The organism is Streptomyces sp. NPDC039609 (assembly GCF_055596705.1).
This window is the reverse complement of sequence record NZ_JBVIUJ010000005.1, coordinates 446951-502799: the sequence shown is the minus strand read 5'-3', so window position 1 is coordinate 502799 and position 55849 is coordinate 446951. Positions and strand designations below refer to the sequence as shown.

Below are 55849 nucleotides of genomic sequence, written 5' to 3'. Positions count from 1 at the left end.
CGAAAGACACAAGACCCCCGTATGTCCAAGATCGTTGGCGTATACACAGGGCACGTTAGGCAGGCACGGCGCGGCCCACCCGTGACGACGAGTCATCTTCGCGGTCTCTTGACGGGCACTGACGGTCTCTTGACGGGATCGTGCCTTCCCGGCGCACAACGGGCCCGCTGGTACGGGCGGGGCGAGGGGCCTGCCGGCGGGGGCTGCGGGGCTTCCCGGCGCTACCGCGCCTCGTCGGCCTTCCTGGCCTCCCGCCACCGGGCCAGCGTCTCCTCGACGTCGAACGGCTTCAGATTCAGCGGCGGCCCGGCCGGTGGCCGGGCCAGGGCCGCGGCGATCTTGGTGTTGATCTCGCCGAGGATCCGGCGCACCTGTGCCTCCGACACGGCCCGGCCGATCGCCTCCACCGCGTCCTCGGCCTCTTTGCGCAGGGCCAGGGACGGCGGGAGGACGGACGCGCCCTCGCGGTGCATCTTCCCCTTGATCCACCACAGCTCGTCGTAGGGGGCGGTGTCGTCGTCGAGCGGCTTCCCGAAGCCGGCCAGCTTCGAGAACTCGCCGCGCTCCGCGGCCTCGCGGATCTGCTTGTCCACGAACGACTCGAAGCTGACGCCAGGCGGTTTGCGTTCGGTCATACGTCCAGCGTACGAAAACGGCCCCGGCGACGGGAGGGCCCCCGCTCCGGTACGGAACGGGGGCCCTGCCGCGCGGCGGCTCGGTCAGAAGACGGCGGCGATGGACGAGGTCCAGCCCGCTTCGCCGACGACGGTCGGCGAGCCGTGGGCGGTGGGCCGCCCCGGGTAGAACCGCAGCACGCCGGTCCCCGAGGCCCCGCCGGGCTGGGTCGCCCAGAAGTCCGGGAGGTCACCGACGCCAACGGCCGGGTCACGGTGCAGGACTACAACGGCCTCGGTCGGCTCACCGCGGCGTGGAAGCCGGGCCGCCCCGTCACCTCCTCTGCCGATGTCACCTTCACGTACAGCGTCACCAAGACCGGCCCGACGGCGGTGACCTCCAAGACGCTCCTGGAGAGCGGCGCGTACCGCACCGCCGTCACGCTCTACGACGGCGAGAGCGGCGCGTACCGCACCGCCGTCACGCTCTACGACGGCTTGCTGCGGCAGCGGCAGAGCCAGACCCAGGAGTTCGGAGGCACCGGCCGCCTCGTGTCGGACAACTTCTACGACACCCACGGCCGGGTTGTCCGCTCCAACGGCGAGTACGACAACGACAAGCCAGTGGCGACGATCGTGCCTGCGGTGACCGACAACCTCGTCCCGTCCCAGACGGTGACGGAGTACGACGGAATGGGTCGCACCGCGGCCTCCGTCACCCTCTCCAAGAACGTCGAGAGGTGGCGCACCACCACGACCCACGGCGGCAACCGGACCGCCACGGTGCCGCCCTCCGGCGGCACCACCACGCTGATCCCGGGACTGGGGGCACAGCTGCTCGGTGACAACCGCCGTCACTCGATGGACCCGGACAACAAGTCCTCGGTCGAGGTGACCAAGAAGGGGGACCAGTATCCGGACTTGGAAGTGGTTCAGTACCGTCGGGCGCAGGCCCCGCGGATGGTAGCCCGCGACGACATGGCCGATGACTCCGGGCTGGACTCCATGCCTTGGAAGGGCGAGAAGGGGATGCGCCGGTGGCACTCGGACATGTGTGTCCCGAACTGAGTGGCGAGGAGCGTCGGCGTGGGTGAATGGATTCTGCACTGTGTGCTGCGCTATGTGCCGGTTCTCCTGGTCGGGCATGTGTGCGCCTCGGCGTTCGGCCCCCGGCCGGAGGACATGCCCTTCTTCGAGTCCCTGGGGACGCAGCTGGGCCGTGGCTTCGGTCTGATGCCGGGGGTGGGAGCGGCCTCGCTGTTCTTCCTGCTGATGCTCGGGCTCTGCAAGCGGTACGGGACGACGGGCGGATTCCGCGCGTGGGCCGCCTTCCTGCTGCTCCTGCCCGTGCTGCCGCTGATCTTCGGCGGTAGCGGCAGCCTCTTCGGGATCTGGGTGCTCACACAGCTGGTCTTCGCGATCTGGATCATGCCGAAGCCGCAGCTGATAGCCCCGTAGGGGAGTGATCGGCCCTCGAACAGGGGCCCGGTGCCGCAAGGCGCCGGGCCCCTTTCGTCGCGCCGGGCAGGCCCCGCGGAAAGGCCGCGGAAGGCCGGAAGCAAGCCCTCGGAGGGTCGTGGAAAGGCAGGAGCCCCGCTCGTGCCCGAAGACACGGAGCGGGGCTCCTTGGGTACTTCTCTAGCCGTGCGCGATCGCCGACCCGGGCAACTTAGGCCGGGGTGACGTTCTCCGCCTGCGGGCCCTTCGGACCCTGCGTGACGTCGAAGTTCACGACCTGGTTCTCCTCGAGGGAGCGGAACCCGGACGCGTTGATCGCGGAGTAGTGGACGAAGACATCCGGGCCGCCGCCGTCCTGGGCGATGAAGCCGAAGCCCTTTTCAGCGTTGAACCACTTGACGGTTCCGGTAGCCATAAGCCCTCCTTGGGCCAAAGGGTTGCCCTGCTCCAGAACCTGCAAACAAGTCTGAAAACTACAAAAGCCTGCGGGTCACATGCTCCGCAGGCTCTGTACTGCAAGGGAAACCAAACTGCAACTTGCGATGAGCGTAGCACGCAGGGTGTGCGCCGCACTAGAGGGAAAGATCACGCCACCCACACGTTTGACGTGCTTCTGACGCGCTGACGTGAGCGCCACGCACGCCCCGACGATGTCCACCGTGCGAGACGGGTCTAGCCTCACGATGTGGACAATGCAACCGACGACCACCAGCGCAGCCGGCCCCGCGTCGGACACATCCAGTTCCTGAACTGTCTGCCCCTGTACTGGGGCCTGGCCCGTACCGGAACGCTCCTCGATCTGGAGCTGACGAAGGACACCCCGGAGAAGCTCAGCGAGCGGCTCGTGCGGGGCGACCTCGATATCGGGCCCATCACCCTCGTGGAGTATCTCCGCAACACGGACGATCTTGTCGCCCTGCCGGACATCGCCGTGGGCTGTGACGGCCCGGTCATGTCCTGTGTGATCGTCTCCCAGCGGCCCCTGAAGCAGCTGGACAGGGCGCGGGTGGCGCTCGGGTCCACGTCCCGTACCTCGGTGCGGCTCGCGCAGCTGCTGCTCGCCGAGCGGTTCGACGTGCGGCCCGACTACTACACGTGCCCGCCCGACCTCGGGCTGATGATGCAGGAGGCGGACGCCGCCGTCCTGATCGGCGACGCCGCCTTGCGGGCCTCCCTGCACGACGCCCCGCGGCTCGGTCTCGAGGTCCACGACCTCGGGCTGATGTGGAAGGAGTGGACGGGTCTGCCGTTCGTCTTCGCCGTGTGGGCGGCGCGTAAGGACTTCCTGGTCCGCGAGCCGGAGACCGTGCGCGAGGTCCACGAGGCGTTCCTGGCCTCGCGTGATCTGTCGCTGGTGGAGGTCGCCAAGGTCGCGGAGCAGGCCGCGCGCTGGGAGTCCTTCGATGCGGAGCTCCTGGAGCGGTACTTCCGGACTCTGGACTTCCGCTTCGGTCCCGAGCAGCTGGCGGGGGTGCGCGAGTTCGCCCGCCGGACCGGTCCGACGACCGGCTTCCCGGCGGACGTGAAGGTGGACCTGCTCGCCTGAGGTCCGAGGCCGTACGTCAGGGCCCGGGCGCCGAACCCGTACGTCAGGGCCCGGGCGTCGAACCCCGTACCTCAGGGCCCGGGCGTCGAACCCGTACGTCAGGGCCCGGGCGCCGAACCCGTACGTCAGGGCGCGGGTACCGGGCCCTGCATCTGCCGGCTGATCCACTCCATCGAGCCGTCCCCCATGCCCCGGATGTAGCCCTTGGCGTTGTGCCCGCCGCCCTGGATGACCTGGAGGCGGGTCTTCACCGGACCCTTCGTGAAGTTCTTCATGAAGGACCTCAGCCGTGCCTCGCCCGACTCCTCCGTGCCGATCTGGAACGCCAGATAGACCCGGTTCTTCTTGGTGTCCGGCTTCGCGCCGAGCGCCTTCGCGAGCTTCTCCGGGTTGTTCGCCTGCCGCTGCGACTCGTGGCCCGCCCACAGCGGGGAGTCGGGGACGGTGTCGGGGCCGGACGCGATCACGGCCTTGAACTTGTCGGGGTGCTGGAGCACCGCCTTCAGTCCGGCGAACGCGCCGGAGGACGAGCCCATGAACGCCCAGCCGTCACGGGACTTGAAGGTGCGGAAATTCGCCCGGACGAAATCGGGTACGTCCTCGGCGAGCCAGGTGCCCATTCTGGGCTGCCCCGGTATATCGCTGCCGTCGTAGTAGTACTTGTCGTCGGGGTTGAGCACAGGCATCACGACAATGAACGGAAGGCTTTTCCCTTCCTGCGACCATGTGCTGATGCTGGACTGCAGTTTGAGGTCCGTACCCATCCAGTAATTCACCGGATAGCCGTTTCCGCCGGGCAGTGCCACGAGGACCGGGAAGCCGCTGTCGGCGTACTTCGGGTCGAAATACTGCTTCGGAGCCCATACCCACACCTTGCCCGTGAAGCCGGACTTGGCGCCCGCGAGCGTGGTGACCCCGATCTTGGTGCCGTCGTCGAGGGTGTTGGCCGTGGTGAAACCGGCCTTGGGGCCGGTGGGGAGGACGGTCTCGGGCGCCCCCGGAGCCCGTGGGGTCCGCGACGCGCCCGCCTGGTCGGCCGTGGCCGTCGACCTCGGGGTGTCGAACGTGACGGGCGCTCCCTCGCCCGAGCAGCCGCCGACCAGAGCGGCAGTGGCGCCGAGGGCGAGTGCGGCGGCGAGGATCCTGCGAATCCTCGGGCGTTCGGGGTGGCTCGTGATCCTGGGGAGGCGTGTCATCGGGTGACTCCGGGGTGCTTCGGACACTGCGACGTCTTACGGAGAAGAGGAGGGGCGTGGTGGGGGATCGGTTGGCTGGGTACGGTTCCGAATCGTGGTGATCCGGCCCACCAAGGGCCGTGCGCTGCTGGAAGGGGAGACATGCAGCCGCTCGAAGCAGGGGAACCCAGGACCATCGGTGCCTACCGGATCCTCGGCCGGCTCGGATCCGGCGGCATGGGGCGTGTCTATCTGGCCCGCAACGAGGGCGGCCGGACCGTCGCCGTGAAGATCGTGCACCCGCACTTCGCCCTGGACGAGCAGTTCAGGGCACGGTTCCGGCGTGAGGTGGAGGCCGCCCGGCTGGTCGGCGGGGAGTGGACCGCGCCGGTCCTGGACGCCGACCCGGAGGCCGCCGTGCCGTGGGTCGCCACCGGGTACGTCGCCGGGCCGACGCTCACCCGGGCCGTGGAGGCGATCGGCCCGCTGCCCGCGCACACGGTGAGGACCCTGGGCGCCGGACTCGCCGAGGCACTGGCGGGTGTGCACGGGCTCGGCCTGGTCCACCGCGATGTGAAGCCCTCCAACGTGCTGGCCACCCTGGAGGGCCCCCGGCTCATCGACTTCGGCATCGCGCGGGCCACGGACGGTACGGCGTCGCTCACCGCGACCGGGGTCTCCATCGGCTCGCCGGGCTACATGGCGCCCGAGCAGATCCTCGGCCACGGGGCGACCGGCGCCTCCGACGTCTTCTCGCTCGGCGCGGTCCTCGCGTACGCGGCGACCGGAGCCCCGCCCTTCCCCGGCGACTCCTCGGCCACCTTGCTCTACAAGGTGGTCCACGAGGAGCCCGAACTGGGCGCGTTGGCGGGGGAGCTGCGGGAGCTGGTGGCGGCCTGCCTCGCGAAGGACCCGGCGGCCCGCCCCACCCCGAGCGCGGTCGCCGCCGCACTCGCCCCGCGCGGGGCGGCGGCGCTGGTGTCGGGCGGCTGGCTGCCGGGCCCGCTGGTGGAGGAGATCAGCCGGACCGCCGTACGCCTCCTGGAACTCGACGCGGGTACGGGTACGGCCCCACCGGCTTCCGGTGCCGCGCCCTTCCCCGGCCCGGCCGCCCCGCCCGACCCGAACGTCTCGGGCCCCGTGCCCTTCACCGCCCCTTCGGTGTGGGCGCCTGCCCCGGAGGGGCCCACGACCGGCCCGCCGTCAGGTGTCTTCGGCCCTCCGGTGGTTCTGACGCCCGACGTCAAGGCCGAAGCCGCGGGTCCGTCCGGGCCGGCGGTTCCCGACCCCGGCGTCTTCGGGCCGCCGATCGCGCCCGCACCCGGCGGGTTCGCCGTCCCGGCGGACCAGGCGCCCACCGATCCGGGTGGCGAGGGCACCCGGCGGCGGCAGGCCACCCTCTCCCTCGCCGCGGGCCGGCGCGTCAGCTGTACGCTCGCGCTCGCCGTCGCCGGGGCGCTGGCCTGCGTGACCCTGGGGGCGGGGTACCTCTTCGACCTGATGCCGGGCGGCGGCCGGGGCGCCGACGCGAGCGACACCGGCGGGAACAAGACGAATCCTCCCGCCGCCACCGCGCCCTCCGGCTCCGTCCCCGACACGTTCCTCGGCACCTGGACCGGGCCCACCACCGAGCGCAACGGCTCCCCGCACGGCGACTTCACCGTCGTCGTCTCCCAGGGCGGGACCGGCAAGGACGTCGTCCGCACCACCCACACCATCAGCGTCCTCGGCACCACCGTCAGCTGCCACGGCCTCGGCAAGCTGACCTCCGCCTCCGCCACCGAGCTGCGCATCGCGGACCGCAATGACCCGGACCGCCCCGGCACCGCGGGTCTCTGCACCACCGGGACGTCGACCTTCACACTGACCCGCAACCCCGACGGCACCCTCACCTACCGTTCCGACGAGGAAGCCGCGGGCCGCCCTAGCGGCACCCTGCGGAAGTCCTGAGAAGCGCTGGCGTAGGCTGGTTCAGTCCTTAGAAACCACCCTCCGAAAGGGACTCAGCCGGTGACCGAGAAGGCCGACCTTCAGTCCGTCCTCGACCGCGCCGCAGAGGGTGGCCGGATCACCCCCGAGGAGGCGCTCGAGCTGTACCGCTCGGCGCCGCTGCACGCGCTGGGCGCGGCCGCCGACGCCGTGCGCCGTCGCCGCTACGCCGGTACGGAGCACATCGCGACGTACATCATCGAGCGGAACATCAACTACACCAACGTCTGTGTGACGGCGTGCAAGTTCTGCGCCTTCTACGCGCCGCCGAAGGACACCGCCAAGGGGTGGACCCGCGACCTCGACGACATCCTGCGCCGCTGCGCGGAGACCGTGGAGCTCGGTGGCACGCAGATCATGTTCCAGGGCGGGCACCACCCGGACTTCGGCGTCGAGTACTACGAGAAGCACTTCGCCGCCATCAAGAAGGACTTCCCGCAGCTGGTCATCCACTCCCTCGGCGCGTCCGAGGTCGAGCACATGGCCCGGATCTCCGGTGTCTCCGTCGAGGAGGCGATCACCCGCATCCACGCGGCCGGTCTCGACTCCTTCGCGGGCGCCGGCGCCGAACTCCTGCCGGAGCGCCCGCGCAAGGCGATCGCCCCGCTCAAGGAGAGCGGCGAGCGGTGGCTGGAGATCATGGAGATCGCGCACGGCCTCGGCGTCGAGTCGACGTCCACGATGCTGATGGGCACCGGCGAGACGAACGCCGAGCGCATCGAGCACCTGCGGATGATCCGTGACGTGCAGGACCGGACGGGCGGCTTCCGGGCCTTCATCCCGTACACGTACCAGCCTGAGAACAACCATCTGAAGGGCCGCACGCAGGCCACGCTCTTCGAGTACCTGCGGATGATCGCGATCTCCCGGCTGTTCATGGACAACATCGCCCACATCCAGGGCTCTTGGCTGACCACGGGCAAGGAGATCGGCCAGCTGACCCTGCACTACGGCGCGGACGACCTCGGCTCGATCATGCTGGAGGAGAACGTCGTCTCCTCGGCGGGCGCCAAGCACCGCTCCAACCTGCGCGAGATGATCGACATGATCCGCACGGCGGACCGCGTGCCGGCGCAGCGCGCCACGACGTACGAGCACCTGGTCGTCCACGACGACCCGGCGAACGACCCGGTCGACGAGCGGGTCGCCTCGCACATCTCCTCCACGGCCATCGAGGGCGGTACGGCACACCCGGAGCTGAAGCTCCTGAACGCCAACTGACGCGTTCGTGCTGACGATCCACACGGCGGACCTGCTGCTGCCGGGCGGGGGCCGCGCCCCCGTGCCCGGCGGCGCGGTCGCCGTCCGGGACGCGGAGATCGTGTCCGTCGGCCCGTACGAGGAGGTGGCCGCCGCCTTTCCGGCCGCGCGGGTACGCCGGTGGCCGGGTGTCCTGACACCGGGGCTCCGCCAGTGGCACGGGCACTGGCTGCTCACGAGGGTGTACCACCCGGACCCGCGTGAGGCGGACGAGCTGGGCACCGACCCCATCGTGGGTCCGGCCTTCGACGCCCTCGCGCCCGACGCCGCCCGGATGGCGGGCAGCGTGCGGCGGGGCATCCAGCGGATGCTCGCCCATGGGACGACGCATGTGGGGCTCGGGCCCCGGTCGGGGGTGCGGCAGGCCGTGGCGCGGGCCGGGCTGCGAGAAGTGCCGAACGCGCCGGTCCTGGCCCCGCCGGTCTGGGACGGCCCGGATCTGGACCCCTTCGTGGAGGGTCACGACCTGCCCGGCACCGTCCACGGTCCGTTGGCCGTGGGAGAACCCGCCGACCTGGCGGTCTTCGACGTGGTGGACGAGGCCGATCTGGTGGCCCGCGGCGCCCGCACCTGCGTCGCCACCGTCCTCGGCGGCCGCCTGGTCTTCCGCCGCCGTTAGGTCGCGGGCGGCGTGCACGTGTGCCCGTGGGTCAGCCGGCCGGAACCGGGGTGGACTTCTCCTGGACCGGGTTCTCGTCGGCGTACTTCACCAGGTCCGTGAAGCGGTCGTCGCGGGCGACGGCGAGCAGCTGATCCGCTGTCACCGGAGCGGAGAGACTCGGCTTGCCCTCGGCCTCCGAGGGGCCGACCGAGAGCAGGACATGGCTGCGGCCGTAGGAGAACACGACCATCGAGCCCATGGTGTCCGCCTCGTTGACCGGCATCGTGTACGCCTGTGCCGTACGCCCCGGGCCGAGGTCCACCTTCTCGCAGGTCGTCTGCTTGGCGGGGATGTTCAGGCAGGGCTGCAGCACCTCACCCTCCGCGGGGCGCACGGACAGCTTCGTGGTGAAGTTCCGCCCGCCGGAGGTGATCTGGTAGAGCGACACCTCCCCCTCCACGGGGCTGATGCCGGTCACGGTCGTCGGCAGCAGCTCGTCCAGGAGTGCCGCGACCTGCTGCTGGAACTGGGCGCGGCGCTCCGCCTCGGCACCCGTCGCCGGGGCCGGGGGCTCCTGGCCCGGTGTCGGCGTCAGCCGCACGGGGGTGTGGTACGCCGAGGGGAAGACGGCCGGGGGCGCGGCGGGCATGGCGACACCCGTGCTCGGACCGGGCAGCAGGGTCAGCCCGAGGGCGGCGGCGGTCATCGTGCCGAAGACACCGCCGACGGCGGCGAGGCGGGCCCGGGCGCGCCGTCTGCGTCCCTGGACGATGGCGACGGGCACGAGGTCGGGGAGCGGCGGCAGGTCCTCGGTCGTACGGTCCATGGCGCTCTTGAGCAGTGTGGCGTCGTCCACTGGGGGCCTCACCTTCCGGTGGCGTGGTGGTCGGTGGCGTAGAGATGGGCCTCGCCGAGACGGTCGCGGAGCCGCGCGAGCGAGCGGGAGCAGGTGCTTTTGACCGTCGCCTCGCTGCAGCGCAGGAGCGAGGCGACGGTCTCCACACTGAGGTCCTCCCAGTACCGCAGGACGACCATGGCGCGGGCTCTGGGCGGGAGCTCGGCGAGCGCGGCGAGCAGCGTGACCCGGAGGTCGGTGTGCTCCGCCGCGGGTGCGGGGCCGAGCCCGCCGGTCTTGGTGAAGGCGAGCAGGTCGCGCAGTCGGCGGCGTCGCTCGGAGAGAAAGGTGCGGGTCAGAACGGTCTTGGCGTAGGCGTGCGGGTACTCGGCCGTGCCTGCCTTGCGCCAGTGCTGGAACAGCTTGGCGAGGGTGGTCTGGGTGAGATCGCGGGCGTGCTCGGCGTCGCCGCAGAGCAGGTACGCCGTGCGGTACAGCCGCGTCTGCCCGGCTCGGGCGAACTCCTCGAACGCCTCGTCCGAGCCGTGCGGTGCCTGCATCGCGCTCCTCCGTCCCTGGGGGTCGTCCCCCGCTGCCCGACTGTCACCCATCCATGAGTGCCCGCCCCCGGAAAAGGTTGAGAGGGAATTTCGACGAATCCCCGGCGGGCCCGGAGGGCTCCCGAAGGCCGTCGCGCGCGGGCTGCCACAATGGCCGGGTGACCCGAGCATCCCTGGACAAGCAGCCGCACGAAGTCGCCTCGATGTTCGACGACGTGGCGGCGAACTACGACCTCACCAACGATGTGCTCTCACTCGGCCAGGACCGGCGCTGGCGCAAGGAGGTCGCGAAGGCGGTCGACGCCCGCCCCGCGCAGCGGATCCTGGACCTGGCGGCCGGGACGGCCACCTCCTCGCAGCCCTTCGCCCGCGCCGGGGCCTATGTCGTGCCCTGCGACTTCTCGATCGGGATGCTCCAGGTCGGCAAGAAGCGACACCCGTGGATGCCGTTCACCGCCGGCGACGGGACGAAGCTCCCGTTCCGCGACGACGTCTTCGACGCGGTGACGATCTCCTTCGGTCTGCGCAACATCCAGGACACCGAGGCGGCGCTGCGCGAGCTGTACCGGGTGACGAAGCCCGGCGGGCGGGTCGTGATCTGCGAGTTCTCGCACCCGACCTGGAAGCCGTTCCGCACGGTGTACGAGGAGTACCTGATGCGCGCGCTGCCGCCGGTGGCCCGGGCGGTGTCGTCCAACCCGGACGCGTACGTCTACCTCGCCGAGTCCATCCAGTCCTGGCCCGACCAGCCGGCCCTGGCGGGTCTGCTGCAGAAGGCCGGCTGGTCCAAGGTCGCCTGGCGCAACCTGACCGGTGGCGTGGTGGCGATGCACCGGGGCTTCAAGCTCTAGGCGACTGCCCGGACCCCTCGGCGCCCGCCCCGGGGCCCGGGCATCAAGGGCATCCCGGGCCCCGGAGCCCCGGGACCTCCGCAATAGACTTCGACCGACCTTCCCTCGACCCTTCGGGAGACCACGCCGTGACCGAGCCCCTCTCCGAGCACAGCGCAGATGTGATCGTCGTCGGGGCAGGCCCGGCCGGCTCCACGACCGCGTACTACCTCGCCAAGGCCGGACTCGACGTCCTGCTCCTGGAGAAGACCGCGTTCCCGCGTGAGAAGGTCTGCGGCGACGGGCTCACCCCGCGCGCCACCAAGCAGCTCGTCTCCATGGGGATCGACATCTCCGAGGAGGCCGGCTGGCTGCGCAACAAGGGCCTGCGCATCATCGGCGGTGGAGTCCGGCTCCAGCTCGACTGGCCGGACCTCGCCTCGTACCCGGACTACGGGCTCGTCCGCAAGCGCGACGACTTCGACGAGCAGCTCGCCCGGCAGGCGCAGAAGGCCGGGGCGCGGCTGTACGAGCGCTGCAACGTCGGCGCCCCGATCATCGACGACCGCACCGGCCGGATCACCGGAGTGACCGCCAAGCTCGGCGAGGAGAAGCGCGAGGTCACCTTCCACGCGCCGCTCGTCGTCGCCGCCGACGGCAACTCGACCCGGCTCTCCCTCGCCATGGGCCTGCACCGGCGCGAGGACCGGCCGATGGGCGTGGCGGTACGGACGTACTTCACCAGTCCTCGCCACGACGACGACTACCTGGAGTCCTGGCTGGAGCTGTGGGACCGGCGTGGCCCGCAGGACCGGCTGCTGCCCGGCTACGGCTGGATCTTCGGCATGGGCGACGGCACGTCCAACGTCGGCCTCGGCATCCTGAACTCCTCCTCCGCCTTCAAGGAGCTGGACTGGCGCGAGGTCCTCAAGGCCTGGTGCGCCTCGATGCCGGAGGACTGGGGCTACACCCCGGAGAACATGACGACGCCGATCCGCGGCGCGGCCCTCCCGATGGCCTTCAACCGCCAGCCGCACTACACCAAGGGCCTGCTGCTCGTCGGTGACGCGGGCGGCCTGGTCAACCCGTTCAACGGCGAGGGCATCGCGTACGCCATGGAGTCGGGCCAGCTCGCGGCCGACGTCATCGTGCAGGCGCACGCCCGGTCGACCCCGGCCCAGCGCGAACTGGCCCTGCACAACTACCCGAAGATCCTCAAGGACACCTACGGCGGGTACTACACCCTCGGCCGCGCCTTCGTGAAGATCATCGGCAACCCGAAGATCATGAAGATCGCGACGCAGCGCGGTCTGACCCACCCGGTCCTGATGAAGTTCACCCTGAAGATGCTCGCGAACCTCACGGACCCGACCGGTGGCGACGCGATGGACCGGATCATCAACGGCCTGTCGAAGGTGGCCCCGAAGGCCTGAGCCGCTCCGGCCCGCCCCGGTCGTCGGACCGGCGATTCGGCGGCCCACGAACGGATGATGCCCCCGGCGTTCCGACGTCGGGGGCATCCTCGTCTCACGGGCAGGCTCTGACCTCGGCCGTGCGCCTCGGCAGCAGCCCCCGGGAGATCACGCTCGTCGTCTGCGCCGCGCGCCCGGCTCCGGCGGGGCGACAAAGACGGCCCGGCCAGACGATCTCGGCCAGCAGCGCCAGCAGATGGAGCTGAAGACGGGAGAGCCCGCCCAGCTTCTCGCGCATGTTCGTGACATGGAACTTGACGGTGCGTTCGGTGATGCCGAGCCGTGCGGCGAGGTCCGTGTTGGACTCGCCTCCGGGCATGGCCGCGAGGACTTCCCTCTCACGATCGGTCAGCAGGTCGAGGAGTTGTAAGGCGGCGGTGACCGGGTTCACCCGGGCCGACCTCTCCTCGTCGACTTCCGTAGGACGTGCCGGGTTGCAGTACTGGCCATGACGATGCATGTCTGTCCCCCCCCCAGAGACGGCATTCGTTGAGCGCCGTGCCACGGCGTGCAGGGCGCGACGGCGCGGCGTCGCGCCAGTGACCGTAACCCCCATCGAGGCGGAATCCATCGCCCGTCTCGCCTGATGGTCCTCGTCCGAACGGCCGGAAACCGACATTCCGATCAGTCGGTTTCCGGCCGGTCTGGGCGCTTTGCTGATCAGCCGTTCAGCGTGGTCGCCATCTTCAAACGGTCTCCCAGCTCGGCCTTCGCCTGGTTCAGGGTTTCCGCGTTCTGCTCGATGTTCCGCTTCTGATAGGCGGCCTCGACCGTGAACCAGATGCCGACGAGGTTGGCTCGTTCCTTGCAGGCGACGTCCTGCTTGGCGGCGGCGATCGCCTTGGGGCTTCCGTACGTGTCCGCGGCGAGTCCGAGATCCGGCTGAGGACTCACGGGATCCTGCGTCTTGTACCCCTTCTCGGCCATGCACGCCGACCAAGCCGTGAGCGCCTTGGTGACGCGGGAGTCCTCGCGGGCCCGGGTGAAGGAGTCGGCGGTGACGTTGAAGACGAACATGATGTCCACCGCGCCCTTCTTCGGCGCGTAGAGCCTGAGGTAACTCTCGCGGTTGCAGCCCCCGATGGGCACCTTCTGCCCGTTGACGACCTTGCCGCTGTCCACCCCCTGCGCCTCCTCCCAGCTCATCGGCTGGGCCGCGCCCCCCTTGGTGTCCGGGCCGTTCAGGGCGAGCTGTCCGGTGACCCCGAGCACGGGAGCCGGCGGCTTCGCGGGCGGAGCGACGCCACCGCGGCTGTCGTAGCCGTACCGGGCCGCCTTGGCGGGATCGGTGAGGCCGTACCGGGAGTCGTCGGATCCGGGCCTGCGGCCCGAGTCGACGAGCGAGGACGGCTCGTAGGAGAAGCCGAACCGTTTCATGCACTGGCTGATCAGCCGGTTCTGGGCCTTCTGGAGCTGCTCGCGCTGTTCGTCGGTGGTCTCGTACGGGTCCAGCGGGTACGAGAGCCCGGTCGTCCGGAGCAGCTTGGGTACCGCGCCGATCTCGGGCTCGCTCCTGGGGTCGCCGCCGCCGGAGTCCGACGAGGAGCAGGCGGTGAGAAGCGCGGCGCTCAGCAGAAGGACGGAGGCGCGCGTGGCGAGTGGGCGCATGGGGCTGCTCCAGAGGAATGTGCGTGGCTACCATGGGCGGAGCCGTTGCTCTGCCCGCCTCTTTCGGGCAGAGCAACGGCTCCTGTGTCATGCGTTGCCGGTGGCGCCTGAATCGCCGTCCGACGGGTCAGTCAGTGACGATCAACGGGCCTTGTAGTAGTAGGCCGAGGAGATCTTGTTCTTGAAGGTCGCCGAGGCGTTGCCGACGTGGCCGACGGGCAGGCTGCCCTCGGCGCCACCGGCGTTGCGGTCGGTGTAGACCCACCAGACGTTCGAGTCACGGTTCCAGTAGGAGGCCGTGTTGTCGTTGGCGGACTGGCCCGCACCGGCACCCGGGCCGGGGAAGGTGTCGCCCCAGAAGTCGGTGTCCTCGACGTACAGGTCGAACACCGCGCCGGCCTGGTTGGAGTTGTAGTACAGGCCGAGCTCGCCGCTCTCCAGGTAGCCGTTCTTGCCGGTGGCCGCCGAGGCGGAACCGGCGGTGGCGAGGGCGCCCGCGCCGATGGCGGCGAGCGCGATCGCCGTGGCGGCGACGCGACGGATGGCAGTGCGCTGCATGGTGGTGCCTTTCCAATCGATGGTGCTGGTGTGGTGGTTGCGACCCGAGTGGGCCGTCTTTAAGAGCGAACAGCACCAACAGGCACCAGTCCACTGTCTGTTGAGACAGTTACCGGCGCGACTACCCGTGGCTCTCGTGACGGTGCCGAGTCGCCCGCCGGGCGCCGGCCGTTCCCGCGCAGGGGCCATGACGCGACGTAGCGCAGCGCCGCGACGGCCCCTCATCGCGCGTTCCCCCATGCATGGGAAGCCCTTCCGGAAGGACCATTCTGATGACACGCCGTACGGTCGTCGTACCTCTGCTGATCGCCGCCTTCGGGCTCGCGGGATGCGCGAACGCAGGGGGCGGCGCATCCCCGAACAAGGACGGCGGGAGCACGCCGCCGCCGGCCGCGTCCGCCTCACCCTCGGAGAAGACCGCGGACTGGGCCGGGTACTACGACTGCCTGGCCGCGCAGGGCCTCACGCTCCAGGACACCGGGAGCGGTGAGAAGCGCGTCGACAAGGACGCCAACAAGCCCGACGCGATCACGAAGGCGGAGGCGGCCTGCGTGAGCAAGCTGCCGGCCCAGGGGCAGGCCGATCCGGCGGCGCTCGCCGAGGCCAGGAAGAACTCCGAGTGCATGCGCAAGGAAGGCGTCACGGACTACCCCGACCCCGACCCCAAGACCGGGGAGGTGGTGCTCGACGGCGATCTGGGCGCGAAGATCAAGGGCGACCCCAAGGTGATCGCGGCCCGGAAGGCCTGCTCCCCGGCGTCCGGCGGCAACAGTGGCGGGACGGTCGTCGGTGGCTGAGGAGACCTCGGACGAGTCCCGGTCCTCGTCCGACGACTCGCGGCTCTCGCGCGGCCGCCTCTGGGTCGTCGGTCTGGTCGCCGGGGCGGTGGTCCTGACCGGGGGCGGGATCGTCGCGGGGACGTTCATCAAGTCGCCCTCCCAGGTGGCCGCGGACGCCGAACCGCCCCCTCCGGACGTGCTGATCGCCAGGGTCGAGAAGAGGGTCCTCACCGAGACGGTCGTCCTGCGCGGCACCGTCGCGGCCGGCCAGACCGTGCAGGTCGCGCCGGTCGCCTCGGGCGGCGAGGGCAGCGGTGCCCCGGTCGTCACCAAGGTCCCGGTCAAGAGCGGTGACGCCCTCCGGCAGGGCCAGGTCCTCCTGGACATATCCGGTCGGCCCGTCTTCGTACTGAAGGGCGGGCTGCCGGTCTACCGGGACCTCAAGCCCGGTGCCACCGGCGACGACGTGAAGCAGCTCCAGGAGGGTCTCGCCGCGCTCGGTCACGGCCGCGGCGGCGACGCCAAGGGCACGTTCGGAGAGGGGACGAAGGGCGCGGTCGAGGCCTTCTACGCCTCCATCGGTTACGACCCCAAGCCGGCCGTGGACGACGACGGTGCGGCCGTCGACGGCGCCAAGGCCGCGGTCACCGGGGCCGAACGGGCCGCCGAGGACGCCCGCGACGCCCTGAAGGGCAACACGGACCAGGCAAGCCCAGGACAAGACCCTGCGCAAGGCGCGCGACCGGGCCGAGGCGGATCTGCGGACCGCCCGGACCGCCCTCGCCAAGGCACGGGCCGTGGCCGGTCCGATGCTTCCGGCCGGCGAGGTCGTCTTCGTCCAGGGCTTCCCGGCGCGGGTCGCGTCCGTCCCGGCACGGCCCGGGGCGCAGGTCGACGGGGCGGTGATGACCCTGTCCTCCGGGAAGCTGGTGGCGCAGGGCCACCTCCAGGACCACCAGAAGGGCATGGTCAGGGCCGGCCAGAAGGTGAAGATCCTGGAGGAGAACTCGGGCAGGGAGATCGACGCGAAGGTCGTCTCGGTCGCCGACTCGCCCTCCCGGCAGCAGGATCCGCAGAACGGTGCCCCGCAGAACGGGGGCGGTGGCGGCGGCGACGCGAACGCGGGCGGTGGCGGCGCTTCCGGCGCGGTCGGCTATCTCTTCACCGCCCGGCCGACCGGGGAACTGCCCTCCGAACTCGCCGGCCAGGAGGTGCGGCTGACCATCGAGGCCGCGTCCACCGACGGCCGGGCGCTGGTCGTCCCGATCACCGCGGTCTCGGCGGGATCCGACGGCAAGACCGTCGTCACCACCGTCGACGGGACGGGCAGGCAGGCGCGGATCGAGGTACGGACCGGCACGACCGGCGACGGCTTCGTGGAGGTCACCCCGCTCGCGGCCGGCGCGCTCGAGGAGGGCGACAAGGTCGTCACCGGGATCAACCCCGGTGGAGCCGCGGGCGCATCCAAGGGCACCTCGTGAGCAGCCCGGGCCACGACCCCGATCCGCGTATCGATCCCGTCCTCGTCGCCCCCGTCATGGAGTTCCGCCAGGTCAGTCTCACGTACCCGGGGCCGCCGCCGGTCACCGCGCTCCGCCCGTGCGAACTCGTCGTGGAGAAAGGTGAGTTCATCGCGATCGTCGGCCCTTCGGGCTCCGGCAAGTCCACCTTCCTGAATGTCGCCGGTCTGCTCGACGCGCCCACCGGCGGCACCTATCTGCTGGACGGCATCGACACCGCGGGGCTGCGCGACGGAGACCGCACGGCGCTCCGCGGCCGCCGCATCGGCTTCGTCTTCCAGTCCTTCCATCTGCTGCCCCACCGCAGCGCGACGGAGAACGTGATGCTCTCGATGGTGTACTCGGCCGTGCCACGCGCCGAGCGCCGGGCGCGGGCCCGTGCCTCCCTGGAACGGGTCGGCCTCGGCCACCGCGTCGACGCTCTGCCCGGCCGGCTCTCGGGAGGCGAGCGCCAGCGCGTCGCCATCGCCCGCGCGCTCGCCGGGCGGCCCTCGCTGCTGCTGTGCGACGAACCGACCGGAAACCTCGACTCGGACAACGCCGAATCCGTCCTGGGACTCCTCGGCGAACTGCACACTTCCGGCATGACGATCGTGGTCATCACCCATGACGCGGAGGTGGCTGCGCGCGGCGGGCGGACCGTGACCATCCGCGACGGTGTCCTGAGCGAGTCGGCGAGGGTGGGGTGAGCCGGATGGGCCTGCGCAGATCCACACCGCGCGTCGTCGAGCCGTCCCGGCTCACCGCCCGGGACGTGCTGTCCGAGGCCGTCGCCGGGATGCTCCAGCGTCCGGGCCGTTCGGCGCTCACCGCGCTCGGCACCGTCCTGGGCGTGGGTACCTTCGTGGCCATCCTCGGGCTGACCGCGACGACCTCCTCGCAGATCGACTCCCGGTTCAATCTGCTGACCGCCACCGAGGTCACCGTCGAGGACATCGCCCAGGAACAGAACGAGTTCGCCGACCCCGCCTTCCCCGCCGACGCGGACGCCCGGATCGAAGGGCTCGGCGGCGTCGAGCACGCCGGGGTGTACTGGACGGTCCGGCTGGCGCCGGGCACGACCGTCCGGTCCGCGCCGGTCGGTGACGGAGCCGACGGCGAGCAGATCGACGTGGTGGCCGCCTCCCCGGGCGCGCTGCGCGCGGCGGTGCCGAAGCTGGCCCAGGGACGGCTGTACGACGACTTCGCCTCGAAGAGCGGCCAGCCGGTGGTGGTGCTCGGGGCGTCCGTGGCCGCCCGGCTCGGCATCACCACCCTGGAGACGAGTCCCGCGGTCTTCATCGGCGACGAGCCGTTCACCGTCGCCGGGATCGTCGACGACGTGAAGCGCCGGGCCGATGTCCTGATGTCGGTGACGGTGCCGCGGACCACCGCAGAAAAGCTGTGGGGACCGCCCCAGCAGGGCGACGCGAAGATGCTGATCGCCACCCGCGCGGGGGCGGCCGAGCAGATCGCGCACGAGGCCCCGGTGGCGCTGCGCCCGGACCATCCGGAGTATCTGAAGGCGGTCCCGCCGCCGGATCCGAAGACGCTCCGCGCCGGCGTGACCGACGACCTCAATCAGCTCTTCCTGCTGCTCGCCGCCATCTGCCTGGTGATCGGCGCGGTCGGCATCGCCAACACCACACTGGTGGCGGTGCTGGAGCGGACGGGGGAGATCGGTCTGCGCCGGGCCCTGGGCGCACGAGGACGGCACATCACCGTCCAGTTCCTCACCGAATCGGGTGCTCTGGGGGCCGTCGGTGGGCTGGTCGGCACGGCGCTGGGCGTCTCGACGGTGATCGCCGTGGCGCTCGTACGGGACTGGACGCCGGTCGTGCACTCGGCGACGGTGGCCGCGGCCCCGGCGATCGGACTGGTCACCGGGGTGATCGCCGGGCTGTATCCGGCCTGGCGGGCGTCGCGGATCGCACCGGCGGAGGCGCTGCGTCGCTGAACCGGAACGCGCGCCGGTAGTCGGAGGGGGAGACCCCGACCGTACGGGTGAAGTGGCGCCGCAGATTGGCCGACGTGCCCAGGCCGCTGCGCTCGCCGACCAGCTCCACGGGGAGGTCGGTGGATTCGAGCAGGGTCTGGGCACGGGCCACCCGGTGCTGGAGCAGCCACTGCAACGGCGTGGTCCCGTACGCCTCCTGCACCCGCCGGTGGAAGGTGCGCGGGCTCAGCCGGGCCCGCCGGGCGAGGTCGTCGACGGTCAGCGGGCCGGCGAGGTTCTCGGTCGCCCACTGCAGGACGGGCCCCAGGCTGTCGCCGTCGCTCGGCGGCAGCGGCGCCTCGATGAACTGCGCCTGCCCGCCGGTGCGGTGGGCGGGCACGACCAGGCGCCGGGCGAGCTGCCCCGCGACGGTGGCGCCGAGGTCCTTTCGTACGAGATGCAGGCACAGGTCGAGCGCGGCGGTGGCCCCCGCGCTCGTCAACACGCTTCCCTCGTCCGTGTAGAGCACGGAGTCGTCCACGATCACCTCGGGGTGGCGGGCGGCCAGCTGCCCGGTGTGCTGCCAGTGGGCGGTGGCCCGGCGGCCGTCGAGGAGTCCGGCGGCGGCGAGCGCGAAGGCCCCCGTGCACAGGGACACCATCCGTGCGCCGGACGCGGCTGCCGCACGCAGCGCCTCGACCAGTGCGGCCGGCACCTCCTCGCCGTCCTCCACGACGGCGTCGGGAACGGACGGCACGATGACGGTGTCCGCGCCCACGAGCCCGTCGAGGCCGTGGTCGGTCCGCAGGGAGAAGACCCCGGCTCCGGCCTCCGCCTCGCCGCACAGCCGCAGCTCGTACCAGGGGTCGGCCAGGTCCGGCTGCGGATTGCCGAAGACGGCGCAGGCGATGGCGATTTCGTACAGCTCCCACAGCGACGTTCCGATCCGCCGGTCCGGTACGACGGCGATGGCGACCACTCCCGCACTCATGCCCGCGACCCTACGGCAGGAATTTTGCGGGCGCAGTCAGTCCTGCCACTGTCGGCCGGATTCCGCCGCTGCGAGCGTGGAGTCCATGAACGCACAGAACATCTCGGTCATCGGTCTCGGACAGATGGGCTCCGCCCTCGCCGGCGCCTTCCTCTCCGCGGGCCACCGCACCACCGTCTGGAACCGCACTCCGGAGAAGGCCGACGCCCTGGTCGCCCGTGGGGCCGTCCGCGCGGCCGACGTCGCCGAGGCGGTCGCAGCGAGCGAGCTGGTCGTGGTCTGCGTCCTCGACTACGGGGCCGTACGCGAACTCCTGGCCCCCGTGGCCGAGTCGCTGCGGGGCCGGGTCCTGGTCAACCTCACCACCGGTTCGCCCGAGCAGGCCCGAGCGGAGGCGGAGTGGGCGGCGGAGCACGGCATCGGCTACCTGGACGGCGCCATCATGACGACACCGCCCGGCGTCGGCGACAGCGCCAACATGATCCTGTACGCGGGCGGGCCCGAGCTCCTCGCCGAGCACCGCGCGACGCTTGCCGTCCTCGGCGATCCGGTGGAACTGGGCGCGGACGCGGGCCTCGCCTCGCTCCACGACGCCGGACTGCTCGGCCTCATGTGGTCGGTCTTCGGCGGCTGGCTGCACGCCACCGCCCTCGCGGGCGCCGACGGGGTGCCGGCCCGGGACTTCACGGCGCTGGCCACCCGCTGGCTGAAGACGGTCTCCTGGTTCATGACCGGGTACGCCGAGCAGATCGACGCGGGGGAGTACCCGGGCGCGGACGCCACGATCGACGTCCAGGTGGTCGCCATCGCCCATCTCCTGCACGCGGCGGAGGCGCGCGGCATCGACAACCGGCTGCCGGAGCTGCATCTGGAGCTGATGCGGGGCGCGGTCGAGGCGGGCCACGGCGGGGACAGCTACGCCCGGATCGTCGAGGCCTTCCGCAAGTAGAACAAAACCGAACGAACCTGGCCGAAATAGGGAAAAGCCGTCACTCCCCCGAGGAGTGACGGCCTTTCGCGTTCTTCGGGATGCGGGTGATCAGAGGATCCGGACCGCGCCGGAGGGCATGTCCCAGTCCAGGGAGCGCTCGACGACACCGGTCGACGGGTTCTGCGCACCGACGTACTTGCCGCCGCCCACGTAGATCGCCACGTGGTACGAGCCGCTGCGGCTGCCCCAGTAGAGGATGTCGCCCGGCTGCAGGTTGCTCAGCGAGACGGACGTGCCCATGGACGACTGGGAGCTGGAGATGCGCGGCAGGTCGACGCCGGCCTGGCGGTAGGCGGCCTGGACGAGCCCGGAGCAGTCCCAGGAGTTGGGGCCGGTGCCGCCGGAGATGTAGGCGTCGCCGATCTGGGCGCGGGCGAAGGCGACGATCGCCGCCGCGGAGCCGGTGGCCACCTGCGAGCTGCTGTCGGCGCTGGACGACGAGCCGCTGTCGGAGGACGAGGAGGACGCGGAGAGCGAGGTGCGCGCCTGGGTGCGGGAGGCGCGCTCGCGGGCCTCGGCGCGGGCCTTCTCGGCCTTCTCGGCCTCGGCCTTGCGGTCGGCCTCGGCCTTGGCCTTCTTGGCGTCCTTGGCGGCCTTCTCGATGGCGGCGTTCTCCTGGGCCCGCAGGCTCAGGTCGAGGGCTTCCTGCTGGGAGGCCTCGGCCGACGCGGAGACGGCGCTCGCCAGGTCGATGTCGAGGGAACCGAGGGTGGGCATCTCGATGGTCTCGGTCACCGGCTCGGCATTCGCCGGCCCGGCAGCACCGGCCACCGCGATGGTGCTGAGGACGCCACCGGCAACTCCTGCCCGGAGCGCGAGCTTCGAGGCGCTGCGGCGGGGCTTCCGGTGGCTGGGTATGTGAGCGGTGTGGGACATGAGTACAACCGCTATCAGGGCTTCACGGTTCCCTTCAAGAAACGTGGGTTGCGCCACAGTTACGTTCGGAACCACATAATCCGCTTACCTGGCGCCCTTATTGACGCCGTAACGGACAAAACGGTCAGGGCCTATCAGGCCGTTGATCACGGGTTTTCCGCGAAACGTCCGAATTGACCGCCACTTACCACCTCTTCACACCGATGGCCAAGCCCTGCTTTCTCCGGATGTGCGAGGGTGTGGTGCAGGTCACACTCTGGCTCGTGAATGTGCGCACGCGTCCACTCCCGTCCGCGAGTGCCCCCGACCGGGCGACGGCCAGTTGCTTTATCACCCATGCGGCGTCCAGTGCCAATTTGCTTGCATGGCCCACCTCTTGATAGAGCGCCACCCCCTCCCACCAGCGCTTTCCGGTCCGGATGTCACATCTGGTGATCACCTGGGCGCTTCGAGTGCCAAGATCACCGCTCATCCGACTTCATGATCCTTCGTCAGGTGGTGGAGATCACAAAGTCCTTCCCGTACCCCGTGTCGCAGATCACAGAGGGGCGGGCATAAGATGCGGGGCAGTCGGGCTTGTGAACTGCCTCACATGGGGGCGATCTTCCACGGCCCGACCGTGCGGTCCAACGGTCAAGGACGACTGGAAGGAGCGAGGAGCGTGAATGCGTACGCGCCCATCCTCGTGCTCGGTGCCCTGGGTGCGGGGTTTGCGATCTTCTCCGTGGTCATGGCCACGCTAATCGGCCCAAAGCGGTACAACAGGGCAAAGCTTGAGGCGTACGAGTGCGGTATCGAGCCGACACCGACGCCGGCCGGAGGTGGCCGCTTCCCCATCAAGTACTACCTGACGGCGATGCTCTTCATCGTCTTCGACATCGAGATCGTCTTCCTCTACCCCTGGGCCGTCACCTTCGACGCCCTGGGGCTTTTCGGGCTCGTGGAGATGTTGCTCTTCGTGCTCACCGTCTTCGTCGCCTACGCCTATGTGTGGCGGCGCGGCGGCCTGGAATGGGACTGAGGGGCTGAGGGGCACCTATGGGACTCGAAGAGAAGCTGCCGAGCGGCTTTCTGCTGACGACGGTCGAACAGGCCGCGGGCTGGGTGCGCAAGGCGTCCGTCTTCCCCGCGACCTTCGGCCTCGCCTGCTGCGCCATCGAGATGATGACGACCGGCGCCGGGCGTTACGACCTGGCGCGCTTCGGCATGGAGGTCTTCCGCGGCTCGCCGCGCCAGGCCGACCTGATGATCGTGGCCGGGCGCGTCAGCCAGAAGATGGCGCCCGTCCTGCGGCAGGTCTACGACCAGATGCCCAACCCCAAGTGGGTCATCTCCATGGGGGTTTGTGCGTCTTCAGGCGGAATGTTCAACAATTACGCGATTGTGCAGGGCGTTGACCATATTGTTCCGGTTGACATCTATTTGCCCGGATGCCCGCCGCGCCCGGAGATGCTGTTGGACGCGATTCTCAAGCTCCACCAGAAGATCCAGACCTCCAAGCTCGGCGTGAACGCGGAGGAAGCGGCCCGCGAGGCGGAGGAAGCGGCGCTCAAGGCCCTGCCGACCATTGAGATGAAGGGTCTGCTGAGGTGACCGACGCACGCGCGGCCGCCGGGCCGCAGATGACAGCGAAGGCCGCGCCTCTGCGCCGCGCGGGCGGAGAAGGGAACGGTTCAGCACAGTGAGCGACGAAACTCCGAACCCCGAGAAGGAGCTCTCCGAGCAGAACCTGCCCGGGCAGCGCGGGGAGCACGGCGAGGAGGTCCGCGTCCAGCGCGGGATGTTCGGCGCCAACAACGGCGGCGACACCTCCGGCTACAGCGGCCTCGTCCGCTCCGTACGCCTCCCCGGCGCGGCCACCCGTCCCTACGGCGGCTGGTTCGACGAGGTCGCCGACGAACTCGAGGGCGCCCTCGACGAGCAGGGCCTCCTGCCGGAGAACGCGATCGAGAAGACGGTCGTCGACCGTGACGAGCTGACCTTCCACATCGCCCGCGAGCACCTCGTCCGGGTCGCCCGCACCCTGCGCGACGACCCCGCCCTGCGCTTCGAGCTCTGTACGGGCGTCTCCGGCGTCCACTACCTCGGCGACAAGGGCCGCGAGCTGCACGCCGTGTACCACCTGCGCTCGCTCACCCACGGCCGGCTGATCCGGCTGGAGGTGTCCGCCCCGGACGCCGACCCGCACATCCCGTCGCTGGTCGCGGTCTATCCGACCAACGACTGGCACGAGCGCGAGACGTACGACTTCTTCGGCATCGTCTTCGACGGCCACCCCGCCCTCACCCGGATCATGATGCCGGACGACTGGCAGGGCTTCCCGCAGCGCAAGGACTACCCCCTCGGCGGCATCGCGGTCGAGTACAAGGGCGCCCAGATCCCGGCTCCTGACCAGCGGAGGTCGTACAGCTGATGAGTACCGAGAACGCCCTCCCGTCACCCGGCCACCGCCCCTCAACGGGTCCCTCCGGGACACCCCCGTCGTCCGCCTCCGCCCGGGAGACCACCGAAGGCACCGTCTACACCGTCACCGGTGGCGACTGGGAAGAGGTCGTCGAGTCCGCCGCCAAGGCCGACGACGAGCGGATCATCGTCAACATGGGTCCCCAGCACCCGTCCACGCACGGCGTGCTGCGGCTGATCCTGGAGATCGACGGCGAGACCGTCACCGAGGCCCGCTGCGGCATCGGCTACCTCCACACCGGCATCGAGAAGAACCTCGAGTTCCGGAACTGGACGCAGGGCACCACCTTCGTCACGCGCATGGACTACCTCACCTCGTTCTACAACGAGACGGCGTACTGCCTGGGCGTCGAGAAGCTGCTCGGCATCACCGACCAGATCCCGGACCGGGCCAGCGTCATCCGGGTCCTCCTCATGGAGCTCAACCGGCTCTCCTCCCACCTGGTGTGCATCGCCACCGGCGGCATGGAGCTGGGCGCGACCACGATCATGATCTACGGCTTCCGGGACCGCGAGATGATCCTGGACCTGTACGAGCTGATCACCGGTCTGCGGATGAACCACGCGTTCATCCGCCCCGGCGGCCTCGCCCAGGACCTCCCGCCCGGCGCCGTCGACGCCGTGCGCGAGTTCGTGAAGACCATGAAGAAGAACCTGCCGGAGTACGACAAGCTCGCCACCGGCAACCCCATCTTCAAGGCCCGTATGCAGGATGTCGGCTACCTCGACCTCAGCGGCTGCATGGCGCTCGGCGCCACCGGACCGATCCTGCGCTCCGCGGGCCTCCCGCACGACCTGCGCAAGACGGACCCGTACTGCGGCTACGAGAACTACGAGTTCGACATCCCGACCGCCGACACCTGCGACTCCTACGGCCGCTTCCTCGTCCGCCTGGAGGAGATGCGGCAGTCGCTGCGGATCGTCGAGCAGTGCCTCGACCGGCTGGAGCCCGGCCCGGTCATGGTCGGCGACAAGAAGATCGCCTGGCCCGCGCAGCTCGCGCTCGGCCCGGACGGACTCGGCAACTCCCTCGACCACATCAAGAAGATCATGGGCACCTCCATGGAGGCCCTGATCCACCACTTCAAGCTGGTCACCGAGGGCTTCCGCGTCCCCGCCGGACAGGCGTACGCGGCCGTCGAATCGCCCAAGGGCGAGCTCGGCGTGCACGTCGTCTCCGACGGCGGCACCCGCCCCTACCGGGTCCACTTCCGCGACCCGTCCTTCACCAACCTGCAGGCCATGGCGGCGATGTGCGAGGGCGGCCAGGTCGCCGACGTCATCGTCGCCGTCGCGTCCATCGACCCCGTGATGGGAGGCGTCGACCGATGACGGACGGACAGACCAGTCTCGGGATGCCCCAGCTCCCCGCCCCCGACTACCCGGCCGAGGTACGCACCCGGCTGGAGGCGGACGCCAAGGACATCGTCGCCCGCTACCCGGGGTCCCGGTCCGCGCTCCTTCCGCTGCTGCACCTCGTGCAGTCGGAGGAGGGCCATGTGACCCGCACCGGCATGAAGTTCTGCGCCGAGATCCTCGGCCTGACCACCGCCGAGGTCACCGCGGTCGCCACCTTCTACACGATGTACCGCCGCAAGCCCTCCGGCGACTACCAGGTCGGGGTCTGCACCAACACGCTCTGCGCGGTCATGGGCGGCGACGCCATCTTCGAGGAGCTCAAGGAGCACCTCGGCGTCGGCAACAACGAGACGACCGAGGACGGCAAGGTCACGCTGGAGCACATCGAGTGCAACGCGGCCTGCGACTTCGCGCCCGTGGTGATGGTCAACTGGGAGTTCTTCGACAACCAGACGCCCGAGTCGGCCAAGAAGATCGTCGACGACCTGCGGGCCGGCCGCCCGGTCGAGCCGACGCGGGGCGCGCCCCTGTGCACGTACAAGGAGACCGCGCGCATCCTGGCCGGCTTCCCCGACGAGCGCGAGGGGGCCGTCGAGGCCACCGGAGGGGCCGGCCCGGCCTCGCTCGTCGGGTTGCGGCTGGCCAAGGGCGAGACCCCGCACCACAAGATCGTCCACCCGCGCGGCGAATCGGCCAGTGGGGAGGGGGAGTGATGACCTTGGCAGCCGAGATCAACAACAGCAGCCCCGAGAAGCTTCTGGCGCCGGTCCTCTCGGCGTTCTGGGACCAGCCCGACGCCTGGACCCTGGAGACGTACAAGAGGCACGAGGGGTACGAGGGTCTGCGGAAGGCCCTCGCGATGACGCCCGACGACCTCATCGCGTACGTCAAGGACTCCGGTCTGCGCGGCCGCGGCGGCGCCGGCTTCCCCACCGGGATGAAGTGGCAGTTCATCCCGCAGGGCGACGGCAAGCCGCACTACCTCGTCGTCAACGCCGACGAGTCCGAGCCGGGCACCTGCAAGGACATCCCGCTCCTCTTCGCCAACCCGCACTCCCTCATCGAGGGAATGATCATCGCCTGCTACGCGATCCGCTCCGAGCACGCGTTCATCTATCTGCGCGGCGAGGTCGTGCCCGTCCTGCGCCGTCTGCACGAGGCGGTGCGCGAGGCCTACGACGCCGGCTTCCTCGGCCAGGACATCCTCGGCAGCGGTCTGAACCTCGACATCACCGTGCACGCGGGCGCCGGCGCGTACATCTGCGGCGAGGAGACCGCGCTGCTCGACTCGCTCGAAGGGCGACGCGGCCAGCCCCGGCTGCGTCCCCCCTTCCCCGCGGTCGCCGGTCTGTACGCCTGCCCCACCGTGGTGAACAACGTCGAGTCCATCGCCTCGGTTCCCGCGATCCTCAACCGGGGCAAGGACTGGTTCAAGTCGATGGGAAGCGAGAAGTCCCCGGGCTTCACGCTCTACTCGCTCAGCGGGCACGTCGCCTCGCCGGGCCAGTTCGAGGCCCCGCTCGGGATCACGCTGCGCCAGCTCCTCGACATGAGCGGCGGGATGCGGCCGGGCCACCGGCTGAAGTTCTGGACCCCCGGCGGCTCCTCCACCCCGATGTTCACCGACGAGCACCTCGACGTCCCGCTCGACTACGAGGGCGTGGGCGCGGCCGGCTCGATGCTCGGCACCAAGGCGCTCCAGTGCTTCGACGAGACGACGTGCGTGGTCCGCGCGGTGACCCGGTGGACCGAGTTCTACGCCCACGAGTCCTGCGGCAAGTGCACGCCCTGCCGCGAAGGCACCTACTGGCTCGTGCAGTTGCTCCGCGACATCGAGGCCGGCAAGGGCGTGATGTCCGACCTCGACAAGCTCAACGACATCGCCGACAACATCAACGGCAAATCGTTCTGCGCGCTCGGCGACGGCGCCGCCGCCCCGATCTTCTCCTCGCTGAAGTACTTCCGCGCGGAGTACGAGCAGCACATCACCGGCCGGGGCTGCCCCTTCGACCCGGCCAAGTCGACCGCCTGGGCGGACAACCACAAGGAGGTGACGGCATGACGGTCACCACGGCCGGCCCGGCCGGCGGTTCCCCTGCGGGGCCGCCGAAGCCCAACGGCGAGGACATGGTCACGCTGACCGTCGACGGCGCCGAGATCTCCGTCCCCAAGGGGACCCTGGTCATCCGCGCCGCCGAGCAGCTCGGCATCGAGATCCCGCGGTTCTGCGACCACCCGCTCCTCGACCCGGCCGGCGCCTGCCGGCAGTGCATCGTCGAGGTCGAGGGCCAGCGCAAGCCGATGGCGTCCTGCACCATCACCTGCACCGACGGCATGGTGGTGAAGTCCCAGCTGACCTCGCCGGTCGCCGAGAAGGCGCAGCACGGTGTGATGGAGCTGCTGCTCATCAACCACCCGCTGGACTGCCCGGTCTGCGACAAGGGCGGCGAATGCCCGTTGCAGAACCAGGCGATGTCCCACGGCCAGGCGGAGTCCCGCTTCGAGGGTCACAAGCGGACCTTCGAGAAGCCGGTACCGATCTCCACCCAGGTGCTGCTCGACCGTGAGCGGTGCGTGCTCTGCGCCCGCTGCACACGGTTCTCGAACCAGGTCGCCGGCGATCCGATGATCGAGCTGCTCGAGCGCGGCGCGCTCCAGCAGGTCGGCACGGGCGAGGGCGACCCGTTCGAGTCGTACTTCTCCGGGAACACCATCCAGATCTGCCCGGTCGGCGCACTGACTTCGGCGGCGTACCGGTTCCGCTCCCGCCCCTTCGACCTCGTCTCCTCGCCGAGCGTCTGCGAGCACTGTGCGGGCGGCTGCGCCACCCGCACCGACCACCGGCGCGGCAAGGTCATGCGGCGGCTCGCGGCCGAGGACCCGGAGGTCAACGAGGAGTGGGTGTGCGACAAGGGGCGGTTCGCCTTCCGGTACGCGCAGCAGCGCGACCGGCTGACCACCCCGCTCGTACGGAACCCCGAGTCGGGTGAGCTGGAGGCCGCCTCCTGGCCCGAGGCCCTGGAGGCGGCGGCCCGCGGGCTCGTGCGCGGCCGCACCGGAGTCCTGGCCGGCGGGCGGCTGACCGTCGAGGACTCCTACGCGTACGCCAAGTTCGCCCGGGTCGCCCTCGACACCAACGACGTCGACTTCCGCGCCCGCGTCCACTCCAGCGAGGAGGCCGACTTCCTGGCCTCCACCGTGGCGGGCCGCGGCCGCGACCTGGACGGCTCGGGGGTCACGTACACCTCGCTCGAAGCCGCCCCGGCGGTGCTGCTCGTCGGCTTCGAGTCGGAGGAGGAGGCGCCCGGCGTCTTCCTGCGGCTCCGCAAGGCCTGGCGCAAGCAGGGCCAGAAGACGTACGCGCTCGCCTCGCACGCGACCCGGGGCCTGGTGAAGGCGGGCGGCACGCTGCTTTCGGCCGCGCCCGGCACCGAGACCGAGTGGCTGGACGCCCTCACCTCCCGGGTCGGCCTCGACGAGGCCGGCACCCACGCGGCCGAGGCGCTGCGCAAGGACGGCGCGGTCATCGTCGTCGGCGAGCGGCTCGCCGCGGTGCCCGGCGGACTGACCGCCGCCGTACGGACGGCGACGGCGACCGGTGCCGAGCTGGTGTGGATTCCGCGCCGTGCCGGAGAGCGCGGCGCGCTCGAAGCCGGCGCCATCCCGACGCTGCTGCCCGGCGGCCGCCCCACGACCGACCCACGCGCGCGTGAGGAGGTCGCGGCCGCCTGGGGCGTACGCGAACTCCCGCACGGCTACGGCCGGGACACCGGCCAGATCGTGGAGGCCGCGGCCACCGGCGAACTGGGCGCGCTGCTCGTCGGCGGCGTCGAGGTCCGCGACCTGCCCGACCCGGCACGTGCGCGTGAGGCCCTCGACGCGGCGTTCGTGGTCTCCCTGGAGCTGCGGCCCAGCGAGGTCACCGAGCGGGCCGACGTGGTCCTGCCGGTCGCCGCGGTCGCCGAGAAGCCCGGCACCTTCCTCAACTGGGAAGGCAGGGCGCGGCTCTTCGAGGCCGCGCTCAAGCCCGAGCAGATGACCCGGACGCTGCCCCCGGCGGACGCGCGCGTGCTGCACATGCTCGCCGACGCCCTCGACGCCCACCTGGCCCTGCCCGATCTGCGCGCGATCCGCCGGGAGCTGGACCGGCTCGGCGGCTGGGACGGCGAGCGGGCCTCCGAGCCCGTCGAGCCCGCGCAGCCCGCGCCCCGGCCGGGCGAGGGCGAGGCCGTCCTCGCCGGACACCGGCTCCTGCTCGACCTGGGCCGCCTCCAGGAGGGTGACACGGCCCTGGCCGGCACCCGCCACGCGGCTGTCGCCCGCCTCTCGGCCACCACCGCCGCCGAGACCGGCGTCAAGGACGGCGACCTCCTCGCCGTCACCGGCCCGGCCGGTTCGGTCCGACTCCCGCTCCAGGTCACCGAGATGCCCGACCGCGTGGTCTGGCTCCCGCTGAACTCCACGGCGGGCGGCGTCCTCTCCGACACCGGCGCCCACCCGGGCGACCTGGTCCGCATCGGCGCGGCGGTTTCGACGGAGGTGCAGGCATGACCACGCTGCTCGCTGCGGAAGACCTCTCCATGTTCGGGACCGACCCCTGGTGGCTCGTCGCGATCAAGGCCGTCTTCTGCTTCGCCTTCCTGATGATCACCGTGCTGTTCTCCATCGTGTGGGAGCGCAAGGTCGTCGCCTGGATGCAGCTGCGCGTCGGGCCCAACCGGCACGGACCCTGGGGTCTCCTCCAGTCCCTCGCGGACGGCATCAAGCTGATGCTCAAGGAGGACGTCGTCGTCAAGCGCGCCGACAAGGTCGTCTACATCCTCGCGCCGATCATCGCCGCCGCCCCCGCGTTCATGGCCATCGCCGTGATCCCGTTCGGTCCGGCCGGCAACGAGGTCTCGATCTTCGGCCACCGCACCTCGATGCAGCTCACCGACCTGCCGATCGCCATGCTGTACGTGCTGGCCATCGCCTCGGTCGGCATCTACGGCATCGTGCTCGCGGGCTGGTCCTCCGGCTCGACGTACCCGCTCCTCGGCGGTCTGCGCTCCTGCGCGCAGATGATCTCCTACGAGATCGCCATGGGCGCCGCGTTCGCCTCCGTCTTCCTGTACTCCGGGTCGATGTCGACCTCGGCGATCGTCGAGGCGCAGGCGGACCGCTGGTTCATCATCCTGCTGCCGGTCTCGTTCATCATCTACGTCGTCACGATGGTCGGCGAGACCAACCGCGCCCCGTTCGACATGCCGGAGTCCGAGGGCGACCTGGTCGGCGGCTTCAACACCGAGTACTCCTCCATCAAGTTCGCGATGTTCATGCTCGCCGAGTACGTGAACATGGTGACGGTCTCCGCCGTCTCCGTGACGCTCTTCCTCGGCGGCTGGCGCGCCCCGTACCCCATCTCCACCTTCTGGGAGGGCGCGAACCACGGCTGGTGGCCGATGCTCTGGTTCGTCCTCAAGGTGCAGCTGCTGCTCTTCTTCTTCATCTGGCTCCGCGGCACCCTGCCCCGCGTCCGCTACGACCAGCTGATGAAGCTCGGCTGGAAGGTCCTCATCCCGGTCTCGGTGCTCTGGCTGATGCTGGTCGCCACCGTCCGCGCCCTGCGCAACGAGAACGTCGGCTTCCAGAACATCGTGCTGTACGTCGCCGGCGCCGTCATCGCCGTCCTCCTCCTCTCCTTCATCGCGGACATGTTCCGCGACAGGAGGGCCAAGGCCGCCGAGGTCGAGGACGAGCGCCCCTTCGATCCGATGGCCGGCGGCTTCCCCGTACCGCCCAAGCCCGGACAGTCCCTGCCGCCCGTACCCCGGCGCAGGCCCCGGCACGACCGGGACCTCGTTGTCAGTGGTGGCCCCGATACTGCTACTGCGAGTGAGGGAAAGGAGACGGACGGTGTCTGATTTCCAGAATCCGGTGGCCGGCTTCGGCGTGACCTTCAAGGCCATGTTCAAGAAGCGGCTGACCGAGCAGTACCCGGAGCAGCAGAAGACGACCGCTCCGCGCTTCCACGGCCGGCACCAGCTCAACCGTCACCCCGACGGTCTCGAGAAGTGCGTCGGCTGCGAGCTCTGCGCCTGGGCCTGCCCCGCGGACGCCATCTATGTGGAGGGCGCGGACAACACCGACGAGGAGCGCTACTCCCCGGGTGAGCGGTACGGCGTCGTCTACCAGATCAACTACGCCCGCTGCATCCTGTGCGGGCTGTGCATCGAGGCCTGCCCCACGCGGGCGCTGACGATGACCAACGAGTTCGAACTGGCCGACTCCTCCCGCGAGAACCTGATCTACACCAAGGAGCAGCTCCTCGCGGGCCTGGAGGAGGGCATGGTCGACTCGCCGCACGCCATCTTCCCGGGGATGGACGAGCAGGACTACTACCGGGGTCTGGTCACGGAGGCCGCGCCGGGCACGGTCCGTCAGGTCGCCACCTCCAAGGGGGAGAAGGGCGAACCGGAAGAGGTGGACGCATGAGCACCACCCTTGCCGCCTACACCACCTCGAGCGGCGAAGCCTTCCAGTTCTGGGTCCTCGGCACCGTCGCCGTCATCGGCGCCCTGTGCACGGTCCTGATGAGGAAGGCCATGCACAGCGCCCTCTGTCTGGCCGGCACGATGATCGTCCTGGCGGTCTTCTACCTCGCCAACGGCGCGTACTTCCTCGGCATCGTCCAGATCGTCGTCTACACCGGCGCGATCATGATGCTGTTCCTCTTCATCGTCATGCTGGTCGGTGTCACAGCGGCGGACTCGCTGAAGGAGACCATCAAGGGGCAGCGCTGGTGGGCCGCGGCCTGCGGGCTCGGCTTCGGCATCCTGCTGATCGCCGGCATCGGCCAGGCCGCCGTGACGGAGTTCAACGGTCTCGGCGCGGCCAACAGCGCGTACGGCGGAAACGTCGAGGGCCTCGCCGCCCTCATCTTCACCAAGTACGTCTTCGCCTTCGAGATCACCGGCGCCCTGCTCATCACCGCGGCCGTCGGCGCGATGGTGCTCACCCACCGCGAGCGCACCGAACGGGCCCGCACCCAGCGGGAGCTGTCCGAGCAGCGCGTGCGCGAGGGCACGCACGTGCCGCCGCTGCCCGCTCCGGGTGTCTACGCCCGGCACAACGCGGTGGACATCGCCGGTCTGCTGCCCGACGGCACGCCCGCCGAGCTGACCGTGATGCAGACGCTGCGCAAGCGCGGCCAGATCCGCGATGTGTCCACCGAGGCGCTGGCCGACCTCAAGGCGCTGGAGCAGCGCTCCGAGGAGCGGCTCGGCCGGGACCGGGACGAAGAGGAGGCCTCGCGGTGAACCCCGTCAACTATCTGTATCTCGCCGCCCTGTTGTTCACCATCGGTGCGGTCGGCGTGCTGATCCGGCGCAACGCGATCGTCGTCTTCATGTGCGTGGAGCTGATGCTCAACGCCTGCAACCTCGCGTTCGTCGCCTTCTCCCGGATGCACGGCAACCTCGACGGCCAGATCATCGCCTTCTTCACGATGGTCGTCGCCGCCGCGGAGGTCGTGGTCGGGCTCGCGATCATCGTGTCGCTGTTCCGTTCCCGCCACTCGGCCTCGGTCGACGACGCCAGCCTGATGAAGCTGTGAGGGGCTGAATCGTGGAGAACCTGATTGCGCTGCTCGTCGCGGCGCCCCTGCTGGGAGCGGCCGTCCTGCTGTGCGGCGGGCGGCGCCTGGACAAGGCCGGGCCCCTGCTCGGCACGCTGCTCGCGGCCGTCTCCTTCGTCATCGGTGCCGCCCTCTTCGCCGACATGCTCGGCAAGAGCGCGGACGACCGGGCCATGTACCAGCACCTGTACACCTGGATCCCCGTCGAGGGCTTCCAGGCGGAGATGGCCTTCCAGCTCGACCAGTTGTCGATGACGTTCGTGCTGCTGATCACCGGCGTGGGCTCGCTGATCCACGTGTACTCGATCGGGTACATGGAGCACGACGAGCGCAAGCGCCGCTTCTTCGGCTATCTGAACCTGTTCCTCGCGGCGATGCTGCTCCTCGTCCTCGCCGACAACTACCTGCTGCTGTACTTCGGCTGGGAGGGCGTCGGCCTCGCCTCGTACCTCCTGATCGGCTTCTGGCAGCACAAGCCCAGCGCGGCCACCGCCGCGAAGAAGGCCTTCCTGGTCAACCGGGTCGGCGACATGGGCCTGTCGATCGCCATCATGATCATGTTCACCACCTTCGGGACCTTCGCCTTCGGGCCGGTCCTGGAGGCGACCGGTGAGACGGGCGAGGGCACGCTGACGGCGATCGCCCTGATGCTGCTCCTCGCGGCCTGCGGAAAGTCGGCCCAGGTGCCGCTGCAGTCCTGGCTCGGGGACGCGATGGAGGGCCCGACCCCGGTCTCGGCCCTCATCCACGCGGCCACGATGGTCACCGCCGGTGTCTACCTCATCGTCCGCTCCGCCGACATCTTCAACGCCGCCCCGGACGCCCAGCTCGTGGTCGTCGTGGTCGGCGCGGTCACGCTCCTCTTCGGTGCGATCGTCGGTTGCGCGAAGGACGACATCAAGAAGGCGCTGGCCGGTTCGACGATGTCGCAGATCGGCTACATGATCCTGGCGGCGGGCCTCGGCCCCATCGGTTACGTCTTCGCGATCATGCACCTGGTCACGCACGGCTTCTTCAAGGCCGGGCTCTTCCTCGGCGCCGGTTCGGTCATGCACGGCATGAACGACGAGGTCGACATGCGCCGTTACGGCGGTCTGCGGAAGTACATGCCGGTCACCTTCGTCACCTTCGGCCTCGGCTATCTCGCGATCATCGGCTTCCCTGGCCTGTCCGGCTTCTTCTCCAAGGACAAGATCATCGAGGCGGCCTTCGCCAAGGGCGGCACCGAGGGCTGGATCCTCGGCGCGGTCACACTCCTCGGCGCTGCCATCACGGCGTACTACATGACGCGTGTGATGCTGATGACCTTCTTCGGCGAGAAGCGCTGGCAGGCCGACGAGAAGGGCGAGCTGCCGCACCCGCACGAGTCCCCGAAGTCGATGACGGTCCCGATGATCCTGCTGGCCTTCGGGTCCGTCCTCGCGGGCGGCTTCTTCAGCATCGGCGACCGCTTCATCACCTGGCTGGAGCCGGTGACCTCGTTCGAGCACGGGCACCCGCCGATCAGCGCCGGAGCCATCACCTCCGCCACGGTCGCCGTCATGGTGATCGGCGTCGGACTCGCGTACGTCCAGTACGGGCGCAGGCCCGTCCCGGTCACCGCACCGCGCGGCTCCCTGCTCACCCGGGCCGCCCGCCGCGACCTGCTTCAGGACGACTTCAACCACGCCGTCTTCGTGACGGGCGGCACGCATCTCACCCGCTCGCTCGTCTATGTCGACCACTCCCTGGTCGACGGAGTGGTCAACGGCACCGCGGCCTCGGTCGGGGGCCTGTCCGGCCGGCTGCGCAAGCTGCAGAACGGCTACGCCCGCACGTATGCGGTCTCCATGTTCGGAGGTACGGCGGTGCTGATCGCCGCGACCCTGCTGATGAGGGCGGTGTAACTGCCATGTCGCAAGTAGTGAACGCAGGGTTCCCGATCCTGACGGCGACGGCAGCGGTGCCGGCGGTCGGTGCGATCCTCACCGCCGCCGTCCCCGCCGCCCGTCGCACCGCCGCCAAGTGGCTGGCACTGACCGTCTCGCTCGTCACGCTCGTCCTCGCCGTCGTCGTCCTGGTGGACTTCGAACCCGGCGGCGACCGGTACCAGTTCGTCGAGTCCTACTCCTGGATCAAGGACTTCGGGGTCCGCTACGAACTGGGCGTGGACGGCATCGGGGTGGCGCTGATCGCGCTGACCGCGCTGCTGATCCCCTTCATCATCCTGGCCGGCTGGCACGACGCCGACCCCCTGGAGACGAAGAGCAGCCGCTGGCGGCCGACCCAGGGCTTCTTCGCCCTGATCCTGATGGTCGAGGCGATGGTGATCCTCTCCTTCGAGGCCACCGACGTCTTCCTCTTCTACATCCTGTTCGAAGCCATGCTCATCCCGATGTACTTCCTCATCGGCGGCTTCGGCGACCGGGCGCACGCCGGCTCGGACGAGAACGCGGCGGCCCAGCGCTCCTACGCGGCCGTCAAGTTCCTGCTCTACAACCTGGTCGGCGGACTGATCATGCTGGCCGCCGTCATCGGGCTCTACGTGGTCGCGGGGAACTTCTCCCTCACCGAGATCGCCGCCGCCCGCGCCGACGGCTCGCTGGAGATGGCGACCAACACCGAACGGCTGCTGTTCCTCGGCTTCTTCTTCGCCTTCGCGGTGAAGGCGCCGTTGTGGCCGCTGCACACCTGGCTGCCGAACGCGATGGGGGAGGCGACCGCGCCGGTCGCCGTGCTCATCACCGCGGTGGTCGACAAGGTCGGCACGTTCGCGATGCTCCGCTTCTGCCTCCAGCTCTTCCCGGAGGCCTCGAAGTGGGCGACCCCGGTGATCATCGCGCTCGCGCTGGTCAGCATCGTCTACGGCGCGCTGGTCGCGGTCGGCCAGCGGGACATCAAGCGCCTGGTCGCCTACGCCTCGATCTCGCACTTCGGCTTCATCATCATGGGCATCTTCGCGATGACCAGCCAGGGCCAGAGCGGCGCGACGCTCTACATGGTCAACCACGGCATCTCGACGGCCGCGCTGATGCTGGTCGCCGGCTTCCTGATCTCCCGGCGCGGCTCGCGGCTCATCGCCGACTACGGCGGTGTGCAGAAGGTCGCCCCGGTGCTCGCCGGCACTTTCCTGATCGGCGGTCTGGCCACCCTCTCGCTGCCGGGCCTCGCGCCCTTCGTGAGTGAATTCCTGGTCCTGGTCGGCACGTTCGCCCGGTACCCGGTGGCCGGCATCATCGCCACCACCGGCATCGTCCTCGCCGCGCTCTACACCCTCGTCCTGTACCAGCGGACGATGACGGGCCCGGTGGCGACGGAGGAGATCCGGACGATGCCGGACCTGAGGGTGCGGGAACTGGTCGTGGTCGCCCCGCTGATCGCCCTGCTGATCTTCCTCGGAGTGTTCCCGAAGCCGCTGACGGACATCGTCAACCCGGCCGTCACGCACACCATGTCCGACGTCCAGCAGAGTGACCCCCAGCCCACCGTTCCTCTCCAAACCGTGGAGGCCAAGTGAGTGCGACGGCTGTCCACAGCCTGTGGACGACGGCCGCTGAGCCGTTGACCAAGATCCCGGCACCCCGCATCGAGTACGTCCAGCTCTCGCCCGTACTCATCGTGGTCGGCGCCGCGGTCCTCAGCGTCCTGGTCGAGGCCTTCGTGCCCCGCAAGGGCCGCTACCAGAGCCAGGTGTTCCTCACCGTCCTGGCGCTCGTGGCCGCGTTCGCCGCGATCGTCGGCCTCGCCGCCGGGGGCTACGGCTCCACCAAGGCCCACATCGCGGCCATGGGCGCCATCGCCGTCGACGGCCCGGCGCTCTTCCTGCAGGGCACCATTCTGCTGGCCTCGATCGTCGCGGTCTTCACCTTCGCCGAGCGCCGGCTCGACCCGGCCGACCACGGCCACAAGGTCGACTCCTTCGCCGCCGAGGCCGCCGCCGTCCCCGGCGGCGAGCAGGAGAAGGCCGCGACGAAGGCCGGATTCACCACCACCGAGGTGTTCCCGCTCGCGCTGTTCGCCATCGCCGGCATGTTGGTCTTCCCCGCCGCCAACGACCTCCTGACGCTCTTCATCGCCCTGGAGGTCTTCTCCCTCCCGCTCTACCTGCTCTGCGCCGTCGCCCGCCGCAAGCGGCTGATGTCGCAGGAGGCGGCGGTCAAGTACTTCCTGCTCGGCGCCTTCTCCTCGGCGTTCCTGCTCTTCGGGATCGCCCTGCTCTACGGCTACGCGGGCTCCGTCTCGTACGCCACCATCGCCGACGTCGTCGACGGTTCGGTCGCCTCGGTGAACCCGGCCCTCGCCCAGACCATGGGCAACGACGTCCTGCTGCTCATCGGCTTCGCCCTGGTCCTGATGGGGCTGCTCTTCAAGGTCGGCGCCGTGCCGTTCCACATGTGGACCCCGGACGTCTACCAGGGCGCGCCGACCCCGGTCACCGGCTTCATGGCGGCCGCGACGAAGGTCGCCGCGTTCGGCGCGCTGCTGCGTCTGTTGTACGTGGTGCTGCCGGGTCTCACCTGGGACTGGCGGCCGGTCATGTGGGGCGTCGCCATCGTCACCATGCTGGGCGGCGCGATCGTCGCGATCACCCAGACCGACATCAAGCGGCTCCTCGCGTACTCCTCCATCGCGCACGCGGGCTTCCTGCTGGCCGGTGTCATCGCCGCCACGCCCACCGGAATCTCGTCGGTGCTCTTCTACCTGGGCGCGTACTCCTTCGTGACGATCGGCGCGTTCGCGGTCGTCACGCTGGTCCGGGATGCGGGCGGTGAGGCGACGCACCTGTCCAAGTGGGCTGGTCTGGGCCGCCGTTCGCCGCTCGTGGCCGCGGTCTTCGCGGTCTTCCTGCTCGCCTTCGCCGGCATCCCGCTGACCTCCGGATTCTCCGGCAAGTTCGCGGTCTTCAAGGCGGCGGCGGAGGGGGGCGCGGGCGTCCTCGTCGTCGTCGGCGTCATCTCGTCGGCGATCGCCGCGTTCTTCTACATCCGGGTGATCGTGCTGATGTTCTTCAGTGAGCCGAAGGCGGACGGCCCCACGGTCGCCGTGCCCTCGGCCTTCACGACCGCCACGATCACGGTCGGCGTCGTCGTGACGCTGGTGCTCGGCCTCGCGCCGCAGTACTTCCTGGAGCTGGCGGGCCAGGCGAGTGTCTTCGTGAGGTAGGCCGGACGTCGTCAGGGCCCGGTCTCCGCTCGCGCGGGGCCGGGCCCTGACGTATGTCTGCGGCTACGGAGCCGGAACGATCCGGCCGGTCACCTCGCCGAGCGCGACCTGCGTACCGTCCGGACCCGGCGCCCACGCGGTGAGCGTGACCACGTCGCCGTCCTCCAGGAACGTTCGCTTCCCGGTGGGGAGTTCGAGCGCGTCGCGGCCGTTCCACGTCAGTTCGAGCAGCGAGCCGCGCTGGTGCACCTCGGGGCCCGAGACCGTGCCGGAGCCGTACAGGTCACCGGTCCGCAGCGAAGCGCCGTTGACCGTCATGTGGGCGAGCTGCTGGGCGGCCGTCCAGTACATCGTGGCGAACGGCGGCTCCGAGACCACCTCGCCGTTGATCTCGACCGTGATCCGCAGGTCGAAACCGCCGGGCTCCTCGTCGGCGGAGTCGTCCAGGTACGGCAGCAGATCGAAGTCCCGGGCCGGCGGCGCGGTGCGGGCCGCGTCCAGGGCCTCCAGGGGGGTCACCCAGGCCGACACGGACGTCGCGAACGACTTGCCGAGGAACGGGCCGAGCGGCACGTACTCCCAGGCCTGGATGTCCCGCGCCGACCAGTCGTTGAGGAGCGTGAGCCCGAAGACGTGCTCACGGAAGTCCCCGAGCGCGACCGGCGTGCCGTGCTCGGACGGGGTGCCGACGACGAAGCCGACCTCCGCCTCGATGTCCAGCTTCACCGAAGGGCCGAAGACGGGCGCCGCGTCCGTGGGCGCCTTGCGCTGCCCGGAGGGGCGTACGACATCGGTGCCGGAGACCACGACCGTGCCAGCGCGACCGTGGTAGCCGATCGGCAGATGCTTCCAGTTCGGCGTGAGCGCGTCGCCGTCCGGGCGGAAGATGTGGCCGACGTTGGTGGCGTGGTGCTCGCTCGCGTAGAAGTCGACGTAGTCCGCGACCTCGAACGGCAGGTGCATCGTGACCGCGTCCAGCGGGTGCAGCAGGGGCTCTATGTCCGGCCGGTGGGCAGGCACGGTCACCCAGCCGGTCAGAGCGCGGCGCACATCGCGCCAGGCGGTCCGTCCGGCGGCCAGCAGCGGGTTGAGGCTGGCCTGCGCGAGCAGCGCGGCATAGGGGGACCCGAGGGCGTGCGCCGCCGCTCCCGCGTCGAGGACATGACCGCCGATGCGGACGCCGACCCTCCGTCGATCGGGCTCGTCGGCGGTGGAGAAGACGCCGTACGGAAGGTTGTGCGGGCCGAAGGGATCGCCTTCGGCGAGGTCGAGCGGGGACTGCTCGGGCATCGGTGCTTGCCTCGCTTTCCACAGGTGTGGGGGACACGTTACGGGGCGGGCCGCTCGGCGTGGATGACATGGGTCACACAGAAAGTGAGGCCTCCGTGCACAACTGTCCATGTTCGCGCGCTTTATGCATGCTGTGCGGCGGCTGTGCGACTGAGCGCGTTCAATTGCCGCTTTTCCCGGGCCTTATTCGGGTCATACGATCTCGGCAACGTCGCACCGCGTGAGGTCCCCGCAGGCGCGACCACCCTTTCTTTCTTTGATCTTTCGACCAGAAAAGGTCTGCCTTGAAGATTCGCCGCATTCTCGCGACGGCCGTGGCCGCCGCCGTGACGACCCCGGTCGTCTTCCTCTCCGCCGCCCCGGCGTTCGCCGACACCAAGCCGGCCGCGCCGGCGCAGACGCAGGACGAGCAGCCGTCGCTCGAGCAGCTGAAGAAGGCGGTGTCGGACGCGCAGAAGGCGTACGACATCGCCGTCATCGCCCACAACGACGCCACGAAGGCCCTCGAGGCCACGACCAAGGACGACCACCCGCTGGCGGTCGCCAAGGCCGCTGCCAAGACGGCCGCCGAGGCCGCCGCCACGGCCAAGACCGAGGCCGACGCCAAGCTGGTCAAGGCCGAGGCCGACCTGGCCGCGCTGCCCGCCGACGCCACGCCCGAGGCCAAGACCGCCGCGGAGCAGGCCGTCGCCGAGGCCAAGACCGCCGCCGAGGCCGCAGCCACGACCAAGACCGAGGCCGACGCCAAGCTGACCGCGGCCGGCACGGCTCTCGACGACGAGCGCGTCGCCAAGGCCCGTGCGTCCGAGGTCGCCAAGCAGGCCAAGGAGACCGCCCTCAAGACGCTCGACGCCGCCAAGAAGGCGCTCGCCGACGCCGAGGCCGAGGAGGGCGAGGAGCCGGTCGAGGAGTGCGTGCCGGAGTCCAAGTTCACCACCGTCGTCCACGGCCTGCCCGAGAAGGTCGTCGCCGGCACCACCGTGAACTTCACGCTGCGCGTCACCAACGGCACCGACAAGAAGATGGACGAGGTGTACCCGTACGCCGCCGTCCACGCCTTCGACGAGAAGGGCATCAAGGAGCTCGACAAGTACCTCGACCTCGAGTGGTCCACCGCGGCCGACCCGAAGTGGGAGGACGTCAACCCCGGTGAGAGCCTCTTCGTCGGCGCGCTGAACGCCAAGTCCTCCACCGACGTCAAGCTGCGGCTGAAGCTCGACGCGAAGACCCCGGCCGGCCAGGGTGCCGCCTTCGTCGCCGGTGACTACTGGAACGAGGACGAGTCCTGCGGTGGCACTCCGGACCTGGAGTACTACGAGTTCGCCATCCTGGCCAAGGGCAGCAACCCGGGCAAGGTGGACGACGCCACGGGCAAGCCCGGCAACACCAACACCACCGGCCAGGGCGGCACCTCCACCACTCCGGTGAACGGTGGGACCACGGGCTCCACCGACGGCTCGCTCGCCAAGACCGGCTCGAACGACGTCGTCCCGCAGATCGCCCTCGCGGGCGCCGCGGCCGTCGCGCTCGGCGCCGGTGCGATGTTCGTCGTCCGTCGCCGTAAGGCCGGCTCGAACGCCTGATCCGAGCAGTGACTGAGGGGCCCGCATTCCACCTGGAATGCGGGCCTCCTTTCTTTCCCGTTCACCCCGCCGTCCGTGGAATCCGTTTCTCCCACGTCCGGTGGAAAAGAACCTCCCCGCCCTCTTTGCACACCACCTCGTTCGACGTGACGAATACGTTCGCGTCGCAGGAGATCTCCGAACGCGACTCGACCGTGACGTTCCATGCCAACTCCGGGCGGTGCAGCCGGATCGACCAGTCCGAGCGGGTGCGGGCGGAGAGGGGATCGTCCTCGACGATGGTGTACGTCTCCAGTGCGTCCTCCGTGTATTCCAGGCCGTCCGGATGGACCCGCGTGCCGCCGTACCGGGGGTCGACCTCCAGCTTCCATTCGCCCTTGGCCACATCCCGCACCACCAGCCGTTCCGGGCGGGGTTCCTCCAGCGTCGCGGGAACGACCACGCCCAGCGGTTCGGACTGCTCCGGCTCCTCCCACTCCACCGCGTCGTCCGTGTGCCGGCGGACCGGCAGCGTCAGGTTCGAGGCGGCCGGGTCGAGCGTGAAGCCCGCCGCGTCGGGCTGCGGCCAGATCCACGGCCAGTACGAGGAGGAGACCGCGAGGCGGACCCGGTGGCCGGGCGGGAAGGTGTGGCCGATGCCGTTCAGCTCGAAGACATGGTCCTCGTCCTCGCCGGGCTGCGCCTCCACCGCGCGGTCGCGGCCGTAGCGGGCGGACAGGTTCAGCACGCCCCGTGTGACGAGCGTCGAGGAGCCGTCCGGCGCGATGTCGCAGAGGCGGGCGATCACCTGCCCCGTCGGCGCGCCGGCGCGCAGCGACAGGCTCACCCGCGGCCGGCCCAGGATCTCGATCGGCGCGCCGTCCTCCGGGACCGCGAAGTCGAAGCAGGCCGAGTGGGCGTCCTCGTCGCGCTGGTCGGGCGGCAGATCCGCGTCGTTGCCGAAGGGGAAGAAACGGCCCGCGTCCAGGCCGGTCTGCTGCGGGGAGTCGACGAGCACCGGCTCGCCCTGGAAGGCGTACGTCACGGGGGTGACGTTCGGGGACGGCCAGGCGGGGTCGGCGACCCAGCGGCCCGGCAGCTCCTCGTAGAAGGTGGCAGGCGGGTGCGACTCGCTGATCCAGGAACGCAGCAGCGGCTCCGCCATCACGTCGTTGTCCGTGCCCTTGAGGTGGTGGTCCCACCAGCGCAGGGTCTCCTGGAGGAAGCCGATCGCCGGCCCCGGCGGCAGACCGCGGTCCGGGTACTGGTGCGACCAGGGGCCGATGATCCCGCGCACCCGGTCCTGGGGGAGGTGCTCCACCAGTCGCAGCACGGTGTCCCGGTACGGGTCGTGCCAACCGCCCACCGCGAGGACGGCCGCCCGGATCGCGCCGTAGTCCTCGCAGACGCTGCCGTGCTTCCAGTATTCGTCGCGGGTCTGGTGGGCGAGCCAGGTGTGGATGAACGGGTCCACCGCCTCCAGACGCGTCAGCCACATCTCCCGCCACTCCTCGCCCACGTACCGCGGGTCCGGCGGCCGGGAGACGAAGGCGAGCATGGTGGCCGCCCAGGCGTGCATGTCCACGGCGAGCACGGAGCCGCCCATGTAGTGGACGTCGTTGTCGTAGCGGTCGTCGGTCGAGCAGACGGTGACGACCGCCTTCAGCGGCTCGGGGGCCAGCGCGGCGATCTGGAGCGCGTTGAAGCCGCCCCAGGAGATGCCGAACATGCCGACCTTCCCCGAGCACCACGGCTGCTCGGCCAGCCAGTTCACCACGGCGACGCCGTCGGCCAGCTCGACGGCGTCGTACTCGTCGCCCGGCAGGCCCTCACTGTTGCCGTGGCCGCGCACGTCGACGCGTACGGAGGCGTAGCCGTGTCCGGCGTACCAGGGGTGGCGCTGCCGGTCGCGGGGCGCCGTCCAGTCCGTGAGGCGGTACGGCAGGTACTCCAGGAGGGCGGGGACGGGCTCGTCGGTGACCGGCCGCCAGATCCGGGCGTAGAGCCTCGTGCCTTCCCCGGAGCCTTCGGCCCGGGAGGTGCCTCCAGGGATCGGGATCCGGACATCTTCGTGGGTCGTCTCGTACGGGAACTCGGTACGGATGCGCATGGCGGACCAACCTCAGAGGACGGGTGCATGGTGCGGCGCGGCCAGGGCGCGAGGGTGATCGCGGCGAGGCCCACGACGCAACGGCCATGGCGCCGCGGAGCGGCGAGGGTCGGGCCCCTGGCGCGCAGGGCGAGCGCGAACTCGGCCGAGTGCTTGCGCCCGGCCAGGTGACGGCTGCCGAGGACGCACGGGAGCAGGCCCGTGCCCGCGCCGATCGGGCCGAGCCGATCCAGGTCATGCCGGCGGTCGGCACCGCCATGGAGCAGTGGCCGAAGGCGATCGGGGCGCCGCCCCACAGCACGGCCCGGTAGGAGCCGAGGATGCGGTCGGCGAGCCGGCCGCCCGCGGCGGACACCGGCCGGACCGGCGTGCCGTACGCGGCCGCGGCGGAGGCAGCGGTGCCCGAATCCAGGCCGGGCCCGGCGTCCGCGACGGTGTCGGCGAAGTGGAGGACGAGGATCGCCTGCGTTCCGAGGAAGGAGAATCGCTCCCGGACCTTCAGGCCCGAGAGGGTGAGGAGCCCCTTCGGCCGACCGAAGAAGGCATGATCGTCTTCGGGCGGCGGTGGCTCGCCGTTCGGGTCGAAATCGATCACTGTTCGGGACAAAGCGCCTACTCCTGGTCGTATGAGCTGATCACGAACATACCGGGGGTGGCGGGAAGGCGCCCATGTTGATCGAAAGGCGACCGGATACGCTGACTTGAGTGAATCGAGCGACACATCGACAATCCGTGTGATCGTCAGCAGGCGTCAGCAGACAGGAGACCCCCTCGTGACCGTCGTCGGGCCGTTCGGTCTTAGCGTGCGGGACCAGGCTCTTGAGGCCGATGTCCAGACCGGATTGGCGGCCGTGGAGGCAGGGCTCCTCGACGCCACCAAGAGCGAGATCCCCTTCATCACGGAGGCCGCGCAGCATCTCGTCCTGGCGGGCGGCAAGCGCTTCAGGCCGCTGCTCGTGATGCTCGCCGCCCAGTTCGGCGACCCGTACGCGCCGGGTGTCGTGCCCTCGGCCGTCGTCGTCGAGCTCACCCACCTCGCCACGCTCTACCACGACGACGTCATGGACGAGGCGGACGTGCGGCGCGGCGTCGACTCCGCGAACACCCGATGGGGCAACTCGATCGCCGTCCTGACGGGTGACTTCCTCTTCGCCCGCGCCTCGCACACGCTGGCGGACCTCGGACCCGAGGCCGTACGCATCCAGTCGGAGGCGTTCGAACGTCTGGTCACCGGCCAGATCCTGGAGACCGCGGGCCCGCAGGGCGACCGCGACCCCGTCGACCACTACCTCGACGTCCTCGGCGGCAAGACCGGCTCGCTCGTCGCCGTCTCCTGCCGCTTCGGCGCGATGATGTCCGGCGCGGACGAGGGCGTCGTCGACATCCTCACCCAGTACGGCGAGCGCCTCGGCGTCGCCTTCCAGCTCGCCGACGACGTCCTCGACATCGCCTCCGACTCCCACGAGTCCGGCAAGACCCCCGGCACGGACCTGCGCGAGGGCATCCCGACCCTGCCGGTGCTCCACCTGCGGGCCGCCGCGGCGGCCCACGGGCGCCCGGAGGACGTGGAGCTGGTCGAGCTCGTCGACAGCGACCTCAGCGACGACGCACGCCACGCGGAGGCCCTGCGACGGCTCCGCGTCCACCCCGCCCTGGAGCAGGCCCGCCGGGACACCGTGCGCTTCGCGGAGGAGGCGCGGGCGATGCTGGCGCCGCTGCCCGAGGGGTACGCCAAGTCGGCTCTGCAGGAGCTCTGCGACGCGGTGGTCCATCGCGCGGGCTAGGCCCCGCCTTTCGGATCAGGCCGGATCAGCGAGCGGCGTCCGGTGTGTGCGGCTGCAGGGCGGAGGATGGAGTCCACGCGGAGCGTCGACGACTGACGACAACGCGGCAGATGCGCGTGCCAGGCGCCGCGAGCCCGACGGGATCCGGAGGGCAGGGCCTAGGGGCTCTCAGGGTCGGGTCATCCCGTAGCAGTACGCCAGGTTGAGCCCGGGGGCTGACGTTTCCGCCTCCCGTCTTTGGTCAGATGGAGTCATCGACCACGGAGGTAGGGACAGACCATGGCAGACAACCGTAAGGCGAGCCGCTACATCGTCCCGGTCGCGGTGGCCGGAGTGGCCGCTGCGACCATCGGGCTCGTACCGGCTCTCGCGGCGTCCGGTGACCCGGACCTGCCGGAGATCACGGCGCAGCAGCTGATCGAGAAGATCGCGGCGTCGGAGACGCAGACGCTGTCCGGCACGTTCAAGGTGAGCACCGACCTGGGCCTGCCGTCGGTGGCGGGCCTGGCCGGCTCCCTCGGCGGCGGCTCGGGCTCGGCTTCCGCGGACCCGCAGGAGAAGCTGACGCAGCTCGTCTCGGGCACGCACACGTTGCGCGTGGCCGCCGACGGTCCGGACCGGCAGAAGCTGACGATCCTGGACGGCTCGGACGAGTACAGCCTGATCCACAACGGCTCCGACGTGTGGGGCTACGACAGCAAGTCGAACGAGGTCTTCCACGAGAAGGCGGACGGGGCCGAGAAGGCGCCGGAGAAGGAGCTTCCGGCCACGCCGAAGGAGCTCGCCGACGAGATCCTGAAGGCCGCGGACGGCACCACGTCGATCACGGTGGGCGGCACGGCGAAGGTGGCCGGCCGGGACGCGTACCAGCTGGTCATCAAGCCGAAGCAGAGCGGCTCGATGGTCGAGTCGGTGAAGGTCGCGGTGGACGCGCAGAACGGCACCCCGCTGAAGTTCACCCTCGCCTCGGTCGACGGCGGCAAGCCGGTCGTCGACGCGGGCTTCACGAAGGTCGACTTCGGCAGGCCGGCGGCGTCCACGTTCGACTTCAAGGTGCCGAAGGGCGCCAAGGTGACGGAGGGCGGCGCGGAGCACGAGAAGGCCCCGGAGGACTTCGGCAAGGAGTTCGGGAAGCAGTTCGGCGGCCTCGGGGACCTCGGCGGCGGAGAGGGGCCGAACGTCATCGGCGAGGGCTGGACGTCGATCGCGACGTTCGACACCGGTGCCGCGGCCCCGAAGACGGACGAGGCCCCGAAGGAGGTCCAGGGCTTCCTGGACGCGCTCGGGGACAAGGTCACCGGGAAGTTCGGCTCGGGCACGGTCTTCAAGACGAAGCTCGTCAACGCCCTGATGACGGACGACGGCAAGGTGTACGTCGGGGCGGTCACCAAGGACGCGCTGGTGGACGCGGCGAACGCCGCCAAGTGACGCGGAGTGGGACCCCGGGCGGGTCGGGGGCTATGGTCACCGACCCACCCGGGAGTTCTGCTGCTCCGCGCTTACGGGAAGGTGAGCTTGACGCTGTTGATGTAGCCGGTGTCGACCGCGGCCTTGTCCTGGACGCGGAGCTTCCAGGCGCCGTTGGCGACCTCCGAGGAGGCGTTCACGGTGTAGGCCTGGACGATGTTGTCGGCGCTGCCGCCGGACCGGTTGTGCAGGTTGTAGACCGAGCCGTCGGGGGCGACGAGGTCGACGACGAGGTCACCGCGGTAGGTGTGGACGATGTTCACGTCCACCTTGAGCGCGGAGGGCGCGTTGCCGGTGATGCCGGTGACGTTGACCGTGGAGGTCACCGCGGCGCCGTTGTCCGGGATGGAGACGTCGGCCGCGTTCTCGAAGACCTTGCCGGGCGGCGGCGTGGTGGTACCGGCCGACAGCGTCCAGATCGCGTGGGCGACGGCGTCGCTGTTGCGGTCGAGGGCGGTGTCGTTGATGTTCGAGGTCGAGTCGCAGGAGGAGTGGTAGCAGCGGTCGAAGGCCGTGGCCGTACCGCCCCACTTCTGCACCTGTGCACTGGACTTCACGCGGCTGGCACCGGTGAACAGACCGCCGACGGGGATGCCGACGTTCTTGAACGAGGCGTGGTCGGAGCGGCCGTCGCCCTCGGTCTCGATCTCGGTGGGCACGCCGAGGCCGGCGAAGTAGTCCTTGAAGGTCTGCTCGATCGCCGGGTCGTCGTCGTAGACGAAGTAGCCCGGGTTCGGTGAACCGATCATGTCGAAGTTCAGGTAGCCGGAGACCTTGGAGCGTTCGGCCGACGGCAGGTTGTTCACGTAGTACTTCGAGCCGACGAGACCGAGTTCCTCGGCGCCCCACCAGCCGAAGCGCAGATGCTTCGTGGGCTGGAAGCCGGCCCGGGAGACGGCGAGAGCGGTCTCGAGGACGGCGGCGGAACCGGAGCCGTTGTCGTTGATGCCGGCGCCGGAGGTGACGGAGTCGAGGTGCGCTCCGGCCATGAGGACCTGGTTCGGGTCACCGCCCGGCCAGTCGGCTATCAGGTTGTAGCCGGTGGCGCCGTTGGAGGTGAACTGCTGGACGGTGGTGGTGTATCCGGCCGCGTCCAGCTTGGCCTTCACGAAGTCGATGGACGCCTTGTAGCCGGTACGGCCGTGGGCGCGGTTGCCACCGTTGGCGGAGGCGATCGACTGCAGGTCGGTGAGGTGCTGCTTGACGTTGGCGAGCGGGATGTCGGGTGCGGCGACCGCGGAGGGCGCGGCGTTCGCTGAGGCGCCGGTGAACCCGGCGAGGGCGAGCGCGGCGACGGCGGAGAGTGCGGCGGCGCGTCTGGGCACGGAGAACTTCATGTGGGGGCTCCGGATTCCGAACGGGGATGGGACGGAAACGTGCGAGACGCCCCGGGGCGTGGGTGCCACGAGGCGCTGGAGCTGTGCATGGTGCGATTGTGCGACGTACGTCTGTGCGTGCTGAATGTTCAGTGCGAAGGTGACTCGTCGTCAAGAGCGGAAACCGGTCAGGGGTGTTCGTTCATCGGACGGCCCGCCGGCCGGGCGTTCTCTACGGCGAGTCCGACCGGCCAGAGGCGCCGGAAGTGGTCAGGATCGCCGTGCAGGGGCGCCCTCACCCGGAACGCGGCGTCCGAATCCCGCCAGCGCGTCCCGCGCGGGCGCGTGAGGCTTCGCCCATGACCACCTACACCGCACGCCCCATCGAGCCCGCCGCCCTCGCCGAACTCCGGGTCGTGGACGACGCCGGGCAGCCCTGTGTCCCGTACACCGCCACCGAGGGCGGAAGTCCGCTGCGCTGCTGTCTGCGGCCCTTCTCGGCCGGGGAGCGGATCGCGCTCGTCTCGTACGCGCCGCTGCGGCGCTGGGCCGCCGAGACCGGGGCCGCACCCGGGGCGTACGACGAGCAGGGGCCGGTCTTCATCCACGCGGAGGAGTGCGCCGGGCCGGCCGTCGACGCGGAGGCGTACCCCTTCGACCGGCCCGGCGCCCTGCGTACGCTGCGCCGCTACGACTCCGGGGGACGGATCGTCGGCGGACGGCTCCTGGAGATCCCGGCCGAGGCCACCGAGGGCTTCGACAAGGCCTTCGCGGAGGCGTTCGCCGAACCCCAGGTGGCGCTCGTGCACGTCAGGGCCGTCGAGTACGGCTGCTTCCAGTTCGAGGTGCGGCGCCCCTGAACGTCACTGCACGCAGAACTCGTTGCCCTCCGGGTCCGTCATGACCACCCACGCGCCCCCCGGCTCCTCCACCCGGCGCAGGACCGAGGCGCCGAGCTTCTCCATGCGCTCGACCTCCGCGTCCCGGGTGCCCGGGGCGACGTGGAGGTCCGGATGGAGACGGTTCTTGACGGTCTTCTCCTCCGGGACGCGCTGGAAGAGGATCCGGCGGCCCTGGCCGATGCCGGTCGCCTCCTCGTAGGGGTCGTCGGGATGGCGGACGGCGATGAGATCGCGGAACGCGAGACGGTCGGAGACCGTGACGGTCAGCTCGGCCGGGAGTGCGCCGAGGTCGAGAAGGCGCTTGATGTGGGCGCTGTTGTCCTCTTCCAGATAGCCGAGGGCGGCGGCCCAGAACGCGGCCTGGGCGTGCGGGTCGGCGGCGTCGATCACGAGCTTCCAATGCAGTGCGGTCATGTAACCAGTTATAGTGGTTTCGTGATCCCAGCCACAACAGGCATGACCCTGATTCACCCCGATGGGCAGGTGTTCCGCTTCGATGCGGGCGCGCTCTGTCTGGAGCTGCTGCTCACGGGGGGCCCCGGGCCCGTGGCCGCACGGTTCGAGGTCCTCGACTCGGCGGAGGGGCTGCTGGAGTGGGTACGACGGTGCCGGCTCGGGCCCGATCTCGACGTGACCGTCACGGCGCGCGAGCTGGCGCGGGTACGGGAGGTGCGGAACGCCCTGTGGGGGCTCGCCCACGCCCGAACGGAAGGCCGCGCGTACGCGCCGGAGGGCCTCTCCCTCGTCAACGAGGCCGCCGCCCGGCCCCCGCTCGTCCCGCGCATGACCGCCGACGGGGCGCACGCCTGGGGTCCGGGGGCCACCGCGACCGCGCTGCTCTCGACCGTCGCCCGCGACGCGATCGACCTGTTCACCGGCCCCCACGCCGACCGGATCCGCGAATGCGGCGCCGACAACTGCGCACTGCTGTTCGTGGACACCTCCCGCCCCGGGCGCCGCCGCTGGTGCGCCATGGAGCGTTGCGGCAACCGCCACAAGGTCCGTACGCACCGGGCGCGTGCGCACGGCGCGGGAGAGGCCACGGAGCCGCCGCCGTAGCGGCCTTGAGGCGGCGCGCTGGGAGGCGGGCCCGTCGAAGTGCCGCGCCCTGCGGGAGGGCCCCTCAGGTCGCGCTGGGGGAGGGCCTGTCGAGGCGTCGCGCCTGCGGGGAGGGCCTGTCGAGGCGTCGCGCCTGCGAGGAGGGCCTGTCCAGGCGTCGCGCCTGGGAGCAGTGCCCGTCCAGGCGCCGCGCCTGGGGGGTGCCCGTCGAAGTGCCGAGCCCTGTGGAAGGTCCCCACAGGGCGCCGCGTCTGGAGGAAGCCCCTCGAGGCGTCGCGCCCCCACCCCCCTGTCAGACCGCGGCCGCTGCCGCCTCCGCCGCCTCCTTCGCGTCGTACGCCTCGCGCGCCGCCGCGATCTCGTTCTGGTGGTGCTCCGTCCACGTCACCAGCGAGCGGATCGTCGTGTGCAACGTGCCGCCCAGCGGCGTGAGTTCGTACTCCACGCGCGGCGGGACCACCGGGTGCACCGTCCGCTTCACCAGCCCGTCCCGCTCCAACTGGCGCAGCGTGACCGTGAGCATCCGCTGGCTGATCCCGTCGATCTCCCGCCGCAGCTCCGTGAAGCGCAGCTTGCGGCGGTCGAGCAGGGCGATGACCAGCAGGGACCACTTGTCGGCGACCCGGTCGAGGATCTGGCGTACCTCGCAGTCCTCCCGCGTGTCCCACTGGAAGGGGTCCGTGTCGCCCTCGTGGCCCTCGGCGTAGGTGACTTCGCAGTGACTCGGTGACTTCAAAGTGCCTTCTTCCATGGCATCGAATGCTGCCGCAGGATGCAGGTGGTTACAAGAGAGAACCGACCCTCTGGCCGGTAACCGCCCCTCCCCCTTCCTGCCTGGAGGCAGCCATGTCCGCATCCATGCCCGCACGCGCCTGGGCCCTCCTTCTCGTCCTCTGCGGCACGATCTTCCTCGAGGGCATCGACGTCGCCATGCTCGCCGTGGCGGTGCCGAGCATCAGATCCGATCTGGACCTGTCCACCGGTACCGCGGCCTGGGTGATGTCGGCGTACGTCCTCGGCTACGCCGGCTTCACCCTCCTCGGCGGACGCGCCGCCGACCTCCTCGGCCGCCGCCGGATGTTCCTCGGCTGGCTCACCGTCTTCCTGCTCTTCTCCGGTCTCGGCGGCTTCGCGACCGAGGGCTGGATGCTGATCACGGCCCGCTTCGTGACCGGCGTCGCCGCCGCGTTCATGACCCCCGCCGCGATGTCGATCATCACCACCTCCTACGAGGAGGGCCCGCAGCGCAACCAGGCGCTGCTGGTCTTCGCGGGTACGGCCGCCGGCGGCTTCACCCTCGGGCTCGTCATCGGCGGGCTGCTCACCCAGCTCGGCTGGCGCTGGGTCTTCTTCGCGCCGGTCCTGCTCGCCGCCGCCGTCCTGCTCGCCGCGGTGCGGCTGGTCCCCAGGGAGGCGCGGCCCGAGAAGGCGGCCGGCGGCTTCGACCTGGCAGGCGCGCTGACGGCCGCCGGGGCCATGCTGCTCCTCGCCTTCGGGATCGTCCGGCTGGAGCACGGCCTCGACGGCTGGCCGCTGACCGCGCTGGTCGTCGCCGCCGGCCTCGTCCTCGCCGGAGCCTTCGTCGCCGTCGAACGCCGGGCCGCCGCCCCGCTGGTACGCCTCGGGCTGCTCCGCAAGGCGTCCACCGTCCGGGCCGACCTCGGGGCGCTGCTGTTCGTCGGCTCGTTCTTCGGCTTCCAGTTCGTCGCGACGCTCTACCTCCAGGAGCTGCGCGGCTGGTCCTCCCTGGAGACCGCGTTCGCCCTGCTCGTCATGGGCGTCGACGCGATCCTCGCCCCCACGCTGACCCCGCGGCTCGTGGCGCGGTTCGGCAACGCCCGGGTGATCCTCGGCGGGTTCGTGCTCGCGATCGGTTCGTACGCGCTGTTCCTGCCGGTCGGCCCGGACTGGTCGTACGCGGCGATGTTCCCGACCCTGCTGCTGACCGGGCTCGCCTTCGCCCTCGCCTATGGACCGCTGACGATCGCCGCCACCGACGGCATCGCGGAGGAGGAGCAGGGGCTCGCGAGCGGGCTGCTGACGACCGCGGTGCAGTTCGGCTCGGCCGTCGGCATCTCGGCGGTGACGGCGGTGTACGGGATCGCGGGCGGCGGGCTCGACGGGTTCCGGGCGGCGCTGGTGGTGCCGCTGGCCATGGTGGCGATCGGTGCGCTGGTCGCGGCGACCGGGGTCCGGGCGCCCAGGGCGGACCGCGTTCGGGAGGTTTCGGAGGTTCCGGAGGCCGCGCCCAAGGTCAGCGTCTCCTGACCGGATGACGCAGACATGCCCCGGCCCTCGGAGTTCTCCTCCGAGGGCCGGGGCATGCGGCGGTCGTCAGCGTCCGGGCTGGGCCGACGTCGGGGAAACGGCCGTGATCTCGGGCTGGGCGGTTCCGGTCGCCGGTCCGGTCGCGGTTTCGGCCAGGGCGCGGTCCACGACGGTCCTGGCCAGCGCCTCCGCCTCCGCCCGGCTGCGCCGTGCCGTCCGCAGCGCGTCCCAGGTCAGGATCGTCAGCGCGAGCCACACGAGCGAGAAGCCCGCCCAGCGCTCCGGCGGCATCGCCTCGTGGAAGTACAGGACACCCAGGCCGAACTGGAAGAGCGGTGCCAGGTACTGGAGCAGCCCCAGCGTCGACAGCGGTACGCGGATGGCCGCCGCGCCGAAGCAGACCAGGGGCACGGCCGTGACGATTCCGGTCGCCGCGAGGAGCGCCGCGTGTCCCGCGCCCTCGGTGCCGAAGGTGGTCGTGCCCTGCGTGCCGAGCCACAGCAGGTAGGCGAGGGCGGGCAGGAACTGGACGGCGGTCTCGGCGGCCAGCGACTCCAGGCCGCCGATGTTGACCTTCTTCTTCACCAGGCCGTAGACGCCGAACGAGAAGGCCAGGATCAGGGAGATCCACGGCGGGCGCCCGTAGCCGATCGAGAGGACGAGGACGGCCGTGGCGGCGACGCCGACCGCCACCCACTGCGCGGGCCGCAGCCGCTCCTTCAGGAGCAGGACGCCCAGGGCGATGGTGACGAGCGGGTTGATGAAGTAGCCGAGGGAGGCCTCGACGACCTGGCCGGCGTTGACGGCCCAGATGTAGACGCCCCAGTTGATCGTGATGACCGTCGCGGCGAACGTGATGAGGCCCAGCTTGCGCGGGCTGCGCAGCAGCTCGCGTATCCAGCTCCAGCGGCGCAGCGCGAGGAGCGCGATGCCGACGACGGCCAGTGACCACACCATCCGGTGGGCGAGGATCTCGACCGCCCCGGCCGGTTTGAGGAGTGGCCAGAAGAGCGGGACGAGCCCCCACATGCCGTAGGCGCCGATCCCGTACAGAAGCCCTGCTCGTCCCTCGTTGTCTTCCTTCACCGAATCTCCTGCCCTGCGCCGCGCTGTTCCGTCGAAGGTAGCGCCGCGCAGGGCCGGCTGTCATGTCCGTACCGCAATACGGTCATGACCTCTGGCTGAGAGCCTCGGCGATCGTCTCGGCGAGTGGCGTGGTCGGGCGGCCGATCAGGCGGGACAGGTCGCCGGTCCGCCCCGCGAGCGCCCCGCGCTCGATGGCCTTGTCGACGTCCACGAGGATCGCGGCGAAGAACGGCGGGACGCCCGCGCCGGTCAGGATCCCCTCGTGCGTCTCGGCCGGGACGTTGCTGTACGCGATCTCCCGGCCGGTCTGGCGGGCGACCTCGGCCGCGTACTCGGCGAGCGACCAGGCGACGTCGCCGCTCAGCTCGTACGCGGTGTTCAGGTGCGTCTCGGCCGGGCCGGTCAGGACCGCGGCGGCCGCGGCGGCGTAGTCGGCGCGGGTGGCGGAGGCGACCCGGCCCTCGCCGGCGTTGGCGACGACGGCGCCGTGTGCGAGGACGGGGGCGAGGTTGGCGGTGTAGTTCTCGGTGTACCAGCCGTTGCGCAGGAAGGTGTACGGCAGGCCGGAGTCCAGGATCCGCCGTTCGGTCTCCGTGTGTTCGGCCGCCAGGTCGAAGTCGGCCTCCGGTCCGCCGAGGACGCCGGTGTAAGCGAGCTGGGCGACGCCGGCGGCCTTGGCCGCGTCGATCACGGCGGCGTGCTGTGCGACGCGCTGCCCGACCTCGCTGCCGGAGATCAGCAGCACCCGGTCGCCGGCTTCGAAGGCGCCGGCCAGGGTCTCCGGCTTGCCGTAGTCGGCGATCCGCAGCTCGACGCCGCGCTCGGCCAGGTCGGCGGCCTTGGCCTTGTCGCGGACGACGGCGGCCACGGACGCGGCGGGAACCCGGGTCAGCAGCTCGGCGACGACGAGACGGCCGAGCTGTCCGGTGGCTCCGGTGACGACGATGCTCATGGTGATCTCCTTGGCTCGCGGGGTGATGCACTCACCGTACGGAGGGCGCCAACTATTCGAAAGTACCCACTTTGAAGTAAGGTACTGGTATGGGAGTAAGTGAACCGAGGAGCCTGCTGGCGGACGTCGACGGCGCCATGTGCCCGGCGCGGCTCGTCCTGGAGCACGTCACCAGTCGATGGGGTGTCCTGATCCTGATCGCGCTGCGGGAGCGTTCGTACCGCTTCAGCGAGCTGCGCCGACGCGTCGGCGGCGTCAGCGAGAAGATGCTCACCCAGACCCTCCAGACCCTGGAGCGCGACGGCTTCGTCCACCGCGACGCCAAGCCGGTCATCCCGCCCCGCGTCGACTACAGCCTCACCGAACTGGGCGAGGAGGCCGCCCGCCAGGTCTGGGAGCTGGCCCGCTGGACCGACGCGAGGGTCCCGGCCGTCCGGGAGGCCCGCGAGCGGTACGACAAGGCGCGTCGCGAGGCTGCTGCGGAATCGTCCCAATGATGTTGTAACCAGGGCACGTTGGGTCCGCACGTCGTACGATCTGCTCACCACTGGGGGAACATGTGAGCATTCCGTGGGGGACATGTGGCGTACGGATACGGAAGAGTGCTGCGCGCTTGCGGGGGTTTACTCGCCTGCGGCTTGATCCTGACCGGATGTTCGGACTCCGGCGACGATGGTGACAAGCCCCGGGGGAAGGCGAGTCCGACCTCGCAGGCCCCACCTTCGGGAAGTCCGACGGCGTCACCCTTGGGCACGCCCACGAAGCTGCCCTTCGGGGCCGACCCGAAGCGCGCCCCGAAGAACGCGGCCGAAGCCAAGCGGCTTGCCCTCGCGATCGTCGCAGGACCCGATTCCTGGGGCTCGGACTACGTCAAGCGCACCCCGCACCTCAGCGCCGACGACTACTGGCCCGTGCTCGGCGCGCGGTGCACCTGGGCGACCGGCACCCGCCCGGGGAGCGTGCTCTACAGCGTCACCGCCTACAGCGAGATCCCCGCCTCGGCCGAGAGGGGGCTGCTCCGGGTCTCCGCCACCGTCGTCGTCCACCGCACCGAGTCGGACGCCGACTGGGAGATGGCCCAGACCCTGGAGGAGGCGCTCCGCTGCCCCGACCAGCGACTGCGCGACGGGGAGCGGATCACCGGCCTGATGTCCCTCGGCAGCCCCTTCGGCGTCGGCGGCAACTTCACCGCCGTGGACTCGCTCAGGGAGGCGGGAACGTACGTCAACGACGAGGTCAAGGGCGAGCAGACGTACTCCTGGTACCAGTCCCGCGTCGGACAGGTCACCGTCGCCGCAGTCGTCAAGGGCGCCCCCGGCCATGTCGCCAAGGACGTCGACAGCGCCCAGGTCCAGGCCCTGGTGGCCATGGTCGGGCGCGCCGAGGACCAGCTGGAGGTCCAGTCGTGAGCCCCACCGCCCAGCCGGACCCGCAGCCCGGCCCGCGGCCGGTGCCTCGCCCCGCGGCGCTCCAGCCGCTGCTGCCCTCCGACCCGTCGTCGATCGCCGGATACCGCCTTCTCGGCCGGCTCGGTGCCGGCGGCATGGGCGTGGTCTACCTCGGCCGTACGGACAACGGCGAACTCGCCGCCGTGAAGGTCACCCACGCCGACCAGGCCGACCAGGCCGACTTCCGCGCCCGCTTCCGCCGCGAGGTCGAGGCCGCCCGCCGGGTAGCCAGCCCCTGGGCCGTCCCCGTCATCGGCGCCGACCCGGACGCGCCCGAGCCATGGATGGCGACCTCCTTCGTCCCCGGGCCGTCCCTCGGCGAGGCGGTGTCCGCGCACGGCCCGCTGCCGGAGCGGAGCCTGCGGATCCTCGGCGGCGCGCTCGCCCGTGCCCTCGCCGCCGTGCACGAGGCCGGGCTCGTCCACCGCGACGTCAAGCCCGGCAACGT

The 55849-nt window shown here is 70.5% G+C and carries 54 protein-coding genes and 2 pseudogenes (2 of these 56 cut by a window edge); 37 read left to right on the top strand and 19 right to left on the bottom strand.

What is annotated here, in order from left to right; all coding sequences use genetic code 11:
• On the bottom strand, nucleotides 1-10 hold the 5' portion of the coding sequence (locus ACZ561_RS17710) for a hypothetical protein (RefSeq protein ID WP_470995574.1). 434 nt of this gene lie to the left of the window's left edge; 10 of the gene's 444 nt are visible here — the first part of the coding sequence; it begins with the start codon at nucleotides 8-10; its stop codon lies off the left edge, out of view.
• 211 nt (nucleotides 11-221) lie between these two features.
• Nucleotides 222-635, bottom strand: a complete 414-nt coding sequence (locus ACZ561_RS17705) for a DnaJ family domain-containing protein (RefSeq protein WP_470995571.1) — start codon at nucleotides 633-635, stop codon at nucleotides 222-224.
• Nucleotides 636-890: 255 nt separating this feature from the next.
• Between ACZ561_RS17705 and ACZ561_RS17700 the strand changes: the two genes are divergently transcribed.
• The gene (locus ACZ561_RS17700) at nucleotides 891-1682 is read left to right on the top strand and encodes a hypothetical protein (protein WP_470995568.1); all 792 of its coding nucleotides are present in this window, start codon (nucleotides 891-893) and stop codon (nucleotides 1680-1682) included.
• An 18-nt stretch (nucleotides 1683-1700) separates the two neighbouring features.
• On the top strand, nucleotides 1701-2072 hold the full coding sequence (locus ACZ561_RS17695) for a hypothetical protein (RefSeq protein WP_470995565.1): 372 nt from the start codon (nucleotides 1701-1703) through the stop codon (nucleotides 2070-2072).
• 211 nt (nucleotides 2073-2283) lie between these two features.
• Here ACZ561_RS17695 and ACZ561_RS17690 read toward each other — a convergent pair whose 3' ends face one another.
• Nucleotides 2284-2487, bottom strand: a complete 204-nt coding sequence (locus tag ACZ561_RS17690; protein ID WP_003967102.1) for a cold-shock protein — start codon at nucleotides 2485-2487, stop codon at nucleotides 2284-2286.
• A 270-nt stretch (nucleotides 2488-2757) separates the two neighbouring features.
• On the opposite strand from ACZ561_RS17690, the gene ACZ561_RS17685 reads away from it, so the two are divergent.
• Nucleotides 2758-3618 (top strand): menaquinone biosynthetic enzyme MqnA/MqnD family protein, encoded by an 861-nt coding sequence (locus ACZ561_RS17685; protein ID WP_470995562.1) that lies wholly within the window; start codon nucleotides 2758-2760, stop codon nucleotides 3616-3618.
• A gap of 125 nt (nucleotides 3619-3743) precedes the next feature.
• On the opposite strand, the gene ACZ561_RS17680 is transcribed toward ACZ561_RS17685, so the two are convergent.
• Entirely contained in the window at nucleotides 3744-4814 is a 1071-nt protein-coding gene (locus ACZ561_RS17680) for an alpha/beta hydrolase (protein WP_470995559.1), read from the bottom strand.
• A 141-nt stretch (nucleotides 4815-4955) separates the two neighbouring features.
• Here ACZ561_RS17680 and ACZ561_RS17675 point away from each other — a divergent pair, with 141 nt between their 5' ends.
• The 3 genes from ACZ561_RS17675 to ACZ561_RS17665 are packed head-to-tail and all read left to right on the top strand — an operon-like array spanning nucleotide 4956 to nucleotide 8661.
• Nucleotides 4956-6743, top strand: coding sequence for a serine/threonine-protein kinase (locus ACZ561_RS17675; RefSeq protein ID WP_470995556.1), 1788 nt, complete (start codon nucleotides 4956-4958; stop codon nucleotides 6741-6743).
• Nucleotides 6744-6803: 60 nt separating this feature from the next.
• The gene (gene mqnC, locus ACZ561_RS17670) at nucleotides 6804-8003 is read left to right on the top strand and encodes a cyclic dehypoxanthinyl futalosine synthase (protein WP_470995554.1); all 1200 of its coding nucleotides are present in this window, start codon (nucleotides 6804-6806) and stop codon (nucleotides 8001-8003) included.
• A gap of 7 nt (nucleotides 8004-8010) precedes the next feature.
• Nucleotides 8011-8661, top strand: a complete 651-nt coding sequence (locus ACZ561_RS17665) for an imidazolonepropionase-like domain-containing protein (protein WP_470995551.1) — start codon at nucleotides 8011-8013, stop codon at nucleotides 8659-8661.
• A 31-nt stretch (nucleotides 8662-8692) separates the two neighbouring features.
• Here the strand turns inward: ACZ561_RS17665 and ACZ561_RS17660 are convergent, their stop codons facing one another.
• Nucleotides 8693-9499: a hypothetical protein gene (locus ACZ561_RS17660; RefSeq protein ID WP_470995548.1), complete on the bottom strand. Its 807-nt coding sequence runs from the start codon at nucleotides 9497-9499 to the stop codon at nucleotides 8693-8695.
• Nucleotides 9500-9507: 8 nt separating this feature from the next.
• Nucleotides 9508-10038 carry a SigE family RNA polymerase sigma factor gene (locus ACZ561_RS17655; protein WP_329117360.1) on the bottom strand — a complete coding sequence of 177 codons (531 nt, stop codon included), beginning with the start codon at nucleotides 10036-10038 and terminating at the stop codon, nucleotides 9508-9510.
• Nucleotides 10039-10196: 158 nt separating this feature from the next.
• On the opposite strand from ACZ561_RS17655, the gene ACZ561_RS17650 reads away from it, so the two are divergent.
• Nucleotides 10197-10889 (top strand): demethylmenaquinone methyltransferase, encoded by a 693-nt coding sequence (locus ACZ561_RS17650; protein ID WP_470995545.1) that lies wholly within the window; start codon nucleotides 10197-10199, stop codon nucleotides 10887-10889.
• Between the two features lie 128 nt (nucleotides 10890-11017).
• Complete coding sequence (locus tag ACZ561_RS17645; protein WP_470995542.1) at nucleotides 11018-12301, top strand: geranylgeranyl reductase family protein; 1284 nt, start codon at nucleotides 11018-11020, stop codon at nucleotides 12299-12301.
• A gap of 94 nt (nucleotides 12302-12395) precedes the next feature.
• Here ACZ561_RS17645 and ACZ561_RS17640 read toward each other — a convergent pair whose 3' ends face one another.
• From ACZ561_RS17640 to ACZ561_RS17630, 3 genes are all read right to left on the bottom strand, one after another.
• Complete coding sequence (locus ACZ561_RS17640; protein ID WP_470995539.1) at nucleotides 12396-12800, bottom strand: helix-turn-helix domain-containing protein; 405 nt, start codon at nucleotides 12798-12800, stop codon at nucleotides 12396-12398.
• Nucleotides 12801-13000: 200 nt separating this feature from the next.
• The gene (locus ACZ561_RS17635; protein ID WP_470995537.1) at nucleotides 13001-13948 is read right to left on the bottom strand and encodes a hypothetical protein; all 948 of its coding nucleotides are present in this window, start codon (nucleotides 13946-13948) and stop codon (nucleotides 13001-13003) included.
• Nucleotides 13949-14089: 141 nt separating this feature from the next.
• A complete protein-coding gene (locus tag ACZ561_RS17630) occupies nucleotides 14090-14506 on the bottom strand; it encodes a peptidase inhibitor family I36 protein (protein ID WP_470995534.1) in 417 nt (138 codons plus the stop codon).
• Between the two features lie 272 nt (nucleotides 14507-14778).
• Here ACZ561_RS17630 and ACZ561_RS17625 point away from each other — a divergent pair, with 272 nt between their 5' ends.
• From ACZ561_RS17625 to ACZ561_RS17605, 5 genes and pseudogenes are all read left to right on the top strand, one after another.
• Complete coding sequence (locus tag ACZ561_RS17625; protein WP_470995532.1) at nucleotides 14779-15303, top strand: hypothetical protein; 525 nt, start codon at nucleotides 14779-14781, stop codon at nucleotides 15301-15303.
• Nucleotides 15278-15802: pseudogene (locus ACZ561_RS17620) on the top strand (peptidoglycan-binding domain-containing protein); the annotation flags it as partial. The gene ACZ561_RS17625 and the pseudogene ACZ561_RS17620, both read left to right, overlap by 26 nt.
• Nucleotides 15803-16082: 280 nt before the next feature.
• A complete protein-coding gene (locus tag ACZ561_RS17615) occupies nucleotides 16083-16766 on the top strand; it encodes an efflux RND transporter periplasmic adaptor subunit (RefSeq protein ID WP_470995924.1) in 684 nt (227 codons plus the stop codon).
• A gap of 56 nt (nucleotides 16767-16822) precedes the next feature.
• Complete coding sequence (locus tag ACZ561_RS17610) at nucleotides 16823-17494, top strand: ABC transporter ATP-binding protein (RefSeq protein WP_470995908.1); 672 nt, start codon at nucleotides 16823-16825, stop codon at nucleotides 17492-17494.
• A 5-nt stretch (nucleotides 17495-17499) separates the two neighbouring features.
• Complete coding sequence (locus ACZ561_RS17605; RefSeq protein WP_470995529.1) at nucleotides 17500-18741, top strand: ABC transporter permease; 1242 nt, start codon at nucleotides 17500-17502, stop codon at nucleotides 18739-18741.
• On the opposite strand, the gene ACZ561_RS17600 is transcribed toward ACZ561_RS17605, so the two are convergent.
• The gene (locus tag ACZ561_RS17600) at nucleotides 18665-19711 is read right to left on the bottom strand and encodes a helix-turn-helix domain-containing protein (protein WP_470995526.1); all 1047 of its coding nucleotides are present in this window, start codon (nucleotides 19709-19711) and stop codon (nucleotides 18665-18667) included. The two genes, ACZ561_RS17605 and ACZ561_RS17600, sit on opposite strands and share 77 nt — an antisense overlap.
• Here ACZ561_RS17600 and ACZ561_RS17595 point away from each other — a divergent pair.
• On the top strand, nucleotides 19629-20660 hold the full coding sequence (locus ACZ561_RS17595) for an NAD(P)-dependent oxidoreductase (RefSeq protein ID WP_470995523.1): 1032 nt from the start codon (nucleotides 19629-19631) through the stop codon (nucleotides 20658-20660). The genes ACZ561_RS17600 and ACZ561_RS17595 overlap by 83 nt on opposite strands.
• Nucleotides 20661-20750: 90 nt before the next feature.
• On the opposite strand, the gene ACZ561_RS17590 is transcribed toward ACZ561_RS17595, so the two are convergent.
• Nucleotides 20751-21578 (bottom strand): C40 family peptidase, encoded by an 828-nt coding sequence (locus tag ACZ561_RS17590; protein WP_470995520.1) that lies wholly within the window; start codon nucleotides 21576-21578, stop codon nucleotides 20751-20753.
• 661 nt (nucleotides 21579-22239) lie between these two features.
• On the opposite strand from ACZ561_RS17590, the gene ACZ561_RS17585 reads away from it, so the two are divergent.
• From ACZ561_RS17585 to nuoN, 14 genes are all read left to right on the top strand, one after another.
• Nucleotides 22240-22599 carry an NADH-quinone oxidoreductase subunit A gene (locus ACZ561_RS17585; protein ID WP_030494815.1) on the top strand — a complete coding sequence of 120 codons (360 nt, stop codon included), beginning with the start codon at nucleotides 22240-22242 and terminating at the stop codon, nucleotides 22597-22599.
• Between the two features lie 17 nt (nucleotides 22600-22616).
• Nucleotides 22617-23171: a NuoB/complex I 20 kDa subunit family protein gene (locus tag ACZ561_RS17580; RefSeq protein ID WP_056552623.1), complete on the top strand. Its 555-nt coding sequence runs from the start codon at nucleotides 22617-22619 to the stop codon at nucleotides 23169-23171.
• 88 nt (nucleotides 23172-23259) lie between these two features.
• Entirely contained in the window at nucleotides 23260-23991 is a 732-nt protein-coding gene (locus ACZ561_RS17575; protein ID WP_329117346.1) for an NADH-quinone oxidoreductase subunit C, read from the top strand.
• Nucleotides 23991-25373, top strand: a complete 1383-nt coding sequence (locus tag ACZ561_RS17570; RefSeq protein ID WP_470995515.1) for an NADH-quinone oxidoreductase subunit D — start codon at nucleotides 23991-23993, stop codon at nucleotides 25371-25373. Before ACZ561_RS17575 ends, ACZ561_RS17570 begins: the two co-directional genes overlap by 1 nt.
• Nucleotides 25370-26113 (top strand): NADH-quinone oxidoreductase subunit NuoE, encoded by a 744-nt coding sequence (nuoE, locus tag ACZ561_RS17565; protein WP_470995513.1) that lies wholly within the window; start codon nucleotides 25370-25372, stop codon nucleotides 26111-26113. The genes ACZ561_RS17570 and nuoE overlap by 4 nt, the downstream gene beginning before the upstream one ends.
• Nucleotides 26113-27462, top strand: a complete 1350-nt coding sequence (nuoF, locus tag ACZ561_RS17560; RefSeq protein WP_470995510.1) for an NADH-quinone oxidoreductase subunit NuoF — start codon at nucleotides 26113-26115, stop codon at nucleotides 27460-27462. Before nuoE ends, nuoF begins: the two co-directional genes overlap by 1 nt.
• Nucleotides 27459-29951 carry an NADH-quinone oxidoreductase subunit G gene (locus ACZ561_RS17555; protein ID WP_470995507.1) on the top strand — a complete coding sequence of 831 codons (2493 nt, stop codon included), beginning with the start codon at nucleotides 27459-27461 and terminating at the stop codon, nucleotides 29949-29951. Before nuoF ends, ACZ561_RS17555 begins: the two co-directional genes overlap by 4 nt.
• Nucleotides 29948-31303, top strand: a complete 1356-nt coding sequence (gene nuoH, locus ACZ561_RS17550; RefSeq protein WP_376433515.1) for an NADH-quinone oxidoreductase subunit NuoH — start codon at nucleotides 29948-29950, stop codon at nucleotides 31301-31303. The genes ACZ561_RS17555 and nuoH overlap by 4 nt, the downstream gene beginning before the upstream one ends.
• Nucleotides 31296-31874, top strand: coding sequence for an NADH-quinone oxidoreductase subunit NuoI (gene nuoI, locus ACZ561_RS17545; RefSeq protein ID WP_383557322.1), 579 nt, complete (start codon nucleotides 31296-31298; stop codon nucleotides 31872-31874). Before nuoH ends, nuoI begins: the two co-directional genes overlap by 8 nt.
• The gene (locus tag ACZ561_RS17540) at nucleotides 31871-32698 is read left to right on the top strand and encodes an NADH-quinone oxidoreductase subunit J (RefSeq protein ID WP_470995503.1); all 828 of its coding nucleotides are present in this window, start codon (nucleotides 31871-31873) and stop codon (nucleotides 32696-32698) included. The genes nuoI and ACZ561_RS17540 overlap by 4 nt, the downstream gene beginning before the upstream one ends.
• Nucleotides 32695-32994 carry an NADH-quinone oxidoreductase subunit NuoK gene (gene nuoK, locus ACZ561_RS17535; RefSeq protein WP_376433518.1) on the top strand — a complete coding sequence of 100 codons (300 nt, stop codon included), beginning with the start codon at nucleotides 32695-32697 and terminating at the stop codon, nucleotides 32992-32994. The genes ACZ561_RS17540 and nuoK overlap by 4 nt, the downstream gene beginning before the upstream one ends.
• A gap of 11 nt (nucleotides 32995-33005) precedes the next feature.
• Nucleotides 33006-34901, top strand: coding sequence for an NADH-quinone oxidoreductase subunit L (nuoL, locus tag ACZ561_RS17530; RefSeq protein ID WP_470995501.1), 1896 nt, complete (start codon nucleotides 33006-33008; stop codon nucleotides 34899-34901).
• Between the two features lie 5 nt (nucleotides 34902-34906).
• On the top strand, nucleotides 34907-36511 hold the full coding sequence (locus ACZ561_RS17525; RefSeq protein WP_470995498.1) for an NADH-quinone oxidoreductase subunit M: 1605 nt from the start codon (nucleotides 34907-34909) through the stop codon (nucleotides 36509-36511).
• A complete protein-coding gene (nuoN, locus tag ACZ561_RS17520) occupies nucleotides 36508-38157 on the top strand; it encodes an NADH-quinone oxidoreductase subunit NuoN (protein WP_470995495.1) in 1650 nt (549 codons plus the stop codon). The genes ACZ561_RS17525 and nuoN overlap by 4 nt, the downstream gene beginning before the upstream one ends.
• 63 nt (nucleotides 38158-38220) lie before the next feature.
• Here nuoN and fahA read toward each other — a convergent pair whose 3' ends face one another.
• Nucleotides 38221-39447, bottom strand: coding sequence for a fumarylacetoacetase (fahA, locus tag ACZ561_RS17515; RefSeq protein WP_470995492.1), 1227 nt, complete (start codon nucleotides 39445-39447; stop codon nucleotides 38221-38223).
• Between the two features lie 284 nt (nucleotides 39448-39731).
• Between fahA and ACZ561_RS17510 the strand changes: the two genes are divergently transcribed.
• The gene (locus tag ACZ561_RS17510) at nucleotides 39732-41030 is read left to right on the top strand and encodes an LPXTG cell wall anchor domain-containing protein (protein ID WP_470995489.1); all 1299 of its coding nucleotides are present in this window, start codon (nucleotides 39732-39734) and stop codon (nucleotides 41028-41030) included.
• A gap of 61 nt (nucleotides 41031-41091) precedes the next feature.
• On the opposite strand, the gene ACZ561_RS17505 is transcribed toward ACZ561_RS17510, so the two are convergent.
• Together ACZ561_RS17505 and ACZ561_RS17500 are read right to left on the bottom strand one after the other, a co-directional pair.
• Nucleotides 41092-43119, bottom strand: coding sequence for a CocE/NonD family hydrolase (locus ACZ561_RS17505; RefSeq protein WP_470995486.1), 2028 nt, complete (start codon nucleotides 43117-43119; stop codon nucleotides 41092-41094).
• 41 nt (nucleotides 43120-43160) lie between these two features.
• Nucleotides 43161-43726: pseudogene (locus ACZ561_RS17500) on the bottom strand (hypothetical protein); the annotation flags it as partial.
• 166 nt (nucleotides 43727-43892) lie between these two features.
• On the opposite strand from ACZ561_RS17500, the gene ACZ561_RS17495 reads away from it, so the two are divergent.
• Together ACZ561_RS17495 and ACZ561_RS17490 are read left to right on the top strand one after the other, a co-directional pair.
• Nucleotides 43893-44903, top strand: a complete 1011-nt coding sequence (locus tag ACZ561_RS17495; protein WP_470995483.1) for a polyprenyl synthetase family protein — start codon at nucleotides 43893-43895, stop codon at nucleotides 44901-44903.
• A 279-nt stretch (nucleotides 44904-45182) separates the two neighbouring features.
• Nucleotides 45183-46331 (top strand): LolA family protein, encoded by a 1149-nt coding sequence (locus ACZ561_RS17490; protein WP_470995480.1) that lies wholly within the window; start codon nucleotides 45183-45185, stop codon nucleotides 46329-46331.
• 71 nt (nucleotides 46332-46402) lie between these two features.
• Here the strand turns inward: ACZ561_RS17490 and ACZ561_RS17485 are convergent, their stop codons facing one another.
• Complete coding sequence (locus ACZ561_RS17485) at nucleotides 46403-47707, bottom strand: M28 family metallopeptidase (RefSeq protein WP_470995476.1); 1305 nt, start codon at nucleotides 47705-47707, stop codon at nucleotides 46403-46405.
• A 338-nt stretch (nucleotides 47708-48045) separates the two neighbouring features.
• Here ACZ561_RS17485 and ACZ561_RS17480 point away from each other — a divergent pair, with 338 nt between their 5' ends.
• Nucleotides 48046-48546: a DUF1203 domain-containing protein gene (locus tag ACZ561_RS17480; protein ID WP_470995473.1), complete on the top strand. Its 501-nt coding sequence runs from the start codon at nucleotides 48046-48048 to the stop codon at nucleotides 48544-48546.
• A 3-nt stretch (nucleotides 48547-48549) separates the two neighbouring features.
• Here the strand turns inward: ACZ561_RS17480 and ACZ561_RS17475 are convergent, their stop codons facing one another.
• Nucleotides 48550-49002 (bottom strand): VOC family protein, encoded by a 453-nt coding sequence (locus ACZ561_RS17475; protein WP_470995470.1) that lies wholly within the window; start codon nucleotides 49000-49002, stop codon nucleotides 48550-48552.
• 42 nt (nucleotides 49003-49044) lie between these two features.
• On the opposite strand from ACZ561_RS17475, the gene ACZ561_RS17470 reads away from it, so the two are divergent.
• Nucleotides 49045-49647, top strand: coding sequence for a CGNR zinc finger domain-containing protein (locus tag ACZ561_RS17470; protein WP_470995467.1), 603 nt, complete (start codon nucleotides 49045-49047; stop codon nucleotides 49645-49647).
• A gap of 292 nt (nucleotides 49648-49939) precedes the next feature.
• Here the strand turns inward: ACZ561_RS17470 and ACZ561_RS17465 are convergent, their stop codons facing one another.
• The gene (locus ACZ561_RS17465) at nucleotides 49940-50398 is read right to left on the bottom strand and encodes a winged helix-turn-helix transcriptional regulator (RefSeq protein ID WP_470995464.1); all 459 of its coding nucleotides are present in this window, start codon (nucleotides 50396-50398) and stop codon (nucleotides 49940-49942) included.
• A 107-nt stretch (nucleotides 50399-50505) separates the two neighbouring features.
• On the opposite strand from ACZ561_RS17465, the gene ACZ561_RS17460 reads away from it, so the two are divergent.
• Nucleotides 50506-51915, top strand: a complete 1410-nt coding sequence (locus ACZ561_RS17460; RefSeq protein WP_470995906.1) for an MFS transporter — start codon at nucleotides 50506-50508, stop codon at nucleotides 51913-51915.
• Nucleotides 51916-51981: 66 nt separating this feature from the next.
• On the opposite strand, the gene rarD is transcribed toward ACZ561_RS17460, so the two are convergent.
• Nucleotides 51982-53001 carry an EamA family transporter RarD gene (rarD, locus tag ACZ561_RS17455; protein ID WP_470995461.1) on the bottom strand — a complete coding sequence of 340 codons (1020 nt, stop codon included), beginning with the start codon at nucleotides 52999-53001 and terminating at the stop codon, nucleotides 51982-51984.
• Nucleotides 53002-53083: 82 nt separating this feature from the next.
• On the bottom strand, nucleotides 53084-53953 hold the full coding sequence (locus ACZ561_RS17450) for an NmrA family NAD(P)-binding protein (protein ID WP_470995458.1): 870 nt from the start codon (nucleotides 53951-53953) through the stop codon (nucleotides 53084-53086).
• A gap of 89 nt (nucleotides 53954-54042) precedes the next feature.
• Here ACZ561_RS17450 and ACZ561_RS17445 point away from each other — a divergent pair, with 89 nt between their 5' ends.
• The 3 genes from ACZ561_RS17445 to ACZ561_RS17435 form a co-directional block, all read left to right on the top strand.
• Complete coding sequence (locus ACZ561_RS17445; protein ID WP_470995455.1) at nucleotides 54043-54450, top strand: winged helix-turn-helix transcriptional regulator; 408 nt, start codon at nucleotides 54043-54045, stop codon at nucleotides 54448-54450.
• Between the two features lie 249 nt (nucleotides 54451-54699).
• Nucleotides 54700-55362, top strand: a complete 663-nt coding sequence (locus tag ACZ561_RS17440; protein ID WP_470995452.1) for a hypothetical protein — start codon at nucleotides 54700-54702, stop codon at nucleotides 55360-55362.
• Nucleotides 55359-55849, top strand: the 5' end (the start) of a protein-coding gene (locus tag ACZ561_RS17435; RefSeq protein WP_470995449.1) for a bifunctional serine/threonine-protein kinase/ABC transporter substrate-binding protein. Its footprint extends 1747 nt past the window's final position; 491 of the gene's 2238 nt are visible here — the first part of the coding sequence; the start codon lies at nucleotides 55359-55361; its stop codon lies beyond the right edge, outside the window. The genes ACZ561_RS17440 and ACZ561_RS17435 overlap by 4 nt, the downstream gene beginning before the upstream one ends.

Excerpts from the sequence above, each read along its gene's own strand:
- ACZ561_RS17680 (WP_470995559.1), bottom strand. The coding sequence starts at position 4,814 with ATGACACGCCTCCCCAGGATCACGAGCCACCCCGAACGCCCGAGGATT.
- ACZ561_RS17640 (WP_470995539.1), bottom strand. The coding sequence starts at position 12,800 with ATGCATCGTCATGGCCAGTACTGCAACCCGGCACGTCCTACGGAAGTC.
- ACZ561_RS17450 (WP_470995458.1), bottom strand. The coding sequence starts at position 53,953 with ATGAGCATCGTCGTCACCGGAGCCACCGGACAGCTCGGCCGTCTCGTC.
- ACZ561_RS17630 (WP_470995534.1), bottom strand. The coding sequence starts at position 14,506 with ATGCAGCGCACTGCCATCCGTCGCGTCGCCGCCACGGCGATCGCGCTC.
- ACZ561_RS17470 (WP_470995467.1), top strand. The coding sequence starts at position 49,045 with ATGACCCTGATTCACCCCGATGGGCAGGTGTTCCGCTTCGATGCGGGC.
- ACZ561_RS17525 (WP_470995498.1), top strand. The coding sequence starts at position 34,907 with ATGTCGCAAGTAGTGAACGCAGGGTTCCCGATCCTGACGGCGACGGCA.
- nuoH (WP_376433515.1), top strand. The coding sequence starts at position 29,948 with ATGACCACGCTGCTCGCTGCGGAAGACCTCTCCATGTTCGGGACCGAC.
- ACZ561_RS17570 (WP_470995515.1), top strand. The coding sequence starts at position 23,991 with ATGAGTACCGAGAACGCCCTCCCGTCACCCGGCCACCGCCCCTCAACG.
- ACZ561_RS17555 (WP_470995507.1), top strand. The coding sequence starts at position 27,459 with ATGACGGTCACCACGGCCGGCCCGGCCGGCGGTTCCCCTGCGGGGCCG.
- ACZ561_RS17480 (WP_470995473.1), top strand. The coding sequence starts at position 48,046 with ATGACCACCTACACCGCACGCCCCATCGAGCCCGCCGCCCTCGCCGAA.
- ACZ561_RS17675 (WP_470995556.1), top strand. The coding sequence starts at position 4,956 with ATGCAGCCGCTCGAAGCAGGGGAACCCAGGACCATCGGTGCCTACCGG.
- nuoF (WP_470995510.1), top strand. The coding sequence starts at position 26,113 with ATGACCTTGGCAGCCGAGATCAACAACAGCAGCCCCGAGAAGCTTCTG.
- ACZ561_RS17600 (WP_470995526.1), bottom strand. The coding sequence starts at position 19,711 with ATGAGTGCGGGAGTGGTCGCCATCGCCGTCGTACCGGACCGGCGGATC.
- ACZ561_RS17580 (WP_056552623.1), top strand. The coding sequence starts at position 22,617 with ATGGGACTCGAAGAGAAGCTGCCGAGCGGCTTTCTGCTGACGACGGTC.
- ACZ561_RS17490 (WP_470995480.1), top strand. The coding sequence starts at position 45,183 with ATGGCAGACAACCGTAAGGCGAGCCGCTACATCGTCCCGGTCGCGGTG.
- ACZ561_RS17485 (WP_470995476.1), bottom strand. The coding sequence starts at position 47,707 with ATGAAGTTCTCCGTGCCCAGACGCGCCGCCGCACTCTCCGCCGTCGCC.
- ACZ561_RS17595 (WP_470995523.1), top strand. The coding sequence starts at position 19,629 with ATGGCGATTTCGTACAGCTCCCACAGCGACGTTCCGATCCGCCGGTCC.
- ACZ561_RS17625 (WP_470995532.1), top strand. The coding sequence starts at position 14,779 with ATGACACGCCGTACGGTCGTCGTACCTCTGCTGATCGCCGCCTTCGGG.
- ACZ561_RS17690 (WP_003967102.1), bottom strand. The coding sequence starts at position 2,487 with ATGGCTACCGGAACCGTCAAGTGGTTCAACGCTGAAAAGGGCTTCGGC.
- ACZ561_RS17605 (WP_470995529.1), top strand. The coding sequence starts at position 17,500 with ATGGGCCTGCGCAGATCCACACCGCGCGTCGTCGAGCCGTCCCGGCTC.
- ACZ561_RS17445 (WP_470995455.1), top strand. The coding sequence starts at position 54,043 with ATGGGAGTAAGTGAACCGAGGAGCCTGCTGGCGGACGTCGACGGCGCC.
- ACZ561_RS17705 (WP_470995571.1), bottom strand. The coding sequence starts at position 635 with ATGACCGAACGCAAACCGCCTGGCGTCAGCTTCGAGTCGTTCGTGGAC.
- ACZ561_RS17655 (WP_329117360.1), bottom strand. The coding sequence starts at position 10,038 with ATGCAGGCACCGCACGGCTCGGACGAGGCGTTCGAGGAGTTCGCCCGA.
- ACZ561_RS17505 (WP_470995486.1), bottom strand. The coding sequence starts at position 43,119 with ATGCGCATCCGTACCGAGTTCCCGTACGAGACGACCCACGAAGATGTC.
- fahA (WP_470995492.1), bottom strand. The coding sequence starts at position 39,447 with ATGCCCGAGCAGTCCCCGCTCGACCTCGCCGAAGGCGATCCCTTCGGC.
- ACZ561_RS17590 (WP_470995520.1), bottom strand. The coding sequence starts at position 21,578 with ATGTCCCACACCGCTCACATACCCAGCCACCGGAAGCCCCGCCGCAGC.
- ACZ561_RS17460 (WP_470995906.1), top strand. The coding sequence starts at position 50,506 with ATGCCCGCACGCGCCTGGGCCCTCCTTCTCGTCCTCTGCGGCACGATC.
- nuoE (WP_470995513.1), top strand. The coding sequence starts at position 25,370 with ATGACGGACGGACAGACCAGTCTCGGGATGCCCCAGCTCCCCGCCCCC.
- ACZ561_RS17635 (WP_470995537.1), bottom strand. The coding sequence starts at position 13,948 with ATGCGCCCACTCGCCACGCGCGCCTCCGTCCTTCTGCTGAGCGCCGCG.
- ACZ561_RS17465 (WP_470995464.1), bottom strand. The coding sequence starts at position 50,398 with ATGGAAGAAGGCACTTTGAAGTCACCGAGTCACTGCGAAGTCACCTAC.
- ACZ561_RS17540 (WP_470995503.1), top strand. The coding sequence starts at position 31,871 with ATGAGCACCACCCTTGCCGCCTACACCACCTCGAGCGGCGAAGCCTTC.
- ACZ561_RS17610 (WP_470995908.1), top strand. The coding sequence starts at position 16,823 with ATGGAGTTCCGCCAGGTCAGTCTCACGTACCCGGGGCCGCCGCCGGTC.
- ACZ561_RS17475 (WP_470995470.1), bottom strand. The coding sequence starts at position 49,002 with ATGACCGCACTGCATTGGAAGCTCGTGATCGACGCCGCCGACCCGCAC.